General features: G+C 62.7%; 55 protein-coding genes (2 of these 55 running past the window's edge). 28 read left to right on the plus strand and 27 right to left on the minus strand.

Annotated features, from left to right (window positions below; all coding sequences use genetic code 11):
• Nucleotides 1-94, plus strand: the end of a protein-coding gene (lpxB, locus tag IQ26_RS02560; protein ID WP_145712817.1) for a lipid-A-disaccharide synthase. 1,094 nt of this gene lie to the left of the window's left edge; 94 of the gene's 1,188 nt are visible here — the last part of the coding sequence; its start codon lies off the left edge, out of view; its stop codon occupies nt 92-94.
• Between the two features lie 70 nt (nt 95-164).
• Here the strand turns inward: lpxB and gltA are convergent, their stop codons facing one another.
• Together gltA and gltX are read right to left on the minus strand one after the other, a co-directional pair.
• Nucleotides 165-1,493: a citrate synthase gene (gltA, locus tag IQ26_RS02565; RefSeq protein WP_145712820.1), complete on the minus strand. Its 1,329-nt coding sequence runs from the start codon at nt 1,491-1,493 to the stop codon at nt 165-167.
• A 181-nt stretch (nt 1,494-1,674) separates the two neighbouring features.
• Nucleotides 1,675-3,099: a glutamate--tRNA ligase gene (gene gltX / locus IQ26_RS02570; protein ID WP_145712823.1), complete on the minus strand. Its 1,425-nt coding sequence runs from the start codon at nt 3,097-3,099 to the stop codon at nt 1,675-1,677.
• Between the two features lie 103 nt (nt 3,100-3,202).
• On the opposite strand from gltX, the gene IQ26_RS02575 reads away from it, so the two are divergent.
• Nucleotides 3,203-5,671, plus strand: coding sequence for a ComEC/Rec2 family competence protein (locus tag IQ26_RS02575; protein ID WP_145712827.1), 2,469 nt, complete (start codon nt 3,203-3,205; stop codon nt 5,669-5,671).
• Here IQ26_RS02575 and lexA read toward each other — a convergent pair.
• From lexA to IQ26_RS02605, 6 genes are all read right to left on the minus strand, one after another.
• On the minus strand, nt 5,665-6,402 hold the full coding sequence (gene lexA / locus IQ26_RS02580) for a transcriptional repressor LexA (protein ID WP_145712830.1): 738 nt from the start codon (nt 6,400-6,402) through the stop codon (nt 5,665-5,667). The genes IQ26_RS02575 and lexA overlap by 7 nt on opposite strands.
• 105 nt (nt 6,403-6,507) lie before the next feature.
• Nucleotides 6,508-7,713, minus strand: a complete 1,206-nt coding sequence (locus IQ26_RS02585; protein WP_145712833.1) for a molybdopterin molybdotransferase MoeA — start codon at nt 7,711-7,713, stop codon at nt 6,508-6,510.
• Nucleotides 7,713-8,210, minus strand: coding sequence for a cyclic pyranopterin monophosphate synthase MoaC (gene moaC, locus IQ26_RS02590; protein ID WP_145712836.1), 498 nt, complete (start codon nt 8,208-8,210; stop codon nt 7,713-7,715). Before moaC ends, IQ26_RS02585 begins: the two co-directional genes overlap by 1 nt.
• A gap of 2 nt (nt 8,211-8,212) precedes the next feature.
• Nucleotides 8,213-9,025, minus strand: a complete 813-nt coding sequence (gene trpC, locus IQ26_RS02595; protein ID WP_145712839.1) for an indole-3-glycerol phosphate synthase TrpC — start codon at nt 9,023-9,025, stop codon at nt 8,213-8,215.
• Between the two features lie 4 nt (nt 9,026-9,029).
• Complete coding sequence (trpD, locus tag IQ26_RS02600) at nt 9,030-10,040, minus strand: anthranilate phosphoribosyltransferase (protein ID WP_145712842.1); 1,011 nt, start codon at nt 10,038-10,040, stop codon at nt 9,030-9,032.
• Nucleotides 10,037-11,929: a SurA N-terminal domain-containing protein gene (locus IQ26_RS02605; protein WP_145712845.1), complete on the minus strand. Its 1,893-nt coding sequence runs from the start codon at nt 11,927-11,929 to the stop codon at nt 10,037-10,039. The genes trpD and IQ26_RS02605 overlap by 4 nt, the downstream gene beginning before the upstream one ends.
• A 144-nt stretch (nt 11,930-12,073) precedes the next feature.
• Between IQ26_RS02605 and tpiA the strand changes: the two genes are divergently transcribed.
• From tpiA to IQ26_RS02630, 5 genes are all read left to right on the plus strand, one after another.
• Nucleotides 12,074-12,841, plus strand: coding sequence for a triose-phosphate isomerase (gene tpiA, locus IQ26_RS02610; protein WP_145712848.1), 768 nt, complete (start codon nt 12,074-12,076; stop codon nt 12,839-12,841).
• A gap of 178 nt (nt 12,842-13,019) precedes the next feature.
• Entirely contained in the window at nt 13,020-13,508 is a 489-nt protein-coding gene (gene secG / locus IQ26_RS02615) for a preprotein translocase subunit SecG (RefSeq protein ID WP_145712851.1), read from the plus strand.
• Nucleotides 13,509-13,719: 211 nt separating this feature from the next.
• The gene (locus IQ26_RS02620; RefSeq protein WP_145712854.1) at nt 13,720-14,826 is read left to right on the plus strand and encodes a L,D-transpeptidase; all 1,107 of its coding nucleotides are present in this window, start codon (nt 13,720-13,722) and stop codon (nt 14,824-14,826) included.
• 138 nt (nt 14,827-14,964) lie between these two features.
• On the plus strand, nt 14,965-16,602 hold the full coding sequence (locus tag IQ26_RS02625) for a CTP synthase (RefSeq protein ID WP_145712855.1): 1,638 nt from the start codon (nt 14,965-14,967) through the stop codon (nt 16,600-16,602).
• Between the two features lie 17 nt (nt 16,603-16,619).
• Entirely contained in the window at nt 16,620-17,159 is a 540-nt protein-coding gene (locus IQ26_RS02630; protein WP_145712858.1) for a DUF1697 domain-containing protein, read from the plus strand.
• Between the two features lie 34 nt (nt 17,160-17,193).
• Here the strand turns inward: IQ26_RS02630 and IQ26_RS02635 are convergent, their stop codons facing one another.
• The gene (locus tag IQ26_RS02635; RefSeq protein WP_145712862.1) at nt 17,194-18,651 is read right to left on the minus strand and encodes an NCS1 family nucleobase:cation symporter-1; all 1,458 of its coding nucleotides are present in this window, start codon (nt 18,649-18,651) and stop codon (nt 17,194-17,196) included.
• On the opposite strand from IQ26_RS02635, the gene IQ26_RS41395 reads away from it, so the two are divergent.
• On the plus strand, nt 18,644-19,270 hold the full coding sequence (locus tag IQ26_RS41395; protein ID WP_407660279.1) for a DUF982 domain-containing protein: 627 nt from the start codon (nt 18,644-18,646) through the stop codon (nt 19,268-19,270). The two genes, IQ26_RS02635 and IQ26_RS41395, sit on opposite strands and share 8 nt — an antisense overlap.
• Before the next feature lie 282 nt (nt 19,271-19,552).
• Here IQ26_RS41395 and IQ26_RS02645 read toward each other — a convergent pair whose 3' ends face one another.
• Nucleotides 19,553-20,236 carry a TetR/AcrR family transcriptional regulator gene (locus IQ26_RS02645; protein ID WP_240546973.1) on the minus strand — a complete coding sequence of 228 codons (684 nt, stop codon included), beginning with the start codon at nt 20,234-20,236 and terminating at the stop codon, nt 19,553-19,555.
• 148 nt (nt 20,237-20,384) lie between these two features.
• Here IQ26_RS02645 and IQ26_RS02650 point away from each other — a divergent pair, with 148 nt between their 5' ends.
• Genes IQ26_RS02650 through IQ26_RS02660 form a run of 3 tightly spaced genes read left to right on the plus strand, consistent with a single transcriptional unit; the run spans nt 20,385 to nt 23,348 of the window.
• The gene (locus tag IQ26_RS02650) at nt 20,385-21,431 is read left to right on the plus strand and encodes an efflux RND transporter periplasmic adaptor subunit (RefSeq protein WP_145712867.1); all 1,047 of its coding nucleotides are present in this window, start codon (nt 20,385-20,387) and stop codon (nt 21,429-21,431) included.
• Between the two features lie 7 nt (nt 21,432-21,438).
• Complete coding sequence (locus tag IQ26_RS02655; RefSeq protein WP_145712870.1) at nt 21,439-22,680, plus strand: ABC transporter permease; 1,242 nt, start codon at nt 21,439-21,441, stop codon at nt 22,678-22,680.
• Nucleotides 22,677-23,348, plus strand: coding sequence for an ABC transporter ATP-binding protein (locus IQ26_RS02660; RefSeq protein WP_145712873.1), 672 nt, complete (start codon nt 22,677-22,679; stop codon nt 23,346-23,348). Before IQ26_RS02655 ends, IQ26_RS02660 begins: the two co-directional genes overlap by 4 nt.
• Nucleotides 23,349-23,420: 72 nt before the next feature.
• Here IQ26_RS02660 and IQ26_RS02665 read toward each other — a convergent pair whose 3' ends face one another.
• The 3 genes from IQ26_RS02665 to IQ26_RS02675 form a co-directional block, all read right to left on the minus strand.
• Complete coding sequence (locus IQ26_RS02665) at nt 23,421-25,199, minus strand: alpha,alpha-trehalose-phosphate synthase (UDP-forming) (RefSeq protein ID WP_145712876.1); 1,779 nt, start codon at nt 25,197-25,199, stop codon at nt 23,421-23,423.
• A 164-nt stretch (nt 25,200-25,363) separates the two neighbouring features.
• The gene (locus IQ26_RS02670) at nt 25,364-27,526 is read right to left on the minus strand and encodes an amylo-alpha-1,6-glucosidase (protein ID WP_145712879.1); all 2,163 of its coding nucleotides are present in this window, start codon (nt 27,524-27,526) and stop codon (nt 25,364-25,366) included.
• A gap of 40 nt (nt 27,527-27,566) precedes the next feature.
• A complete protein-coding gene (locus IQ26_RS02675; protein ID WP_145712882.1) occupies nt 27,567-28,628 on the minus strand; it encodes a glycosyltransferase family 4 protein in 1,062 nt (353 codons plus the stop codon).
• Between the two features lie 217 nt (nt 28,629-28,845).
• On the opposite strand from IQ26_RS02675, the gene IQ26_RS02680 reads away from it, so the two are divergent.
• A complete protein-coding gene (locus IQ26_RS02680) occupies nt 28,846-29,148 on the plus strand; it encodes a DUF982 domain-containing protein (protein ID WP_145712885.1) in 303 nt (100 codons plus the stop codon).
• Between the two features lie 64 nt (nt 29,149-29,212).
• On the opposite strand, the gene IQ26_RS02685 is transcribed toward IQ26_RS02680, so the two are convergent.
• Entirely contained in the window at nt 29,213-30,070 is an 858-nt protein-coding gene (locus IQ26_RS02685) for a beta-keto acid cleavage family enzyme (protein ID WP_145712889.1), read from the minus strand.
• Between the two features lie 94 nt (nt 30,071-30,164).
• On the opposite strand from IQ26_RS02685, the gene IQ26_RS02690 reads away from it, so the two are divergent.
• Nucleotides 30,165-31,487: an aspartate aminotransferase family protein gene (locus IQ26_RS02690; RefSeq protein WP_145712892.1), complete on the plus strand. Its 1,323-nt coding sequence runs from the start codon at nt 30,165-30,167 to the stop codon at nt 31,485-31,487.
• 12 nt (nt 31,488-31,499) lie between these two features.
• On the opposite strand, the gene IQ26_RS02695 is transcribed toward IQ26_RS02690, so the two are convergent.
• A complete protein-coding gene (locus IQ26_RS02695; RefSeq protein WP_162457847.1) occupies nt 31,500-32,372 on the minus strand; it encodes a MurR/RpiR family transcriptional regulator in 873 nt (290 codons plus the stop codon).
• Between the two features lie 115 nt (nt 32,373-32,487).
• Here IQ26_RS02695 and IQ26_RS02700 point away from each other — a divergent pair, with 115 nt between their 5' ends.
• Nucleotides 32,488-33,471 carry a TAXI family TRAP transporter solute-binding subunit gene (locus IQ26_RS02700; protein WP_145712898.1) on the plus strand — a complete coding sequence of 328 codons (984 nt, stop codon included), beginning with the start codon at nt 32,488-32,490 and terminating at the stop codon, nt 33,469-33,471.
• A 69-nt stretch (nt 33,472-33,540) separates the two neighbouring features.
• Nucleotides 33,541-36,144: a TRAP transporter permease gene (locus IQ26_RS02705; protein ID WP_145712901.1), complete on the plus strand. Its 2,604-nt coding sequence runs from the start codon at nt 33,541-33,543 to the stop codon at nt 36,142-36,144.
• Nucleotides 36,145-36,241: 97 nt separating this feature from the next.
• Here IQ26_RS02705 and IQ26_RS02710 read toward each other — a convergent pair whose 3' ends face one another.
• From IQ26_RS02710 to IQ26_RS02730, 5 genes are all read right to left on the minus strand, one after another.
• Nucleotides 36,242-37,291: an L-idonate 5-dehydrogenase gene (locus tag IQ26_RS02710; RefSeq protein WP_145712904.1), complete on the minus strand. Its 1,050-nt coding sequence runs from the start codon at nt 37,289-37,291 to the stop codon at nt 36,242-36,244.
• Nucleotides 37,288-38,694 carry a TRAP transporter large permease gene (locus IQ26_RS02715; RefSeq protein WP_145712907.1) on the minus strand — a complete coding sequence of 469 codons (1,407 nt, stop codon included), beginning with the start codon at nt 38,692-38,694 and terminating at the stop codon, nt 37,288-37,290. Before IQ26_RS02715 ends, IQ26_RS02710 begins: the two co-directional genes overlap by 4 nt.
• Nucleotides 38,695-38,698: 4 nt before the next feature.
• On the minus strand, nt 38,699-39,271 hold the full coding sequence (locus IQ26_RS02720; RefSeq protein ID WP_145712910.1) for a TRAP transporter small permease: 573 nt from the start codon (nt 39,269-39,271) through the stop codon (nt 38,699-38,701).
• Nucleotides 39,272-39,348: 77 nt separating this feature from the next.
• On the minus strand, nt 39,349-40,323 hold the full coding sequence (locus IQ26_RS02725) for a sialic acid TRAP transporter substrate-binding protein SiaP (RefSeq protein ID WP_145712913.1): 975 nt from the start codon (nt 40,321-40,323) through the stop codon (nt 39,349-39,351).
• A 62-nt stretch (nt 40,324-40,385) separates the two neighbouring features.
• On the minus strand, nt 40,386-41,105 hold the full coding sequence (locus IQ26_RS02730) for a FadR/GntR family transcriptional regulator (RefSeq protein WP_145712916.1): 720 nt from the start codon (nt 41,103-41,105) through the stop codon (nt 40,386-40,388).
• A gap of 273 nt (nt 41,106-41,378) precedes the next feature.
• Here IQ26_RS02730 and IQ26_RS39070 point away from each other — a divergent pair, with 273 nt between their 5' ends.
• Complete coding sequence (locus IQ26_RS39070; protein WP_156090919.1) at nt 41,379-41,552, plus strand: hypothetical protein; 174 nt, start codon at nt 41,379-41,381, stop codon at nt 41,550-41,552.
• A gap of 219 nt (nt 41,553-41,771) precedes the next feature.
• Entirely contained in the window at nt 41,772-42,209 is a 438-nt protein-coding gene (locus tag IQ26_RS02735) for a YqaA family protein (protein WP_145712919.1), read from the plus strand.
• Nucleotides 42,210-42,266: 57 nt separating this feature from the next.
• Here IQ26_RS02735 and IQ26_RS02740 read toward each other — a convergent pair whose 3' ends face one another.
• Nucleotides 42,267-42,476, minus strand: a complete 210-nt coding sequence (locus IQ26_RS02740) for a hypothetical protein (protein ID WP_145712922.1) — start codon at nt 42,474-42,476, stop codon at nt 42,267-42,269.
• A 76-nt stretch (nt 42,477-42,552) separates the two neighbouring features.
• On the opposite strand from IQ26_RS02740, the gene IQ26_RS02745 reads away from it, so the two are divergent.
• The 5 genes from IQ26_RS02745 (at nt 42,553) to IQ26_RS02770 (ending at nt 46,792) form a co-directional block, all read left to right on the plus strand.
• Nucleotides 42,553-42,801, plus strand: coding sequence for a hypothetical protein (locus IQ26_RS02745; RefSeq protein WP_145712926.1), 249 nt, complete (start codon nt 42,553-42,555; stop codon nt 42,799-42,801).
• Nucleotides 42,802-43,115: 314 nt separating this feature from the next.
• Nucleotides 43,116-44,573: a TolC family protein gene (locus IQ26_RS02755; protein WP_145712933.1), complete on the plus strand. Its 1,458-nt coding sequence runs from the start codon at nt 43,116-43,118 to the stop codon at nt 44,571-44,573.
• 16 nt (nt 44,574-44,589) lie between these two features.
• Nucleotides 44,590-45,948 carry a multicopper oxidase family protein gene (locus IQ26_RS02760; protein ID WP_145712936.1) on the plus strand — a complete coding sequence of 453 codons (1,359 nt, stop codon included), beginning with the start codon at nt 44,590-44,592 and terminating at the stop codon, nt 45,946-45,948.
• Between the two features lie 44 nt (nt 45,949-45,992).
• Nucleotides 45,993-46,481 (plus strand): cupredoxin domain-containing protein, encoded by a 489-nt coding sequence (locus IQ26_RS02765; RefSeq protein ID WP_145712939.1) that lies wholly within the window; start codon nt 45,993-45,995, stop codon nt 46,479-46,481.
• Nucleotides 46,482-46,507: 26 nt separating this feature from the next.
• A complete protein-coding gene (locus IQ26_RS02770; protein ID WP_145712942.1) occupies nt 46,508-46,792 on the plus strand; it encodes a copper-binding protein in 285 nt (94 codons plus the stop codon).
• Between the two features lie 66 nt (nt 46,793-46,858).
• Here the strand turns inward: IQ26_RS02770 and IQ26_RS02775 are convergent, their stop codons facing one another.
• Nucleotides 46,859-47,227 carry a hypothetical protein gene (locus IQ26_RS02775; protein ID WP_145712945.1) on the minus strand — a complete coding sequence of 123 codons (369 nt, stop codon included), beginning with the start codon at nt 47,225-47,227 and terminating at the stop codon, nt 46,859-46,861.
• A gap of 145 nt (nt 47,228-47,372) precedes the next feature.
• On the opposite strand from IQ26_RS02775, the gene IQ26_RS02780 reads away from it, so the two are divergent.
• Nucleotides 47,373-47,639 carry a BrnA antitoxin family protein gene (locus IQ26_RS02780; protein WP_145712948.1) on the plus strand — a complete coding sequence of 89 codons (267 nt, stop codon included), beginning with the start codon at nt 47,373-47,375 and terminating at the stop codon, nt 47,637-47,639.
• A gap of 66 nt (nt 47,640-47,705) precedes the next feature.
• On the opposite strand, the gene IQ26_RS02785 is transcribed toward IQ26_RS02780, so the two are convergent.
• Nucleotides 47,706-48,236 carry a Crp/Fnr family transcriptional regulator gene (locus tag IQ26_RS02785; RefSeq protein ID WP_162457848.1) on the minus strand — a complete coding sequence of 177 codons (531 nt, stop codon included), beginning with the start codon at nt 48,234-48,236 and terminating at the stop codon, nt 47,706-47,708.
• A gap of 69 nt (nt 48,237-48,305) precedes the next feature.
• Between IQ26_RS02785 and IQ26_RS02790 the strand changes: the two genes are divergently transcribed.
• Both IQ26_RS02790 and dusA read left to right on the plus strand, forming a co-directional pair.
• A complete protein-coding gene (locus tag IQ26_RS02790; protein ID WP_240546968.1) occupies nt 48,306-48,878 on the plus strand; it encodes a Spy/CpxP family protein refolding chaperone in 573 nt (190 codons plus the stop codon).
• Nucleotides 48,879-48,966: 88 nt separating this feature from the next.
• On the plus strand, nt 48,967-49,962 hold the full coding sequence (dusA, locus tag IQ26_RS02795) for a tRNA dihydrouridine(20/20a) synthase DusA (RefSeq protein ID WP_407660278.1): 996 nt from the start codon (nt 48,967-48,969) through the stop codon (nt 49,960-49,962).
• A 98-nt stretch (nt 49,963-50,060) separates the two neighbouring features.
• Here dusA and IQ26_RS02800 read toward each other — a convergent pair whose 3' ends face one another.
• Nucleotides 50,061-50,996 carry an AraC family transcriptional regulator gene (locus tag IQ26_RS02800; RefSeq protein ID WP_145712954.1) on the minus strand — a complete coding sequence of 312 codons (936 nt, stop codon included), beginning with the start codon at nt 50,994-50,996 and terminating at the stop codon, nt 50,061-50,063.
• 246 nt (nt 50,997-51,242) lie between these two features.
• Here IQ26_RS02800 and IQ26_RS02805 point away from each other — a divergent pair, with 246 nt between their 5' ends.
• Nucleotides 51,243-51,986 carry an SDR family oxidoreductase gene (locus IQ26_RS02805; protein ID WP_145712958.1) on the plus strand — a complete coding sequence of 248 codons (744 nt, stop codon included), beginning with the start codon at nt 51,243-51,245 and terminating at the stop codon, nt 51,984-51,986.
• A 23-nt stretch (nt 51,987-52,009) separates the two neighbouring features.
• Here IQ26_RS02805 and IQ26_RS02810 read toward each other — a convergent pair whose 3' ends face one another.
• A complete protein-coding gene (locus tag IQ26_RS02810) occupies nt 52,010-52,714 on the minus strand; it encodes a TIGR02281 family clan AA aspartic protease (protein WP_145712962.1) in 705 nt (234 codons plus the stop codon).
• 7 nt (nt 52,715-52,721) lie between these two features.
• Nucleotides 52,722-52,955 carry a DUF1289 domain-containing protein gene (locus tag IQ26_RS02815; protein ID WP_145712965.1) on the minus strand — a complete coding sequence of 78 codons (234 nt, stop codon included), beginning with the start codon at nt 52,953-52,955 and terminating at the stop codon, nt 52,722-52,724.
• A 182-nt stretch (nt 52,956-53,137) separates the two neighbouring features.
• Here IQ26_RS02815 and IQ26_RS02820 point away from each other — a divergent pair, with 182 nt between their 5' ends.
• Nucleotides 53,138-54,133, plus strand: a complete 996-nt coding sequence (locus tag IQ26_RS02820) for a nicotinate-nucleotide--dimethylbenzimidazole phosphoribosyltransferase (RefSeq protein ID WP_145713023.1) — start codon at nt 53,138-53,140, stop codon at nt 54,131-54,133.
• Nucleotides 54,134-54,137: 4 nt separating this feature from the next.
• Here the strand turns inward: IQ26_RS02820 and IQ26_RS02825 are convergent, their stop codons facing one another.
• A complete protein-coding gene (locus tag IQ26_RS02825) occupies nt 54,138-55,658 on the minus strand; it encodes a sensor histidine kinase (protein ID WP_145712969.1) in 1,521 nt (506 codons plus the stop codon).
• 75 nt (nt 55,659-55,733) lie between these two features.
• Here IQ26_RS02825 and IQ26_RS02830 point away from each other — a divergent pair, with 75 nt between their 5' ends.
• Nucleotides 55,734-55,919, plus strand: the beginning of a protein-coding gene (locus IQ26_RS02830; RefSeq protein WP_145712972.1) for a thermonuclease family protein. It continues 435 nt past the right edge of the window; only the first 186 of its 621 coding nucleotides appear in the window; it begins with the start codon at nt 55,734-55,736; its stop codon lies off the right edge, out of view.

Genomic DNA, 55,919 nt, shown 5'->3' on the forward strand with positions numbered 1-55,919 from the left:
CAGACGCATGGCCACCGACAAGCCGTCCGGCGACATCGCTGCAGGGGTTGTGATGGAGTGTATCAAGGGAAGTAAAGCGAATAGCCAGCGGTAATAGTAGACGCCGAACGGCGCTCTTCTATCTTTTACTCGCTACTCGCTACTCGCTACTCGCTACTCGCTACTCACCGCTTTGCAATCGGTACGTAGTCGCGTTCCGGCGCGCCTGTATAGAGCTGGCGCGGACGGCCGATCTTCTGGTGCGGATCCTCGATCATCTCTTTCCATTGCGCAATCCAGCCGACGGTGCGGGCGACCGCGAACAGCACGGTGAACATGGTGGTGGGGAAGCCCAGCGCCTTCAGCGTGATGCCGGAATAGAAATCGACATTCGGATAAAGCTTCTTCTCGATGAAGTAAGAGTCGGTCAGCGCGATCTTTTCCAGTTCCATGGCGATGTCGAGCAGCGGATCGTCCTTGATGCCGAGTTCGCCCAAAACCTCATGCGCGGTCTTCTGCATGATCTTGGCGCGCGGATCGTAATTCTTGTAGACGCGGTGGCCAAAGCCCATCAGCCGGAACGGATCGTTCTTGTCCTTGGCGCGGGCGATGAATTCCGGGATGTGGTCGACATGGCCGATCTCGCCCAGCATGTTCAAGGCCGCCTCGTTGGCGCCGCCATGGGCCGGCCCCCACAGGCAGGCGATGCCGGCCGCTATGCAGGCAAACGGGTTGGCGCCCGACGAGCCGGCGAGGCGGACGGTCGAGGTCGAGGCGTTCTGCTCGTGATCGGCGTGCAGGATGAAGATGCGCTCCATGGCGCGCGCCAGCACCGGGTTGATCTTGTATTCCTCGCACGGCACGGCAAAGCACATGTGCAGGAAGTTGGCCGCGAAATTCAGCTCGTTCTTCGGGTAAATGAAGGGCTGGCCGATATGGTATTTGTAGGCCATAGCCGCGATCGTCGGCATCTTGGCGATCAGCCGCATCGATGCAACCATGCGCTGGTAGGGGTCCGAGATGTCGGTGGAATCGTGATAGAATGCCGACAGCGCGCCGACCACGCCGCACATCACCGCCATCGGGTGCGCGTCGCGGCGAAAGCCGGTGAAGAAGCGCGACATCTGCTCATGCACCATGGTGTGGCGCGTCACCCGGTAGTCGAAATCGTCCTTTTGCGCCTTGGTCGGCAATTCGCCGTAGAGCAAGAGATAGCAGACTTCGAGGAAGTCGCCATGCTCGGCCAACTGGTCGATGGGATAGCCGCGATGCAAAAGGATGCCGGCATCGCCATCGATGAAGGTGATTTCCGATTCGCAGCTTGCCGTCGACGTGAAGCCGGGATCGTAGGTGAAGGCCCCGGTGGTGTTGTAAAGCGAACCGATGTCGATGACATCAGGTCCGACCGAGCCGCTTCGCACCTTCAACTCGTGAGTTTTACCACCGAGCTCCAGTTTTGCAGTCGACGTGTGGGTTTTGCCGCCAAATTCCAATCTTGTCGCAGCTTCGGACATTGCAAACTCCTTTTTGTTTCTTCATGCCGGCAAAGGCGAAATTTCCGCAACGCAACACGTCGAAAGCATCGGAGTGCTCGTGTTTGCGCCTGCCATTGGATCTGCGTGCCAAATTGGGCCAGGACCTAATGTTGCACTGCGAAAGCCGCCTTTCAATGCCAATCTTCTTGGGCCAGTTCTCCTAATCGATTTGATCGGCGATGCGCGCCAGGCTTTCCTCGCGGCCAAGTACGGCAAGCACATCGAACACGCCCGGCGAGGTGCTTTTGCCGGTGAGCGCGGCCCGCAAAGGTTGGGCCACGGCGCCGAGTTTCCGGTCGCCTGCCAGCGCATATTCGCGGATCGCAGCCTCCGCCGCAGCGGCCGTCCAGTCGCCTGAAACCGCCTTCAGCGCCGCGTGGGCGCCCCGCAGGATCTCACGCGCTTCACCACTGAGCAGCGCCGCCGCCTTCTCGTCGATCGGCAGCGGCCGCGCAGCGAACAGGAAGGCGGCACCGTCGGCCAGCTCGACCAGCGTCTTGGCGCGCTCCTTCAAGCCGGGCAGGGCGGCAAGCAACTGCGCCTTGCGCCTGTCGTCGAGCCGCGCGGCGATCGCCTGTCCGCCTTCGAGATAGGGCAAGGTGGCGATGAAGATATCGAGCAATTCGGCGTCGTTCATCCGGCGCATATGCACGCCGTTCAACGCCTCGAGCTTGGCGAAGTCGAACCGGGCGGCTCCCTTGTTGACGTCGCCGATATCGAACCACGCAATCATGTCGGCGATCGACATGATCTCGTCGTCGCCGTGGCTCCAGCCGAGCCGCGCCAGGTAGTTGAGTAGTGCCTCGGGCAGGTAGCCCATGGCGCGATAGGCTTCGACGCCAAGGGCGCCATGCCGCTTCGAGAGCTTGGCGCCGTCGGCACCATGGATCAGCGGGATATGCGACATCGACGGCACCTCCCAGCCCATGGCTCGATAGATCACTGTCTGGCGGGCGGCGTTGGTCAGATGGTCGTCGCCGCGGATGATGTGGGTGATGCCCATGTCATGGTCGTCGACGACGACGGCATGCATATAGGTCGGATTGCCGTCCGAGCGCAGGATGATGAAATCATCGAGATCCTTGTTGGGAAAGCGCACCTCGCCCTGCACGCGATCATGCACCACCGTCTCGCCCTCGGTCGGCGCCTTGATGCGGATGGCGCCCTTGGCGCCGGCCGGCGCCTCCGAGGGGTCGCGGTCGCGCCAGCGTCCGTCATAGCGAGGCGGCAGCCCCTTGGCCCGCGCGCTCTCGCGCATCGCCTCCAGCTCGGCTGGCGTCGCATAGCAGTAATAGGCCTTGCCGAGGCGCACCAGCTCCTCGGCGACTGCGCGGTGGCGCGGCGCGCGCTCGAACTGCGATACCGGCTCGCCATCCCAGGTGAGGCCGAGCCAGACGAGCCCATCGAGAATGGCGGCGGTTGCCGCATCCGTCGAACGCTCGCGATCGGTGTCCTCGATGCGCAGCAGCATGGTGCCGCCGGTGTGTTTCGCATACAGCCAGTTGAACAGCGCCGTGCGCGCCCCGCCAATATGCAGGAAGCCGGTTGGCGAGGGGGCAAAACGGGTAACGACCTTGTCGGACATGGAACTCTCGGGGCAAGCGCAGGAAACGGATGTGGTCGCGCGGACTTTCGCGCGCCGCGCGTTCATGTAGCATAGGAGGTCAAGGGCGCAAGGGGCAGACCCGATGGCTGGATCAGGCCGCGGTGCGGACGAGAGCGACGGCGCGGTCTGCAGCGTCAGCGAACGGTCGCTGTTTGCCGCATCCGTGCCTGTCATACCGGCGCCGGATTCGCTGCCACGCCTTGATGTCAGGCCGCTGCCACCGGAGGGGCCCGCAAGGGTCCCGAGCCAGAAGATCGGACCTGCCGTTCGCCTGCGAGGACACCTTCGCCAACTTTCGCCGTCCGGTATCCGTAACAGCATGGCCTCGGCAGCCGGCATGGAGATCGACCGTGGCGTCGCCTTCCTGCTGGTGCCGGTTTTCCTGGCATGCGGGGTGATCTTCTATTTTTCGTTGGCGAGTGAACCGGACTTCTCGCAAACCATAGCCGTCGTGGTCCTCACGGCATTGTGTGCGGCCGTCTCGCGCTCATGGCGCAAAACGCATCTGTGCTTCGTGGTGGCGCTGCTGTGCGCGCTCGGCGTGCTCGCCGCCAAGGTCGAGACCTGGCGCGCGGGAACGCAGATGCTCGGCTCGGAAATCCCGACGCGGCTGACCGGCCGTATCGTCAGCCTCGACCGGATGGCGAACGGTCGCATCCGGCTGACCATCGATGTGATCTCGACCGCCCGGCCAACGCTGCGCTATATGCCCAAGCGGGTTCGCGCTTCGGCCATGAAAATACCGCCGGGCACGACCGCCGGATCGAAAGTGACCGGCTATGTCAGGCTGCTGCCACCAACCGGTCCGGTGCGGCCGGACGGCTATGATTACTCCTTCGACAGCTATTTCGCCGGCATCGGCGCCAGTGGCTTTTTCCTTGGCACTCCAAAAATTGTTCCCCCGGATGGCGCGTCGCCAGATGGTGCACCGCTTGCCACGCGTCTTTCCTCAGCGGTCGAGAACGCGCGCGAGAGCATCGCCGACCATGTTCGCGGCAGCATCGGCGGCGCCGAGGGCGAGATTGCCGCCGCGCTGATCGTCGGCGTGCGCGCCGGCATTCCCGAAGAGATCAACGAGGCGATGCGGCGCAGCGGCATCTATCACATCATCTCCATCTCCGGCCTGCACATGGCGCTGGTTGCCGGCACGGTCATGGCGCTGCTGCGCGGCGCCTTCGCGCTGTTTCCCGATTTCTCCTCGCGACGGCCGGTCAAAAAATACGCGGCTGCGGCCGCGCTTTTTTCGATTGCGGCCTATCTCATCATTTCGGGTGTCGTGGTTGCGGCCGAGCGCAGTTTCATCATGCTGGCGGTGATGCTGATCGCCGTGCTGTTCGACCGGGCGGCGCTCACCATGCGCAACCTGGCGATCTCGGCGATTGCCGTCATCGTCGTGTCGCCGCATGAGGTTGTCGGGCCGAGTTTTCAGATGTCCTTCGCCGCGACCGCGGCCCTCGTCGGCGCCTATGCCGGCTGGTCCGACTACCGCGCAGGCAGGGCCGCCGCACCACCGCCGCGACGAACGTCGCTCGGCTTCGTCACGCGAAAATTCCTGGTGGCGATGAGTGGCCTGGCCATGACCTCCATCATCGCGGGAAGCGCTACGGGGCTTTTTGCCATATGGCATTTCCAGCGGGTCTCGCCACTCAGCCTGTTCGCCAATCTGGCGATCATGCCGATCGTCTCGCTGGTGGTCATGCCTTTCGCCGTGCTCAGCGCTCTGGCGATGCCGTTCGGTGCCGACGGGCCTTTGCTCTATGTGATGGGCAAGGGGCTAACAGCGATGATCGTCGTGTCCGGATGGATCTCGGAGCGCTCGCCCATCGACGCTGTCGGGCTGATTTCGATGCAATCTGTCCTGCTGGCGACGATCGCTCTTGTCATCGCGACCATGGCGACGACCTGGCTGCGGCTCGCGGCGCTTCCTTTCGCGCTTGCCGGCCTGCTGACGATTTCCGACACACCCACGCCCGACGTGCTGATCTCGGAGAATGCGCGGCTGGTCGCTCTGCCGATCGGCGGCGGTGAGCTTGCCGTCAACCGGGCGCGTCCGAACGAATTTACCATCGACAACTGGAAACACGCCCTGAAGGTCGAGACGATCATCATGCCGGAGACATTCGCCAAGACGGATATGCAATTCGACATCACCGATTCGGCAGACCTGCCGCCGGGCGCGCCTTTCTACTGCACTGCCGGTCTGTGCCTTGCCCGGCATCCGTCCGGCGCGATCGTCGCGCTCGCCGACGACCGCAAAACCGCGCGGCCAGCCTGTGCCTTTGCGGACTTGATCGTCATCGACGATGCGACAGCCTATTATAATCCCTGCCGCAATCCGCTGGTCCTCGTCGTGACCAAACGGCAACTCGCTCGCATGGGCAGTGCCGCCGTCTTCTTCGATCCGCAATCGGCGACGACGCGCGCAAAAATTCGTTTCGCCGTCGAGGAACCGTACCGGCCCTGGCACGTGCAGCGAAAGTTTTCTCGAGAGGCGAGAGGCCTGCCGCCATACCGCAAGGCCGAGAAACCCAAAAAAGCCGCCGCTCAGTAACGCCGGATCAATCCGACAAGCTTGCCTTGCACCTTGACCCGGTCCGGCCCGAAGATGCGCGTCTCATAGGCCGGATTGGCGGCCTCCAGGGCGATCGAGGCGCCTTTGCGGCGGAACCGTTTCAGCGTCGCTTCCTCCTCGTCGACCAGGGCCACAATGATCTCGCCAGGCTGGGCGGTGTCGGCGTTGCGGATGATGACCGTATCGCCGTCGAAAATGCCGGCCTCGATCATCGAATCGCCCTTGACCTCCAGCGCGTAGTGCGCGCCGCCGGTGATCATATCCGGCGGCACCGAGATCGAATGAGTCTGGTGCTGAATGGCGTCGATCGGCACGCCGGCAGCGATGCGGCCCATCACTGGGATGGAGACGGTGGCAACGACGTCGTCGTCATTTCCGGCCGCAGGCATGCGTGAAGGCGCCGGCTTGATCTGTCGTCCGAGATTGCCCTGTCCAAGGCTGCCTTGAATGACGCTTGGCGAGAATTTGCGCGCCGCATTGAGGCCGGGCGCGATCGAATCGGGCAGGCGCAGCACCTCCAGCGCGCGGGCGCGGTTGGGCAGGCGGCGAATGAAGCCGCGCTCCTCCAGCGCCGTGATCAGCCGATGGATACCCGACTTGGAGGCGAGGTCGAGCGCTTCCTTCATCTCGTCGAACGAGGGCGGAATGCCGCTTTCCTTCAGCCGTTCGTGGATAAACATAAGCAGCTCATGTTGTTTGCGTGTCAGCATCGCGAACCCCCGACAGAATCAGAAAAACAAACCCAGAACAAACACTATCTGTTCCAGTTGTGTTCTGCAACCGTTTAAAGTTTAATGAATGTGTTGACGTTTTGTTCAGCGTAGCATCAGCACGCTGCAGGCTGCGCCCGTCGCGGCTGGGGGAGCGAATGGCTCGCGCACGATCAGCCCGTTGGCGTCGGCCAGCATTCTGAGCATCGAGGAATCCTGAATGCCGAACGGCGTCGCCTCAAGCACGCCGGCTTCTTCCTTCACCACGGCGCGGACATAGTCCTGCCTGAGATCGTTGGCCGGCATCGCAGCCCCCAGCCGCGCCTCACGCATGTCCTGCCGGTAGGCGCGGCCACCGAGCCGCGCAAGCAGCGGCTTCAGGAAGAGCTGCGTGCAGACTAGGCTCGCCACCGGATTGCCGGGCAGGCCGACGCAGCGGATGTCGCCCAGCCGCCCGAACATCAGCGGCTTGCCGGGCCGCATGGCGATCTTCCAGAAATCGAGCGTCATCCCTTCGCCGGTCAGCACGTCATGGACGAGGTCGTGGTCGCCGACCGAGGCGCCGCCCAGCGTGACGATGACGTCGGCTCCTGCGCCGACCGCTTTTTTCACCAGCGCGGCGATCGCCTCCTTGCGGTCGGGGGCGATGCCGAGATCGAGCGCACGCGCGCCGACCGAGCGGGCCGCGGCGGCGACGCCATAGGCATTGGACGAGATGATCTGGTCGGGGCCAAGGTCGCTGCCCGGCGGCAGCAGTTCGTCGCCGGTGGCGATTATGGCGACCAGCGGCCGTTTGACCACGCTGACTCGCGGATGGTTGGCCGACGCCGCCAGTGACAAGGCCGCCGGATCGAGCAGGCGGCCTTTCTCCAGCAGAACTTCGCCGTTCGAGAAATCGAGCCCGAGGCGGCGGATGTTGCGGCCTTCAACCGTCGACGCGGTCACTTCGATGCTGCTGCCGCCGAGGTCGCGGACATTCTCCTGGATGACGATGGTGTCAGCGCCCGCGGGAAGCGGCGCGCCGGTGAAGATGCGCACGGCCTGCGCCGGGCCGACTGTTCCGGCGAAGCCGCGACCGGCCGGCGCCATGCCGATCACCGAAAGTCTTGCGGGAACGGACGCGACATCCACGGCTCGCGCGGCATAGCCGTCCATGGCGGACGCGTTGAAGGGCGGCTGGGTGCGGAGCGCCATGAGCGGCTCCGCCAGCACACGGTCGGCGGCGTCCATCAGGGTGATGCTTTCGGCTTGCGAGGGCGCAGCATCTTCAAGCAGGCGCTCGAGCGCTTCGGTGACCGGAAGCAGCGCCATTATCGGCCTGCCCTTTGGGCGCTCACCTTGTAGTCGCCGGATTTGCCGCCGGTCTTTTCCACCAGCCTGATGCCGGAGATCACCATGGCCCGGTCGACCGCCTTGGCCATGTCGTAGATGGTCAGGCAAGCGACCGAGGCGGCGGTCAGCGCCTCCATCTCGACGCCGGTCTTGCCGGTGACGCGGGCCAGCGCTGTGACCTTCAGGCCAGGTAGCGTCGCGTCCGGTTCGATGTCGACCGATAGTTTGGTCAACAGAAGCGGATGGCAGAGCGGGATCAGCTCATGCGTCCTCTTGGCCGCCATGATGCCGGCGATGCGCGCCGTGCCCAGCACGTCGCCCTTCTTGGCATCGCCGTCGAGGATCATTTTGAGCGTCTCTGGCAGCATCGAGACAAAGCCCTCGGCGACCGCCGTGCGCGTCGTCTCCGCCTTGTCGCCGACATCGACCATGTTGGCTTCGCCCTGTGCGCCAAGATGGGTGAGGGAGGCCGTCATCGTCAGAGAGCCTCGGCCGGCGCCTTGCCCGTCAAAAGCAGGTGCGTTGCGGCGGCCACGTCCTGTTGCCGCATCAGGCTCTCGCCGACGAGGAAGGTGCCAATGCCGCTCCGTTCCAGCCTGCGGCAGTCTTCGTGTGAGAAAATACCGCTCTCGCTGACCAGCAGGCGGCCGGCCGGCACCATCGCAGCCAGCCGCTCCGAAGTATCGAGACTGGTTTCGAACGTCCGGAGGTTGCGGTTGTTGATGCCGATCAGCCGCGACGACAGTTTCAGCGCGCGTTCCGTCTCGGCCTCGTCATGCACCTCGACCAGGGCGTCCATTCCGAGATCGAAAGCCGTCGATTCGAGTTCCCTGGCCACGGCGTCATCGACGCTCGCCATGATGATCAGGATGGCGTCCGCGCCCCACGCACGGGCTTCGAACACCTGATAAGGTTCGAACAGAAAATCCTTGCGCAAAGCCGGCAATGTCACGGCGCTGCGCGCATCGGTGAGGAATTCAGGCGCACCCTGGAAGGAGGGCGCATCTGTCAGCACCGAAAGGCAGGCGGCACCACCCTCCACATAGGCCTTGGCCAGTGCCGGCGGATCGAAATCGGCGCGGATCAGGCCCTTGGACGGGCTCGCCTTCTTGATCTCGGCGATCAGCGCGAAACTACCGGATTTGCGCTTGGCTTCAAGCGCCGAGAGAAAGCCGCGCGGCGCATCGGCGTCTTTCGCCCGCGCCTTGATCTCGGCAAGCGGCACGCGCGCCTTCGCTGCCGCGATCTCGTCGCGCTTGTAGGCTTCGATCTTGCGAAGGATATCAGACACGGCTCTATCCGTTCGAAATCTCGACCAGCCGGTCGAGCATCTTCAGCGCGCGGCCGCTGTCGATGGCTTGCGCTGCAGTCGCCACGCCGTCGGCAAGCGTCGTCGCCCTGCCCGCCACCACCAGACCGGCGCCGGCGTTCATCAGCACCGTATCGCGATAGGCGCCGGCGGCGCCGCCCAGCATGTCGCGCAGCGCCTGGGCGTTGTAGGCAGCGTCGCCGCCGCGCAACTCCTCCTTGGTATGACGCTTCAGCCCGACCGCTTCCGGGGTCAGTGTAAAGCTGCGGATCTCGCCGCAGACCAGCTCGGCCACCTCAGTCTCGCCGGTGGTGGTGATTTCGTCATAGCCGTCGCCATGGACGACCCAGGCATGGTCGGCACCCAGTGCCTTCAGCGTCTCGGCCACCGGAATGATCCATTCCGGCAAGAACACGCCGACCATCTGCCTGACGACACCAGCCGGATTGGAGAGCGGGCCGAGCAGGTTGAAGATGGTGCGGGTGCCGAGTTCGACGCGGGTCGGGCCGACATGCTTCATCGCCGGATGATGCGCTGGTGCGAACATGAAGCCGACGCCTGTGTCGCGGATGCAGCGCGCGATCGTCTCCGGCGGGATGTCGATCTTGACTCCGAGCGCGGTCAGCACGTCGGCGGCGCCGGTCTGCGAGGACAGTCCGCGATTGCCGTGCTTGGCCACCGGCACGCCGCAGGCGGCGATGACGAAGGCGGATGCGGTCGAGATGTTGACGCTGTGCGAATTGTCGCCGCCAGTGCCGACGATGTCTATGGCGCCAGCGGGCGCGTCGACACGCAGCATCTTGGCGCGCATGGTGGCGACGGCGCCGGAAATCTCGCTCACCGTCTCGCCGCGCACGCGCAGCGCCATCAGGAAGCCGCCGATCTGGCCGGGTGTCGCATCGCCCGACATGATGATGTCGAAGGCTTCGCGCGCCTCCTCGAAGGAAAGGGCGGTGCCGGCGGCGACCTTGGCGATATGGGGCTTGAGCGCGCTCATCTGGTCAGGGCTTGGGCAATGGCGGTCTGGTCAATGCGAACGTCGTATTGCGTCTGCAGCTGCGCCACCAGCTGGTCGAGCAGGTCGTCGGATATGCCGGCGGTAAAGGATTTCTGCGCGTCGTCCGGCACCGAGCTGGCGTCGGCTCCGGCAGGCTCGAAGACTTCGGCGATCTTGAACAGAATCTGTCCGTCGCCGGTGGGCGAGGGGATCAGCCCTGTCCCGCCTTCGCCTTCGCCGAACATCGCCGCGGCTCCTTCCTTGCCGAAATCGACGTCGTCCGCCTCGCGCTTGACGCCGCGCTTTGTCTGTTTCTCGAGCTTGAGTTCGCCCGCGATCACGTCGAGCGTGGCGCCGGTCTCGAGACGTTTTTCGAGTTCGTCCGCTTTTGCGGTGAGCCGCTTGGTCGTTTCCGCCGCCGTCCAGTCGGCCACCACCTTCTGGCGGACTTCATCCAGCGTGCGGTCGCGGGCCGGCGTGATCGAATCCACCTCGTAGAACACGAAGCCGTTGTCGGCGGTGGTGAGGTCGGGATTCTCGGTGCCGGGTTCGGCCTCGAACACCGCCTTGATGAGCTCCGGCGATTCCGGCAGGTCCTTGACGATGGTGCCGTCCGGCCTCTGGCCGGTGCGATCGATCGCGTCGATGGTGACGACCTTCAGCTTCAGTTTTTCGGCGGCTTGCGTGAGCGTGCTGCCCGAAGCGCGGATATCTTCGTAGTTGTCATGCGCGTCCAGCAGAATGCGGCTCGCCTCGCCCAGCGCCAGATCCTTGCGGATTTCGGTAGACACTTCGGCCAGTGGCTTCACCACTTCGGGCTTGATGTCGGTGACGCGCAGCAGCACCGAACCGAAGGCGCCCTGCACGACCGGGCTGACTTCGTTGACGTTGAGCGCAAACGCCGCATCCGCCACCGCCTTGTCGGCAATCTTGTCCTTGGCCAGCGTGCCGAGCAGCGTGTCGGCTTGCGTCTTGCCCTCGGCGGCCACGATCTTGTCGAAGGTCGCGCCGGTCTTGAGTGAATCGAGCGCGGCCTTCGCGGCATCAGGCGACTTGAACACGAGCTGTTCGATGGTCCGCATTTCCGGCGTGGTGTAGCGCCCCTTGTTCTTGTTGTAGTCGTCGCTGACCTGTTGGTCGGTCACGCCGCTCAGATCCATGATGTCTTCCGGCTCGAGCTTGACGTAGGAGAATTTCCGGTATTCGGGCGCCGCATAGGTCTTCTTATTTTCCTCGAAATAGGCCGAAAGCGCACTGTCGGATGGCGCTTCGATAGGCTCAACCAGCGATTTCGGCAGGATCAGATAGTCGATGGTGCGGTCTTCGCCACGATAGAGCGCGACCGCCTTGAAGAAGGTGTCCGGAGTCTTGAGGCCATCCGAAACCGCCTCGACGATCTGCTGGCGCACCGCCACCTGGGCGCGATTCCTGAGATAGTCTTCCGGCCGCATGCCGACCTGTTGCAGTATGTATTCGAAAGTCCTCCTGTCGAAGGTGCCGCCGGGGCCCTTGAAGGCCGGGTCTTCATGGGTGAGTTGGGCCAGCCGGTCCTTGGACAGACCAAGCCCGAGCTTGCGGGCCTGCTCATCGAGGACTGCACCCGACACGAGTTGCGCCAGCACCTGGTTGTCCAGGCCGAGCGCCGTCGCCTGTTCGCGGCTGATACGCTGGCCGAATTGCTGCGACATTACGCTGATCTGGCGATCATAGGCGAGGCGGTACTCGTTGATCGACACTTTGGTGCCTCCGGCCGTGATAACGGCGTCGTGGCCCGCGAAACCACCCGCCAGCTGACCGGAAATGCCCCAGACGGCGAAGCTCAACACCAACAATATCAGCAGCGCCTTCGCGACCCAGGTCCCCGCCGCGTTTCTCAAGATACCAAGCATGCCCACTTCCGATTTTTGCGCATTTTCGCATGCGCCGAGTTTGAAACAAGCGCAATAGCGTCCTTCCGGGCCACTGTCGATTGCTTTGTGGGCTGAGTTTGGTAGTGAGGACGCAGCCGAATATTGCCCGGAGAAGCAAATCCCATGACACCAGGAATCCGCCCGCTGGTCGCAGGCAACTGGAAAATGAACGGTACCAGCGCCTCGCTCAACGAACTCAGGATGATCGGCAACGGCTTCATGAGCGGGCTCGATGCGGAGACCGAAGCGCTGGTCTGCGTTCCGGCGACGCTGCTTGCGCATGCCGCGGAGATCTTATCGCGCACGCCGGTCCGGGCAGGGGGCGAGGACTGCCACGCCAAGGAGAACGGCGCCCATACCGGCTGTATTTCGGCCGAGATGCTGAAAGATGCAGGTGCCAGTCACGTCATCGTCGGTCATTCCGAACGCCGCGCCGACCACCACGAGGACGACGCCATTGTGCAGGCCAAGGCATCCGCCGCATGGCGTGCCGGACTGGTGGCCATCATCTGCATCGGTGAGACGAGAGCCGAACGCGAGGCGGGCGCTACGCTCGACGTGCTGTCGCGCCAGGTCGCCGGCTCGGTGCCGCCCAATGCCACGGCGTCGAACACCGTCATAGCGTACGAACCGGTGTGGGCGATCGGCACGGGACTGACGCCGACTGCCGCCGACGTGGCCGAAGCGCATGCGCATATTCGCGAAAAACTGTCGGAGAAGCTTGGCAGCGCGGCGGCGAAGATACGCATCCTCTATGGCGGCTCGGTCAAACCGTCGAACGCGGTCGAACTGCTCGGCGTGAAAAATGTCGACGGCGCGCTGGTCGGCGGTGCCAGCCTGAAGGCGGCGGACTTTCTCGGTATTGCCGAAGCCTATCGAAATATCTCGTAGAATCCGAAGCCTGTCAGCGGCTTCGGAAGAGTTGTGCCGAGGCGGAAATCGTTGCAAAGGGCGCATCGCTTCCCATATTCCGGCCACGGGCTTGGAAATGCCGTCAAAGCATTGTATTGAGCCGCCTCCAAATCACCGGCCGTATCTGCGGCCGTGCAGGGCTTTGCCAGGATAAATTATGGAAACCATACTGATCGTCGTCCACCTCATGGTCGTGCTCGCTCTTGTCGGCGTGGTGCTGCTGCAGCGCTCCGAAGGCGGCGGCCTTGGCATCGGCGGCGGATCGGGCTTCATGACCGCGCGCGGCGCTGCCAACGCGCTGACGCGTGCGACGGCAATCCTGGCCGCGGCGTTCTTCGCTACCTCGCTGACATTGTCGATCGTCGCCCGTTACAGCGAGAAGCCGATCGACATTCTTGATCGTGTGCCCGCGGCGAACGGCGCGAGCGGCGGCGTGCTCGACCAGTTGCCTGGCACCACGACGCCGACGCCACCTTCTGGCAACACCGCGCCGACGCCACCTTCCGGCAATACGGCGCCAACGCCGCCTTCCGGCGATGATGCCGCGGCCCCGGCTCCCGCTACGCCACCAGCGGCGGGCTCGACCACGCCGCCGGCCACAAATGGCGTCACCTTGCCGGTAACGCCGCAAGTTCCAAACCAGTAATCGGCAGCGTTCGGCGCCGCGATCTGTTGTTGTTTGAACACAGTCGCGGCAAATGCCGCACGACCACGATGATTCGATCGGGCACGGCACGACAGGGCGCTTGAGGCGACTCCGGCTAATCGATTATAGATTGTGCGCGGCACTATCGGGGTCCTTGGGGGACGCCGGGCGACGCCGTGGGCAACAAGCATAGAACGATCGGATCTTCGCCATGCAGCTTCGCAGCTTCATTTTAGCCGGCCTATGTGCCGCGCTCAGCCTGGGTGCGCCCGCTTACGCGGCCATGCCGGCGGGTAATTCGGCTTCTAAAGCCGCAGTAACAACCGATGTCGTCTACGTCGCCGCTAAAAGCGATACGGCGCAACTTAAGCTCCTCAAGAAGAAGAAAGACCCGACCCCGGACGATCTTGCACAGATCAGCAAGATGGAAGCAAAGATCGCGGCCGACAAGGAGGCCGCTCGAGCCAAGGCGGTCGAGTCCAGGAAGCTTGCGATGCGCACGGCGGCCAAAGCCAAGGCCGATGCGGAACGGCAGGCGTTTCTTGCCAAGAAGAATAAGCGCGCTGCGCTGGCCGACGCCAAGCCGGCTAGGAAGACCGTCAAGATCATCGAACCGGTTCAACCTATCGCACCGATCCAGTCGGCCGAGCCAGTCTCCGCCGAGACCATGAACGTCGCGCTGGTCCGCAACAACGGCGAATTGCGCAGCGAGGCTGTCGGACAGAAGCCGCAGAGCGTCGGGCTCTTCGCCGGCCTGTTCGGGGGCACGTCCTCTTCGATGTCGCTGCTCCCTGAGACCCGCGCCCTCGACGCCGCGCTCGAAAGGAAAGAGGCCAAGAAACAGTTCAAGGTGAAGCCGGAGTTCGTGCCGCAAGAGGTCGAATTCACCGGCTACAGTCCCGGCACCATCGTCATCGATACCAGCGCGCGCCGCCTCTACCTCGTCGAATCCTCATGGACCGCCCGCCGTTATGCGATCGCGGTCGGTCGTGAAGGCCTGCAGTTTAAGGGCACGGTCGCCGTCGGCGACAAGCAGGAATGGCCCCGCTGGATTCCGACGCTCGACATGCAGAAGCGCGAGCCGAAGAATTACGGCCGGTACAAGGACGGCATGCCCGGCGGCGGCGAAAATCCGCTCGGCGCGCGCGCCATTTACCTTTATGACGGCAAGAAGGACACCCATTTGCGCATTCACGGCACCATCGCGCCGCAGTCGATCGGAACGAGCGCCTCCAACGGCTGCTTCCGCATGATCAACGAGCACGTCATGGACCTTTATCGCCGGGTGAAAGTAGGCACCAAGGTCGTCATTATCTGACGCCTTGACAAACCGAACCGGAAGGGCCGGCCACGCCGGCCCTTTTGTTTTGGTTCGCCCACTACCAGAGCGCATTCTTAGGAAAAACCCTTCGCGGCGGTTTTTTCTCTGGCGGAATCAACTCGGCCGCGTTAAGCGATGACTCCCATGGCGCGATATGTATTCATCACAGGCGGCGTGGTCTCCTCACTTGGAAAAGGCATCGCTGCGGCGGCCCTTGGGGCTCTCTTGCAGGCGCGAGGCTATCGCGCGCGCATAAAAAAGCTTGATCCCTATCTCAATGTCGATCCCGGCACGATGTCGCCATACCAGCATGGCGAAGTCTTCGTCACCGATGACGGCGCCGAGACCGATCTCGATCTTGGCCACTACGAGCGCTTCACCGGCCGCTCGGCCAACCAGCAGGACAACATTACCACCGGCCGCATCTACAAGAACATCATCGAGCGCGAGCGGCGCGGCGACTATCTTGGCGCCACCGTGCAGGTCATTCCGCACGTGACCGACGAGATCAAGAATTTTATTCTCAACGGCAATGACGACTATGATTTCATCCTGTGCGAGATCGGCGGTACCGTTGGCGACATCGAGGCTATGCCGTTCCTGGAGGCGATACGCCAGCTCGGCAACGATCTGCCGCGCAACAACGCCGTCTACGTGCACCTGACGCTTATGCCCTACATTCCAACGGCGGGGGAATTGAAGACCAAGCCGACCCAGCATTCGGTCAAGGAATTACGCGGCATCGGCATTGCGCCCGACGTCCTGCTGGTCCGCGCCGACCGCCCCATCCCCAGGGAAGAGCGCCGCAAACTGTCGTTGTTCTGCAATGTGCGCGAAAGCGCGGTCATCCAGGCACTCGACGTGCCGCACATCTACGACGTGCCGATGGCCTATCACAAAGAAGGGCTGGATTCGGAGGTGCTGGCCGCCTTCGGCATAGATCCGGCGCCGAAGCCGCGCATGGAGCCCTGGCAAGCGGTGTCCAACCGTATCCACAACCCGGAAGGCGAGGTGACCATCGCCGTCGTCGGCAAATACACCGGCCTCAAGGACGCATACAAATCGCTGATCGAGGCGCTGTCGCACGGCGGCCTCGCCAACCACGTAAAGGTCAAGCTCGACTGGATCGAGAGCGAGATATTCGAGAAGGAAGATCCGGCGCCGTGGTTGGAAAAGGTCCATGGCATCCTGGTCCCCGGCGGCTTTGGCGAGCGCGGCGCGGAAGGCAAGATCCTGGCGGCGAAGTTCGCCCGCGAGCGAAAAGTGCCGTATTTCGGCATCTGCTTCGGCATGCAGATGGCCTGCATCGAGGCGGCGCGTTCGCTGGCCGGCGTCGAGCATGCCTCGTCGACCGAATTCGGTCCCACCGAGGAACCGGTCGTCGGCCTGATGACCGAATGGCTGAAAGGCAACATGCTGGAGAAGCGCCGGGAAACCGGCGACCTCGGCGGCACCATGCGGCTCGGCGCCTATCAGGCGGACCTCGCCAAGGGCTCGAAAATCGCCGACATCTACGGTGACACGCAGATTTCCGAGCGCCACCGCCACCGCTATGAAGTCAATATCGACTACAAGGAGCGGCTCGAGGATTGCGGCCTGGTCTTTGCCGGCATGTCGCCGGACGGCGTGCTGCCGGAAACGGTCGAGTACCCCGACCATCCCTGGTTCATCGGCGTCCAGTACCATCCCGAGCTGAAGAGCAGGCCGCTCGACCCGCACCCGCTGTTTGCCAGCTTCATCGAGGCCGCGGTGGAACAGTCGCGACTGGTTTAGGCTGGCCACCGGCCGCCATGCAAACCTATGTCGCTCTGCTTTACAGCATCGTCCTGGGCGAGGGACGCCGGGTCGTCATGTCCGATCTCAGGGCCATGGCGGAAGGCCTGGGGCTGAACAACTCGCGCACCCTGGTGGCGACCGGCAATATGGTCTTCGAGGCGAAAGAGACGGAAATTGCCGCGCTGGAACGCCGGTTGGAGACGGCGTTTGAAAGGACTTTCGACCGCCATGTCGACATCATCGTGCGCCGCGCGGATGACTGGTTGAGGCTTGCGGCCGGCAATCCGTTTCTCATCGAATCGGCTGCCGCGGCGGACCGGGTGGCGGTGCGCGTCATGCGCAAGCCAGTTCCCGCGGAAGCCGTCGCGGTGCTGGAGGCCTATGTCGGCAAGGAGGAAAGGATGCAGGCTGTCGGCGGCGACATCTGGTTCTTCTTTTCGCGTGAGAGGCCGAATTCGCGCCTTCTGGCGGCGATAAGCCACAAACGGCTCGGCGTCGGCACCTCGCGCAACTGGAACACGGTGCGCAGACTGGCCGAAATGGTCGGCAAGTAAAGCCGGGGCGGCTCGCGCCGCCCCGAAACTTGGGTCAAGCCTTCGCTGTCCTGGCTCCTGCGCTAAGTGCCATCGTGCGCATCACATAGTAGACGACGCCGGCGATGGCCACGCCGAAGAACCAGCCATAGACACCCCACCATGACGGCAGCCAGTTGGTGAAGTTCGGCAGGATCGAGGAGAAGACCGCGCCGATGCCGGCGGCGACGAAGGCATTGACGTGCCAACCGTGCTGGAAGCGGAACTCGCCGTCTTCCCTGTAGAGGGCCTCGACATCGACCTCGCCCTTCCGGATCAGGTAATAGTCGACCATCATGACACCGAAGATCGGCCCCATCGTCGCGCCGATGATGTTGACGAAGGAGGCAGCGCTGCCTTCCCATGGCGCGAACGGGTAGAGCACCAGCGCGATCAGCGCCGCGATATAGCCGCCTTTTTTGAAGTCGATCTGTCGTGGAAAGACGTTGGAAAAATCGAATGCCGGCGATACGAAGTTTGCCACCACGTTGATGCCGAGCGTCGCCACGGCGAAGGTCAGGGCGGCCAGGGCCGCCAGGAACCAGCTGTCGAACTTGGCCGAGATCTGGTCGGGATGCAGCAGCACCTCGCCATAGACATCGAAGGCGGCAATCGTGGTGACGCCGGCGACCAGCGAGAACAGGATGAGGTTGACCGGCAGACCCCAGATGTTGCCCTTGCGCAGCGATGCCTTGTCCGGAGCATAACGGGCGAAATCGCAGAAGTTGAGGTAGAGAGCCGAGAAATAGGTCACCCAGATCGCCGCCACCGCAAACAGCGACGTCCACGAGCCAGGCGTGCCGGGCACGCCCGCGTCCTTGGTCTTTTCGAGCAGCACATCCATTGGGATGTCGCTGGTGAAAGCGAAAGTTCCGGATTTGACGCAGAGATAGATCGCCAGGATCAACATCATCACCCATACTGCCGGTCCGGCCCAGTCCTGGAAGCGGCGCACCGTTTCCATGCCCTTCTGGATGATCAGCAACTGCAGCGCCCAGACCACCGCGAAGCAGATCACTTCCAGGCCGGTATGGCCGAGGAAATGCGTACTCTGGTTGAAGTCGGCGAACCATTGCGACCGGATCAGCAGCGCCACGATCGCGCCTGAGGCTGCCGCCGTCTGCGCGCCGTACCAGAAGCAGGCGACGATGGCGCGCACCAGCGCCGGTATGTTGGCGCCCCAGATGCCGAAGGAAGCGCGGGCAAGGACGGGGTAGGGCACTCCGGTCTTCACACCGGCATAGCCGACCATGTTCATCAGCACGTAGATGATCATCGAACCGATGCCGATGGCGATTATGAAGTTGACGAAGCCTCCGCAGAATAGGAACAGGCTTGCCGCCAGGTAGTAGCCCCAAAGGCTGTGGACGTCCGACGTCCAGACGTTGAAGATCGAGAATGGTCCCCAGTTTCGAACCTTCGCTGGAGCCAGATCCTCATTGTACAGGTCAGGTGATGCGCCTTGTATGGTCATTGTGATGTCTTCCCGTTGCCTGCCGCGCGCCTCCACGCGTCGTCTGAGCAGGTTAAGCCTGACGCAAGGGAACCGGCAACCGATTGATTTGCCGGCTTTGGCCTTAAAGACATTCAATGAGAACCGAGCTTATCGGCGCGGCGCACCGTTCGTTGCTCGCTTGTCACGTTTGGTGATTCGATTTCGGCAGAACGATGTGAGAGACTTCATTTGGCCCGACTTTTTTCAGCACCGGGCTCTCTTTGCCGAAACCAAATGGCCAGCCGTAAGTTCAAAAGGTTCGATCAGGCACATAATGATCGACCGGGAGGAAACGATGGATCGCCTGCAGTTCTTTACGCCTGTTCGGATTTCGCATGGGCAGAAAAACCCTGCCGAAGAAATTGATAGCGTAGCCGAAGCGATGGAATTCTTGCGTAAATGGCCGACAGGCCGGCGTGGACCAGTCTACCAATGCGCGGTGAATTGCTGCTCCGCGGCTCTGACAGGCCGGATGTCGGCAGAGGAGGCAAGGAAGGCTTTTACCGGCTTCGCCCGCATCACGCGCCTTCTCGACGACGACATGGCGCTGCCGTTGGGCGGCGAAAATATCGATAGCGTGCATGCGCTGAGGCGATGAATATAGCGCCCTTCGGCAAAGTCACAGTACCTCGACGGAGGCAGAGAACACGTAGTCAGCGCCCCGCTTGGTGATAGCAACCCTCGGCTCGCTCGGGTTGACCTCGAACTTGCGGCGCAGTCGCAATATCTGCGCATCGATGCTGAGATCTGGTGGCAGCGAGATGCTGTCTGCGGCTCAGGACATACTGCGGCTATCGCGGAAACGCTGTCCTGTAGCGGCGCAGGGCGATCTACCAGTGCACCGTGAATTGCTGCCCGCGTCTCTGGCAGGCTTGGCGGCTCAAGGGCCTGCTTCGAGGAAGGCCCGGGCAAACCCGGGTTGCGCCGCTTCTACCGTTCCATCAGGCAACTTCAAAAGCCGGTCGATTGCAATGCCGTAGAGCCGCAGCCGGTCGTCGAGCAGCCGCGCTGCTTCGTCGACATTGCCCCGTTCGGCTTGCCGCAAGGCGCGGTGCATCACGTCCCGCAAGATCAGCCGGAGCTGCAAAAACATCTCGGCAAAAGCTTCCGGATCAGGCACGTCGAGCACGCCTTCCGCGCTTCCCTTCCGGAGGAGATCGGTGATTATCGGCATGGCCAGTTCCCTGACCGCCTGGTCAACCCGATGGAAGAGGGCAAGGTTCTCGGGCCGGAAGACGACGAAGAACGTCTTGCGCAGTTGCGGAGCGAGCTCGACGTTCAGCCGCTGCGAGCCCGCAAAGAGCGCATTGAGCCGGCCAAGCCCGTCAAGTGACGGATCGTTGAGCATGGGCTGCAGCTCGGTGAAACTGTCGCGCGCGAGACGTGCGGCGAGCGCCTCCAGCAGCGCCTCTTTCGATGCGAAATAGTGGTAGAACGCGCCCTTCGACAGGCCGGCCTCGCGGATGATGTCGTTTACCGTCGTGTTGTCGTAGCCACGCTCGAAGAAAAGCCGCTGGGCGCAGTCGAGAAGCTCGGCGGATCGTATTTCCGGCGGCTTTATCACTCGGGCCAAAATCGATCCTCGCTAAGTACAGGTGGAGCAAGAGGAGCACGAACCGTTTCCTTATGCAACTTTTATAGACCGACGGTCGGTCTAGTGCTATGTCTGCCCCCCGCCCGACGTTCGGATTCGATGATCGAGGGAGAGTTTCTTGCGACGGATACGCTGGATTGTCGGCATTGTTCTTGTCGCGGCTGCTGCTGCTTTCGGCGCTTGGTATCTGTGGCAGCCGGCCAAGGTTTCGGTGGTGACGCCACAGCGCGGCGACGCGGCGGAGATCGTTTACGCGAGCGGCTCCGTCGAGCCGCGAACCTGGGCCAAGGTGACACCCGTGGTCCGCGAGAGGATCGTCGAGCAGTGTAATTGCGAGGGGTCGAGGGTTGCACAAGGCGACGTGCTCGCCAAGCTCGACGACAGCGAGGCCCGGGCCGTGCTTGGCGAGCTCGAAGCGCGTCAAGCGCTTGCCCAGGAAGAGCTCCGGCGGCTGACCGTGCTTGCCGAAAGGCGTGCAGCGAGCCAGCAGGCGCTCGATCGTGCGCAGAGCGAGCTTGGCCAGATCGAGGCGCTGGTTGCCGGACAGAAGGCGCGACTCGACACCTACGTGTTACGTGCGCCGAGCGCCGGTGTCGTGCTCAGGCAGGACGGCGAGGTGGGTGAGGTGGCCGAACTCGGCACGGTGTTGTTCTGGGTCGGCGAGCCGAAGCCGCTCCTAGTGGTCGCCGAGGTCAACGAGGAGGACATACCCCGGGTCGAGGTCGGCCAGCGCGCGCTGCTTAAATCCGATGCGTTCCTCAGGCAGAACCTGGAAGCGGTGGTCGACAGCATCACGCCCAAGGGCGATCCGGTGACGAAGACCTATCGCGTCCGCTTCCACCTGCCGGACGACACGCCCCTTCGTATAGGCATGTCGACCGACGTGAACATCGTCATTCGCGTTTCGAAAAATGCGCTGTTGATCCCGTCCGTTGCGATGGATGGGAACAAGGTGTTCGTGGTCGAGGGCGACAAGGCCTGGCGGCACGAAATCCGAACGGGCATCCGCGGCTCCAACGGCATCGAGGTTCTCTCAGGAGCCGAGGGGAAGGCTAGCGTCGATGGGAAGATTGGCATCGACGACGAGACCCGCGTCGTCTCGCCCTATCCCGCCGACCTCGCCGACGGGGCGCGCGTGAGCATCACCGACGCCCAGGAGAGATAAAGCAACGATGCCGCTTATCTTCGACATTGCCGTCACGCACATTGCCGGCCGCGGTCGCCAGACGCTGGTTGCCGTGATCGGCGTCGCCGTCGGTGTCGGATTCTCCATAGCCATGGCGGCGCTGATGCAGGGCGGGCAGGACGATTTCGTCAGGCAGCTCGTCGACACGATGCCGCATGTCGACATCACCGACGAGCAGCGCACCGCCCGCCGTCAACCCGCCGAGGATGCCTTCGCGACAGTAGCGATTTCCGGGCTCAGGCCGCGCGACGATCGCCGCGGCATCATCAATCCGACCGCCGCGGCCTCCTGGCTCGAGAGCTGGATTCCTGGCCGGTTCGCGGCAAACCTCAAAACCCAGGGTGTGATCCGCTATTCCAGCCGCGAAGTGGGCGCGGCGATCAACGGGATCGAACCGGAGCGCGAGTCCGGCGTGTCGCCGATCGTCGAAGACTTCGTCGAGGGCAGCTTTTCGGCACTTGCCGCGGGCGGCAACAACGTGCTCATCGGCGACACGATGGCGAGCCGGCTCGGTGCCGGGTTCGGCGACACCATAACCGCGGTTTCCTCCGAGGGGCTGACGCGCAACTTCAAGATCGCCGGCCTGTTCCACACCGGCACCACCGCGCGCGACGAAGGTGAGGCCTATGTGCTTCTGAAGAACGCGCAGATACTCTCCGCGCGGCCGAACGCCATCAACGAGATCCGCATCAAACTCGACGATCCAAACCGCGCTCCGGCAGTGGCGCACCGCGCCGAGGCCGAACTGGGCTACAAGGCCGTGGCATGGCAGGAGGCGAATGAATCGATCCTCGAGGCGCTCGTCGTGCGCAACGTCATCATGTACACCGTCGTCGGCGCGATCATGCTGGTCGCTGGCTTCGGCATCTACAACATCATTTCCACCATCACGCACGAGAAGGCGCGCGACATCGCCATCATGAAGTCGCTGGGCTTCCCGGAATCGGACATGCGCCGGCTCTTTCTGCTGGAAGGCGTGGCGATCGGCGTTGCCGGCTCCGTGCTTGGCGGGCTGCTCGGCTTCGCCATGACCTATGGGCTGTCGCTGGTGCGTTTCGAGATCGCCGCGACCGGCCAGGAGATGACCCGGCTGCCGATCGCCTGGAGCGTGATGCACTACGTCATCGCCTCGGCTTTCGCGCTGGGCTCGGCGGCGGTGGCCGGCTACCTGCCGGCGCGCCGTGCGGCACGCCTGAACCCCGTCGAGATCATCAGAGGCGCGTCATGAGCGCACTCATCGAGACCGAGAAGCTGACGCGCGTATTGCCCGAGACGGTTCCCGTCACGCTGGTCAAGGACATTACGCTCGCGATCAACGAGAAAGAATTCGTCGCCGTCACCGGTCCCTCCGGCTCCGGCAAATCCTCATTGCTTTATCTGCTCGGGCTGCTCGACCGGCCGACCGCTGGAACGTTGAGAATAGGCGGCCGCGACACCGCGCCGATGAATGAAAGGGAGCGTGCGCGGACCCGCCTTTCGATGCTGGGCTTCGTGTTCCAGTTTCATTTTCTGCTGCCGGAGTTCACGGCGCGCGAAAATGTCGAAATTCCAATGCGCAAGCTGGGCCGGCTAGCGCGGCCTGAGATGCGCGAGCGGGCCGGGGAGCTGCTTTCATCCCTGGGGCTCGGCGAACATCTTGACAAGCGGCCTGACCAGCTTTCGGGCGGCCAGCGTCAGCGCGTCGCGGTGGCACGCTCGCTCGCCAACGACCCGCCGCTTATCCTCGCGGATGAGCCGACGGGGAGCCTCGACAGCACAAGCTCCGAGCAGGTCTTCGCAATCCTGGAGACTCTGGTGCGCGAGCGCGGCAAGACCGTCGTGGCGGTTACGCATGACCTGGACATGGCGGCGCGCATGGATCGCCGCATTCACATCGTGGACGGGAAGATCGGCTGATCAGCTTCTCCGGTGGCCAATGGCGACGGGGCAGGACGCGTTGATACGCCCGCAACAGCAGCCGAAGGCTCGTCACGACGCTGCTTTTCTTGTCGGCTCGAATATCGGAATGATGTTGTTGTTGTTCGATGGCCGCTCTCCGGCACCCGTCACCCGGTCGAGGTCGCCGCGCTTGCGAAGGCGGACCGCATCGAGCAGCATGCTGCCGGCCCAGCGATAGACATTGTTGTCGCGTACCATCTCGCGCATGGGCCGCATGCGCTCGCGCTGTTCGTCTGGCGTCATGGTCAGCGCCCGCAGCAGCGCCTCGCTCATCATGGCCGTATCGTAGGGGTTGACGATCAGCGCCTCCAGGAGTTCATGCGAGGCGCCGGCGAAGGTGCTGAGCAACAGCACGCCCTGTTCGTCGTCGCGCGCCGCGACGAATTCCTTAGCCACCAAGTTCATGCCGTCATGCAGGCTGGTGACCATACATATGTCGGCAGCGCGATAGATCTCGTAGACCTGTTCCTGCGCGTGATGTTTGACCACCATCAGGACAGGACTGTAACCGTCGCTGCCGTAGCGCTGGTTGAGATCTTCGGCGTAGCGGCGGCATTCATCGTGGAGCTGCCTATAAGCCGGGAGCGTGCCCCGGCTGGGCGCCGCGATCTGCAGCAGAACCAGTTTTCCAACCCATTCGGGATGTCTCGTGAACAATTCTTCGAGCGCCTGGAGCCGGTCGAGAATGCCCTTCGTGTAGTCGAGACGCTCGACGCCGACGCACAGTTTGACATCCGCTTTCAGCCCGAACCTCTGGCGCAGGCGGGCGCGGCATTCGTCGACAGCAGGCAGGTTCGCCAAGAGTTCGGCCGGCCATCCTATGGAGATGGGATAGGCGTGCACCAGCGTCGTCCTTCCGCCGTAGGAGATCGCCGCATCGGCCCGTTCTATACGGCTTTCCAGGAAGCGATCGACGCTTTCGGCGAAATTGTTGGCATGAAACTGGGTATGGAAGCCGACGATGGAGCTGCCGAGCAAGCCTTCCAGGATCCGTTCACGCCATGGACAGATGCTGAACACTTCCGAGTTGGGCCATGGGATGTGCCAGAACGTGATGACGATCGCCTCGGGCAAGCGCTTGCGGATCATGCGCGGCAAAAGCGCGAAGTGGTAGTCCTGGACCAGCACGATCGGCCGCTCGTTGCGCGCTTCGGCAACCACCGTATCGGCGAATTTCCGGTTGACGGCCTCATAGGCCTTCCAATCCGAGGCGCGAAAAATCGGTCGGGTGAAGGCGATATGGCAAAGCGGCCACAAACCTTCGTTGGCGAAACCCAGATAATAGCCTTGGTATTCTTCCTCCGTCAGCCAGACCCTGCGTAGCGCGTAGGAGGGATTGTCAGGCGGCACCTCAATCCGGTCGTTCTGGTCGACCGTAAGACGGTCCGCTGTTCCGCCGCCATAGGCGATCCAGGTGCCGGCGCACGCGCGGGTGATCGGCTCGAGCGCCGAAACCAATCCGCTGGCCGGTACCACGAGTTCGACGCCATCATCCTTGATGTTGTGAATGTAGGGTTCGCGGTTGGACACTACGATCACCTGGGTATCCGGCAGATATTCGGCCAGGATCTTGCGCAAGGTGTCGGGCGACCATGCGATCAGCGCTGCATCGGCCGAGTGGCCGTTCTTTTCAAACTCCCGCAGCACTTTGCGCGCCGCTTCCGAAGCCACGTCCTCGCCGGCGGCGTACGCGACCGCAGGTGTGCGGCTTTGGCGCTGACGGGATACCGAGAACACCACGGCAACAGCGGAAATGCCGAGGCTTGCAAGGAGCAGAACCCAGAGTACCTCTATGCCATAGTCTGACATTGGAACGACGATCTTCCTGCGGCCGATTTTAGACCGTTTTTTCTTTTTCGCAGCCGACAACTGGCGACAAGCTGCCGTGCGCCGGCATGGGTTTACAAACGCAGGATCGGGCCAGCGGTTCCGACAATTGGAGCGCCGCGGTCAGTTCGATGCGCAGAGCCAGGTTAGGTCCGCACGATGAGCGGCACTAACCCCTCATGTCGATCGGAGAGGAAGGCGACGACCCGGTCGCCGACACGCTGGAAGTTGAGGTCGACCACCGTCGCGCCGACGCGCAGATGCCTCAGCGTGAGCGTGTCTATACCAATCGGCAGCCTGGGACGGGCGACGCGGATTTCGCTGTCCCAGCCGTCGATTTCCATGCCGAGGCAGGCCTGCATCAGCATGAAGGCGGAACCGGCAGACCACGCCTGCGGTAAGCAGGCGACGGGATAGGCGATCGGCGCTTCGCCCGGGGCGCGGGTAAAACCGCAGAACAGCTCGGGCAACCGCATATTGAAATGAACCGCCGATTCGAAAGTGCTGTTCATCAGCCGGACCACGCTTTCACGCTCGCCGTAGCGCGCCAGACCGGCGCCGCACATGGCGGTGTCATGCGGCCAGATCGAGCCGTTGTGATATGACATCGGGTTGAAGAACACGGCATCGTCGGCGAGCGTCCTCAGCCCCCAGCCCGAATGGAAGGATGCCGAAAGCAGCTGATCGGCGACCATCCTCGCCCGTACCGGGTCGGGGAGACCGACATAGAGAAGGTGCCCGACATTAGATGTCCGTACCTTGCAGGGCTCGCCGGCGCCGTCGATCGCCAAGGCATAGAAGCCGAGATCGTCCAGCCAGAAATGGCGTTCCACAGCGGCGCGCATGGCCTCGGCAAGGCTGTCCCAATGATCGGCCCTGTCGTCCTCGCCGCGGCGACGGGCGAGCGCCGCCAGTCCCCGGAATGCGGCAAAGACATAGCCTTGCACCTCCACCAGGGCAATCGGTCCCTTGGGGATGCGGCCATCTGCATGGAAGACGGAATCGATGCTGTCTTTCCATCCCTGGTTGGTGAGGCCGGACTCGGCGGCACGTTGATAGGTGACGAAACCGGTCGCACGGCTTGCCTCCTCGGTCCATTCGGCCGCGGCGCAGAGCGACTGCCACAGGCTGTCGATGAACGCCATGTCGCCGGTACGGTCCGCGTAGGCGCAGGCGAGATGGATGTAAAGCGGCGTCGTGTCGACGCCGCCATAGTAGCGGCCGAAGGGGAGCTCCCGCAGCGCCGCCATCTCGCCCTTGCGGGTCTCGTGCATGATCTTGCCTGGCTGCGAATCGCTGAACGGCGACGTTTCTGTCGCCTGGTGTTGAGCGAGGAAGGCCAGCACGCCCCGCGCGAGGCCCGGATTGAGCCACAGCATCTGCAGCGCGGAGATCACGCCGTCGCGGCCGAACGCCGTCGAAAACCAAGGGATGCCCGCATAGGGGTAAGGTCCGGTCGCAAGTTCGGTGGTCAGCAGCGCCACGTCCGCCCGGGCGCGCTCGATACAATCGTTGAAAACGCGCCCAGAACTGTACATCGTGGCGCCATGGCGGCGCTTGGCCCGCATGCCGAAGCGAGCCCGGGCCGCGGCGGCGCGGAAACGATCGCGGTTCGGTGCTTCCGCCACCTCGGAACCGACTTCGACATACACCACCTTGCTGCTGCGCCTCGCCACGGCAATCAGGAAATCCGCACGGTCGGCCATCAGATGGTCCGGCGCCTGCGAGAACGATATCGCCGACATTCGCGCCAGCCCGTCCAACCCGTCATAGCGAAACAGGACGGAGGTCCCATCCGTCACGGCAGCATGGGCCATCCCGCGCTTCGGCCTTGTCGAGCCGCGCACTTCGAACATGTCTCGGAAATCGGCTGTAAAATGCAACGAAACGCGGATGGTGGAGTGTTCCTGGCTGTAATTGGAAAGTGTGATGCGTTCAAACAGCCGATCCTGCCAAAGCAGCCTAGTGCGTTCGATATGGATCGCGCCCTGTGGAATGTCCCGGCCGCGACCGCTCTGCATCGGCAGATTGGTCAGGTTGGAGGTGAAGAGGACATTGTCCTGGCTGAGCGACGCGCCGAGCAGCGATGTCTGCCGGCCGCCGACGGTCAGCCGGAATTCGGAAAGCACCCGCGTGTCGTCACGGAAGAAACCATCGCCGGCGCCGCGGATATCTCCATAGGCGTCGGCCACGGCAAAACAGTCGCCTTGCTTGAGCGCGAACAGCCGGTGCGGCTCTCGAGGTGCGGTGGGGTCCAGGGAGGCAAGTGCCACCGCGGGATCAAGCTTGCGCTCATCGAGTTGGGTCATTCGTTACACATCTCTCTCGCTTTGCCCGAGGTAGCGCCGCTCACGATGCTCTTGCTTCGGCCGAGGCGCCGATTAGGCACGCATAAGCGGCCACGTAGTCGCGCGCCATTCTCTTGGCGGAAAACCGCCTTTCGAAGATAGCTCGCACTTTCCGCCTGTCGAGCCGCAGCAAGCCGGGCACCGACGCGACCGCACCCTCTATGGAATCCACGATGAAACCGGTCACGCCATGATCGACGATCTCCGGCATGGCGCCGGCGTTCCAGGCGATTACCGGCGTGCCGCAGGCCATCGCTTCTATGACGGCAAGACCGAACGGCTCGGGCCAGTCGATCGGGAATACAAGGCCGACCGCCTTGCCGAGGAATTCCGCCTTCTTGTCCTCCTCGATCTCGCCGACATAGTCGACACGGTCACCGTCGATCAGCGGCTCGACCACCTTGTGGAAGTAAGCGCGGTCGTCGTCGCCTATCTTTGCCGCAAGCTTCAGTTTCAGCCCCGATCGCAGCGCGATCTCGACGGCACGATCCGGACGCTTGTCGCGCGACATCCGGCCAAGGAAGGCAAGGTAGGGTTCTCCTCGGTTAGTCGCGAAAGTCGGTTCGTAGATATCGGTCGGGAGCCCGTGGTGGATCGTCGCCAGCCAGTTGGCATTGGCGAGCCCCGTTCTTTGGCTGCGGGAGACGGAGATCATCGGGAAACGCGGAAAACGCTCGTAGGCCGGCGCCAGATCGACATAGTCGAGCCTGCCATGTGGCGTTGTCACCGTCCGCTCCGATATGTGTGAGAAGAAGGAAAAGTGCAGGAAATGACTAAGGTGGAAGTGAATGATATCAAATTGTTGAGATCGTTTTTTCACCTCAGATAGCATCAAGAGATGCGCGGCTGTCTCGGATTTTAGCGGACGTGGATCAAGACGCAGCGCACGCTCGCGACACGGCACCAATTTTGCCGACGTCCTTGTGTCGCCGCTGGCGAACAAGGTTACATCATGGCCAAGCTCGACCAAGCCTTCGGTCAGATAGGAGACAATGCGCTCCGTGCCTCCATAGAGCCGAGGCGGCACGGATTCATGGAGCGGCGCCACATGGGCTATTCTCATAGCTTGGCATTTCCCTCAAAGATCATCGCTGAAGCCGAAATGCACCAGCCCCCCTGAGCGTTCCCACGACGGCAAGACGTCGGGCGATAGCCGGGGATTCACTCAGCTGGTCCGCTGCGATTTATCGAGGGCCGCAGGCCCTTTGCCGGGAACCAATTGGCTGGCCGCGAATTTAATTAGGTTGATCGAATGCATCGCGATCGACCGGAAGGAACCAATGGATCGTCTGCAATTCTTTTCGCCAGTGCGGATTTCGCGCGCGCCTGGGCAGCCGGTGGAAGACATCGACGGCGTTAGGGAAGCGATGGCGTTCCTGCGGAAATGGCCAAAGGGGCGGCGCGGGCCGGTGTATCAATGCGCACTGAACTGTTGCGCTGCAGCTCTGGCAAGCCAGATGTCTGCCGAGGAAGCAAGAAAGGCGTTTACGGGCTTTGCCCGGATCACCCGCCTGCTGGACGACGATATGGCACTGCCGATGGACAGCGAAAATAGGGGCAGTGCCTACGCGCTGAGGCGATAGATGCCAGCGAGCCTTGCTTGCCGTTGATGAGCAAAGGAAATCTGCATCAAAGTGCTGGCGATCGTTAGCGCTGGGTCGACCATGCGGCACGAAGGTCGTTGGCTTGGGCGGTCCTGACGCCGCAAGCGGTCAGGGCGTATTTGGTTGCAGCTACGAGCGCGGCATTGTCCTTGGCGGTTGTGCCGTCGGCCAGGGCAAAATTGTTCTCGAAGCCGACGCGGGCATGACCGCCCAGCAGGGCACCGGCCGTGACGCAGGCGGTTTCCTCCCGGCCGAAGGCGCAGACCATCCAGTGCGCGAAGCGCGGACGCTCATGTGCGAGGAAGGGAAGCAGGTCAGCCGGCCGCGAAACCTGTCCTGGCGTATAGCGGCCGAGCACATAGAGCACCGGGATATCGTCGAAAGGCACTAGTCCGCGCTGCTGCATGGCGGCCAGGGCCGACGCCTCCTCGGGCGCGTAGAGGATCATCTGAGGGGCGATCCGCTCGCTCTTCAACCACCACAGGAACTCCGCGAAAGCGTTCTCATGGGAAGGGCTGGGCACCAGTTCGCGCAGCGCCAGCGAAACCGCCTCGGGGCGAGTAGCGCGCACCACCGCCATCTGTTCGGCCGGTTGGTATCGGCCGACCGCTTCGCTGGTGATCTGGATGACCAGCCGCTCGCCCACCGCATCACGTATCGCTTTCGTCGCCTCGCGATAGGCGTGCGCGTCGAGCAAATGGCCGCCGTCGCGATCGCGAACATGCGCATGGATCATGGCGGCGCCCGCCTCGAGGCAGGCTGCGGCGGTCCGGGCCAATTCCTGGGGGCCGATCGGCAGGGCAGGGTGGTCTTCCTTGCCACGCCGCCCACCGTTCGGAGCAACGGCGATTGCCGCTGGCGCGATGAGTCCGGGTCCGGCTGCGCCCCTGTCGACGGTCATGTGTGCAGTCCAATTGTTTCAGTATTGCGCACTATGTAACATATGTTGCATGATAAGTTCGCTCCAAATCGCGCCATCGTCAATCGAGGAAAGAATGACACACATCCTGCATCGCCAGATCCATGCGACCCTGCCCGTCGTGGCTGGCGGCAAAGGTATCGAACTCTTCGACCGCGATGGCCGGGCCTATATCGACGCTTCAGGCGGGGCGGCGGTTTCGTGCCTCGGCCACGGCCATCCCGACGTGACGGCCGCGCTCCACACCCAGGCCGACAAACTCGCATACGCCCATACCAGCTTCTTCACCAATGAGCCGGCCGAGACGCTGGCCGACAGGCTGGTCGCCGGCGCACCGCAAGGCATCAGCCACGTCTATTTCGTGTCCGGCGGCTCCGAGGCGGTAGAGGCGGCGTTGAAGATGGCACGGCAGTTTTTCGTCGAGACTGGCAGGCCTGAGCGGCGAAACGTCATCGCCCGACGCCAGAGCTATCACGGCAACACGCTCGGCGCTCTCGCCGCCGGGGGTAACGAGTGGCGGCGTGCGCAATTCCGCCCGTTGCTGATCGACACGCATCACATCGACCCATGCTATGCCTACCGCCACCAGGAAGCTGGTGAGAGCGAGCAGGCCTACGGCCTGCGCGCAGCCCAGGCGCTCGAGGACAAAATCCTCGAACTCGGTCCGGAGACTGTCATGGCTTTCGTTGCAGAACCTGTCGTCGGCGCGACAGCAGGAGCAGTGCCCGCCGTTCCCGGCTATTTCAGGCGCATCCGCGAAATCTGTGACCGCTACGGTGTGCTCCTCATCCTCGACGAGGTGATGTGCGGCATGGGCCGCACCGGCACGCTGCACGCCTGCGAGCAGGACGGCGTCGCGCCCGACCTGATGACAGTCGCCAAAGGGCTCGGCGGAGGCTACCAACCCATTGGTGCGGTGCTGCTTTCGCGCCGTATCTTCGATGCTTTCGCCGAAGGCTCCGGCTTCTTCCAGCACGGCCACACCTATATGTGCCACCCCATGGCCTGCGCGGCAGCGCTTGCCGTCCACGAGGTCATCGAGCGGGACCGCCTGCTCGACAACGTCAAGGCGATGGGCGCCCATCTCGCCCGGCGCCTCGGCGAGCGCTTTTCCAACCACGCCCATGTCGGCGACATCCGCGGTCGTGGCCTCTTCATGGGACTTGAGCTGGTCGAAGACCGTTCGTCCAAGGAGCCGTTCGATCCGGACCGCAAATTACATGCACGCATCAAGCGCGAGGCGATGGCGCGAGGCCTGCTCGTCTATCCCGCGGGGGGCACGATCGACGGCGCGCGCGGCGATCATGTGCTGCTTGCACCGCCCTTCATCATAGACGCCGCAGCGATCGACGTTGTTGTTGAACGGCTCGGCGACGCGATAGACGCTGCGGTGGCATAGCGGCAGCGCTTCTCATTCCGGCAGATAGGCCCCGAATGCCTGTAGCTCCAGCTCCGTCTCCCTGACGCGGGCCGCGGCTGCTGGCCCGCTGCGCGCCAGCATCGTTGCAGCCAGCGCTTCCACGATGGCCATAGCCGCGGCCACCGACGGGAAGAAGGACGGGCTGTCGGTAGAGAATCGCAAGGTAACGTCCGCATGCCGCGCGATCGGAGCAGCCATGCTGTCGGCGATCGCGACAATCGGGACGCTGCGTCGCCGCGCGGCCTCCACCACTGGCCCGAGTTCCCGCGAATAGGGCAAAAAGCCGATCGCGACGACCGCTTCCCTCTTTCCAAGCGCTGCGAGTTCCGCCTCGATCGCACCGCCGTCGCCGCCGAGCAGCGTGATCTCGCGCCGAAACATCCGGCAGAGGTAGACGAGCGCATGGGCGGGCGCGCGGCAGCTTCGGAACCCGGCGACGCGTATGCGCCGCGCTTTCTCCAGTATCGCACAAGCCCTTGCGATTTCTTCGCTGCCGTTGACCGCTTCGGCGGCCGCCAGATTGGCCACCGTCGTCCTCAGCGATTCCGCGAAAATCGCCTCCGACCCGCGCTTGACAAGCGCATCGGCCCTTGCCGCGAACGGCGCCTTGCCGGAGCGCAGCCGGTTCTCGAACGGCTTGCGCAGCGCCGCCCAGTCGTCGAAGCCCAGTCGCCGCGCCAGTCGCACGAAGGTCGTCGGCGTCACCTCTGACCGCGAGGCCAGCACCCGCATGGAAACCAGCGCCACCTCGTCGGGATGATCGACCAGGAATCGCGCCGCCTTGCGCAGTTCTGAGCTCAGTTGGGGGAGTTCGGTCAGTATGCGCGCCAGAAGCGCGTCGAAGCCCATCTCCCGCCTATCCATGTAACAAGTATTCCCTTGATTGATAAAGCGCAACAATCGTAGCATGCATCGACGTGCCTTGATACAAAAACACCGGACGGCCGCGACGGCACGCAAAGCACCAAGGGAGAATCAGATGAAACATGCCCGGACTGCACGCCACGGAGCGCAGATCGCCGCCTTGTCGGCCGCGCTGCTGTTTTCGGCCAGCGCAATGGCGCAGCAGAATTTCGTTACCATCGGCACTGGTGGCGTCACCGGCGTCTACTATGCCGCCGGCGGTGCTATCTGCCGCCTGCTCAACAAGGATCGCAAGACACACGGCATCCGCTGTTCGGTCGAATCGACCGGCGGATCGGCATTCAACGTGAACACGATCAAGGAAGGTGAACTCGATTTCGGCATGGCGCAGTCCGACGTCCAGTACAACGCCTTCAAGGGCGAAGAATCCTTCAAGGAAGGCGGCGCGCATACCGACCTCCGGGCCGTATTCTCGATCCATCCGGAGCCGTTCACGGTCCTGGCTCATCCGAAAGCCGGCGTGACGAAATTCGAGGATTTCAAGGGCAAACGCTTCAACGTCGGCAATCCCGGTTCCGGAACGCGCTCCTCCATGGAACGTCTGCTCGGTGCGATGGGCTGGACGTTGGCCGACTTTTCGCTCGCGTCGGAGTTGAAGGCTGACGAGCACGGCCCGGCGCTCTGCGACGGCAAGATCGACGGGTTCTTCTACGGCGTCGGCCATCCCTCAGCGAACATCCAGGATCCGACGACCACCTGCGGTGCCAAGCTGGTGCCGTTGACTGGAGAAGTCGTGGACAAGCTCGTCGCCGAGAACCCTTACTATGCCAAGGCGATCATTCCGGGTGGTCTTTACGCAAACAATCCCGATGATACCGGGACTTTCGGCGTGCTCGCTACGCTGGTCACTTCGGCCAAGGTTCCCGATGAGAGCGTCTATCAATTGACTAGGGCGGTGTTCGAGAATTTCGACGAGTTCAAGTCGCTGCATCCGGCCTTCGCCAATCTCGATCCGGCCAAGATGGTGTCGGAGGGGAATTCCGCGCCGCTGCATCCGGGCGCTGAAAAATACTTCAAGGAGAAGGGCTGGCTGAAGTAGGCTTTGTGACCTGACGACAGTCCGGCGGGTTCAGGGGACCCGCCGGGGCCATCCGCAACAGGAGGCGTCATGAGCGAAGTGAAGGAACAACCGGCCGGCGTCGATCTCGAAGAGCTCGAACAACTTGTCGCGGAGGCCGATACGGGTGGCCGGCATCCGGGCGGAACTGTCGCTCGAATCCTGCTCTGGGTTGCGGTTGCGTGGTCGCTTTTCCAGCTCTGGTACGCTTCGCCCTTGCCGTTCTTGTTCGGCTTCGGCATCCTGAATGACACGGAAGCGCGCGCCATCCATCTCGGCTTCGCGCTGTTTTTGACCTTCCTCGCCTATCCGGCGCTGAAATCCTCTCCCCGTGATCGCGTGCCGCTGCTCGACTGGGTGCTGGCCGTGGTCGGCGGGTTTGCCGGTGCCTATCTCTTTCTCTTCTACGTCGAGCTTTCCGGGCGGCCGGGCCAGCCGACCACACTCGATCTCGTTACCGGCACCGTTGGTATCCTGTTGCTCCTCGAGGCGACGCGCCGCGCGCTCGGCCTTCCCATGGTGGTCGTGGCATGTGTCTTCATCTTCTACACCTTTGCCGGCCAGTACATGCCGGACGTGATTCAGCATCGCGGCGCATCGCTCAACAAGTTTCTCAACCATCAATGGCTGACCACCGAAGGCGTCTTCGGGATTGCCCTAGGGGTATCGACGAGCTTCGTCTTTCTGTTCGTCCTGTTCGGCACGCTTCTGGAAAGAGCAGGCGCCGGCAACTGGATGATGCAGATCTCCATCGCGCTGCTCGGCCATCTACGCGGCGGCCCGGCGAAAGTCGCTGTTGTCTCATCGGCTCTCAATGGCGTCGTGTCCGGCTCGTCCGTCTCCAATGTGGTTTCAGGCGGCATCTTCACCATCCCGTTGATGAAGCGCACCGGCCTTTCCGGCGTCAAGGCGGGCGCCATCGAGGCTTCGGCCTCGATCAACGGCCAGATCATGCCGCCGGTCATGGGCGCGGCCGCCTTCCTGATGGTCGAATATGTTGGCATTGCCTATTCGGAGATCGTCAAGCATGCGCTGCTGCCGGCGGTCTTCTCCTATATCGCGCTGCTCTACATGGTTCATCTCGAAGCGATAAAGATGGGCCTGAAGACGATCCCGCAGCGTCCGACGCCGGCAAGAGAACGGATGCTGCGGATGGGGCTGGGACTTTCCGGCAGCGTTCTCGCCGTCTGTTTCGTCTATTACGGCATCGTTGCCATCCAGGCTGTCTTCGGTAGGACCGCGCCGCCGGTGCTCGCAATCGCAGGCGTAGCTCTATACGTCGCCTCCGTCGGGTATTCCTCCCGCTATCCGGACCTCGCACTCGACGATCCGAACGCGCCGATCCTGGAACTGCCGCGCGCCTGGGACGTCACGCGGACCGGGCTCGACTTTCTCATCCCGATCGCGGTTCTTCTCTGGTGCCTGATGGTCGAGCAGATGTCGCCCGGCCTCTCGGCGTTCTGGGCGACCGTGTCGATCCTCAGTATCATCGCCACCCGCAAGCCGCTGATGGCGGTATTCCGCAATGAAAACCTCGTTGCCTCGGTGCATGCTGCCTGGGACGACCTGATCGAAGGGCTGGCGCTCGGCGCCCGCAACATGATCGGCATCGGCATCGCCACCGCTACTGCCGGCATCGTCGTCGGCACGGTCACGCTGACCGGTCTCGGCCTGATGATGACGGAACTCGTCGAGTTCATCTCTGGCGGTAACGTCATCCTGATGCTGATCCTCGTCGCCGCGATCAGCCTTGTGCTCGGTATGGGTATTCCGACCACCGCAAACTACATCCTGGTCGCGACGCTGATGGCACCAGTCGTGGTCGATCTCGGCGCGCAGGCCGGATTGCCAATCCCACTGATCGCGGTCCACCTCTTCGTCTTTTACTTCGGCATCATGGCCGACATCACCCCGCCCGTCGGGTTGGCGGCCTTCGCGGCGGCGGCGATTTCCAAGGAGGATCCGATCGCTACCGGCTTCCAGGGCGCGTTTTATTCGCTGCGTACGGCGATCCTGCCCTTCGTCTTTATCTTCAACCCGGCGATGCTGCTGATCGGAGTCGATACCTGGCTCGAAACTATCTGGGTGGCGACGGTCTCGTTGATCGCCATCCTGCTGTTTTCGGCCGCGACGATGAACTGGTTCGTGACGAGAAGCCGCCTCTGGGAAAGTGCGGCCCTGCTTCTCATCTGCTTCACGCTGTTTCGGCCGGACTGGTGGCTCAATCAGGTGTCGCCGCCTTACGAGGAATTGCCGGCGAGCGAGTTCCTGTCGGCGGTCGGGCAGGCTCCGGCCGACAGCCGCATCAACTTCGTCGTCGAGGGTGTCGACCTCATGGGCGAAGATGTACGCAAGACGGTCAACGTACCGCTCGGCGAGCCGGGCGAACCGCTGAAGCGGCTGCGCGACGTCGGCCTCACCATCACGCAGGCGGGCGACGCGCTGATGATCAGCAATGTCGCCTTCGGATCCTACGCCAAGCGCATCGGGCTGGATGTCGGATATGACGTCGCGGCCGTGCTCAGAAAGGCCGACCAGCCCTCGAGCCTCATTCCGATCGGCCTGGCGCTTGCCGCGGCCACCGGCGTCGCTGGGCTGCAGTTTGCGCGGGCGCGCAAGCAGGCGGACAGGAAGGAAGGCGGGCCGGCGCGCTGAATCTGGAGCGGCCGGTGGCACCCTTTCCGCGAGCGGCTTGTGCTCCAACTGAGTGAGCAGGTGCGGAGCGCGGCCGATCGCATGCGCTTGGAAAACCTCATTCGGCGGTCAGCACGACCTTGACGCTCTGCGAGCGGTCGGCGGCCAGCCGAAACGCATCGCGGGCCGAGGAGAGGGGGCGTTCGGCGGTCACCAGCTTCAGGACGTCTATATCCCCGCCGACGATGAGATCGACCGCCTGGTTGAATTCCACGCCGAAACGAAACGTGCCGTTCAGATTGATTTCCTTGGCCATCACCGCATTGGCCGCCACGGGGATCTGACCGCCCGGAAGATTGCCGACCTGAACGACCGTGCCGCCGCGCCGGACGCTGGCGATCGCCGCCGCGAGGCCCGCCGCGGTGCCTGAAATCTCGAACGCGGCATCGATCGCCCTGTCGGCCGCAAACGCCTTGAGCTCGTCGTCGCCGCTGGAAAGGTCGATCGTCCTGTCTGCTCCAAGTTTGCTGGCGAAGGCGAGCGGCGCCTCTGCTATGTCGGCGACGGTGAGGTCGCCACATCCCTTGAGCTTGGCGGCGAGCATGGTCAGAAGCCCGATCGGGCCGGCGCCGAACAGGATGACGTTGCTGCCGGCAATGTCGCCGGCCCGTGCCACAGCGTGCAGGCTGACGGCGAGCGGTTCGGCGAGTGCCGCCGCCTGGTAGGCGACATCAGGCGGAACCTTGATGCATTGCGCGGGCGTGGCGTCGAACAGGCTGGCAAAACCACCTTGCATGTGCGGCGTTTTCGACGCCGAGCCCATGAAATAGATGTTCTCGCAGAGATTGGCGCGGCCCTCCGCGCATCGCGCGCATCGTCCGCACCAGCGCGACGGGTTGACCGCCACGCGATCGCCGACAGCAAGTCCGGGCGCGTCCGCGCTGATTTCGACGATCTCTCCGGCGACCTCGTGACCAAGCACGAGCGGCGATGTGACGACAAAATCGCCGGTCCGCGCATGGCGGAAATAGTGCAGGTCGGAACCGCAGATGCCGCCTGCGCCGAAGCGCACGCGCACCATTCCCGGCGCGAGGGGGTCGAGTGGGTGCTCGATGACACGCAGATCCTGGGAGCCGAACAGCGTCGCGGCGACTGCGCGGTCGATCATCGGATCAGCCCCATTTGCGTCGGCAGCCACAGCGTGAGGGCGGGAATGAAGGTGATCAGGATCAGCGCGACGACCAACGGGACGAGCCAGGGCAGAATTGCCATGGTCGTACGCTCGACCGACAGCTTGGCAACCCGCGAGAGGACGAACAGCACCATGCCGAGCGGCGGATGGAGGAGACCGATCATCAGATTGAGCGTCATGATCAGGCCGAAATGCACCGGATCGATCCCGTAGAGGACCACGATCGGCAGGAGGATCGGCACAAGGATGGTGATCGCGGCGATCGTGTCGAGGAAACAGCCGACTACCAGCATCAGGATGTTCACCAGGATCAGGAACACCCATTTGTTTTCGGTCAGCGATGTGATGAAGACCGAGAAGAGCTGCGCCGCCTGACTGACCGTTAGCAACCAGGCGAAGATCGACGCCGCCGTGACGATGAAGAGAACCGACGCGGTCGTCTCGATCGTGTCGAAACTGGCCTTGGCCAAGGCTGCCAGTGTCATCGTGCGATAGCGCACGAGCCCGAGAAACAACGACCAGATGACGGCGGCCATGGCCGCTTCGGTCGGCGTGAACCAGCCCATGGTCATGCCGCCGATCAGGATGATCGGAGTCATGAGCGCCATGACGGCGGAGAAGTCGAAATACCAGTCGCAGGCGATCAGGATGACGAGCGCGATGCCAACGGCAACATTGAGCGACAGTCCCATCTCGACAAGGACATAAACGGCCAGCGGAAAGCAGAGCACAACGGCCACCTCGATCGAGGCGGCGGCGAGCCGGCTCAATTTGAACGGCGTGTCCGAACCCCAGCCCCGGCGGTAGGCGAAGATCGCGACCGTCACCATCATCAGCACCGTCATGACGAGGCCGGGCAGGATGCCGGCCATGAACAGCGCGCCGATCGAGACGTTGGCCATCATGCCGTAGATGACGAAAGGCAGCGACGGCGGGAAGATTGGGCCGAGCGTCGAGGAGGCCGCGGTGACGCCGACGGCCGCCTCCACGGGATAACCGTGGTCGCGCATGGCCTTTATCTCGATGGTGCCGATTCCGGCGGCGTCGGCAAGGGCCGCGCCCGACATGCCGGCGAAGACCACCGATCCGATGATGTTCACCTGCGCGAGGCCGCCCTTCATCCAGCCGACAAGCGCCAGGGCGAAGGAATAGATCCGACCGGTGACGCCGGCGATGTTCATGAGATTGCCGGCGAAGATGAAGAACGGCACGGCAAGCAGCGGAAAGCTCTCGACACCGGCGATCATGCGCTGCGCGGCGATGATGTCGGGCGCCACGCCGTAGAAGACGAGATAGAGCAGCGACGACACCGCCATCGACACAGCGACAGGCACGCCGACCAGCATCAGGACGAGAAAGGCTCCGATCAGAAGCAGCATGGGCCTATTCCCCCAGTCCGTCGAACGCGGCGGGGCGCTCCAGCGCCGAGTAGCCACGGCGGATGTTGCCGACGAATACCTGTATGGCGCGCAGCATCATCAGCACGAAACCGGCGAAGACGGCGTAGAAGACGACGTTGCGCGGGAGGTTGATGGTGACCATCCGCTCGCGGTGGACGATGCCGACATAGCGCCAGAGGAGCCAGGACATATAGGCAAAGAAGCAAATGGTGATCAGATTGACTGCAAGCGCCAGGTAGCGCCCCGCCCCAGCGGGGAGATAATGATAGAGCACGTCGACGTGGATGTGGCGTGTCATGCGCGTGCACATGACCGAGCCCAGGAAGACCACGACAACGAGGCAGTTGATCGCGATCTCCTCGGTCCAGGCAAGACTGTTGTTCATGACGTAGCGCGTGAAGAACTGCAGGAACACGCAGAGCGACATGCCCCAGAACACGGCGAGCGTGAACCAGTCCTCCACCGCGTATCGCGACAGATCGACGGGCGCGGTTTCTTCCTCGAATGCATGCGCCAGTTCTTCGGGGGTAACCTGGGTGTGGCTCTCTTGGGTCATCGGCAAGCTCCGGACACTGTTGGGGCAGTGGGCTCAACAGACCCGACGCGCTTGTCGCGCCGGGCCCGGATTGAAGGTTACTTGACGGCGCGGATCGCCTCCCAGTCTTCCTTGCGGTAGCCGAATTCCTCGAACGTCACCTTCTCCATCACGTTCTTTTCGAAATCGGCGCGATCGACTTCAGTGACGGTGAGACCGCGCTCCTTGAAGGTCTCAACCAGGGCCTTTTCGCGATCGACGATGATCTTTGTCGCTCGTGCGGCGGCTTCCTGCATTACCTCGGTGAAGATCGCCTTGTCCTCGTCCGACAATTGCGACCAGCGTGATTGCGACACGATCGTGTTGAGATGATCGACGATATGCCCGGTCAGGACAATGTGCTTCTGCACCTCGTAGAACTTCTTGGCGTCGATCGTCGTCAGCGGGTTTTCCTGCGCTTCCACCGTGCCTTGCTGCAAGGCGAGATAGACCTCGGCGAAGGCGATCGGCGCGGTATTGGCGCCGCAGGCGCGCGGCATGGCGAGATAGGCCGGCACATCAGGCACGCGGATCTTCAGGCCCTGCATGTCGGCGCATTTCTCGATGGGCCGGTTGGAGGTCGTGTGACGCGTGCCGTAGTAGGTGGTCGCCGTGATGTGATGTCCGGACGCCTCTTCGTAGCCGCCGGTCAATTCCTTGTATTTGTCGCTCTTGGTGTAAGCGAGCAGATGAACCGCATCGCGGAAGGTGAACGGGAAGTAGGTCACCCCGATCGGCGGGAATTCACGGGCGGCGAAGCTCGATCCGGAGATGATGATGTCGACCGTGCCGAGGGTCAGCCCCTGGTTGATGTCGGATTCCTTGCCGAGCTGCGAAGCCGGAAAGACGTCGATCGTATAGCGGCCGTCGGTGCGCTTCTTGATCTCTTCCGCCGCCCACACGGACTCCGTGTGGAAGGGTTCGGACGTTTCGTAGACGTGAGCCCATTTCAGCGCGGTCTGTGCAGAGGCCGAAGCCATGGGCAGAGCGATCGCGGCGATCGTGCCGAGCAGAACGGCGTATTTTCTCAGCATCATATTCCTCCCTGTGATTGGATTTCGACTGTGCCGACAGGATCCTCCCGGTCGGCAGACTCCTATTCCGCGACCTCCCTGGCCACGGATTTCTCACCGAAATTACGTGAGAATCTCAGTTGCGACTGGCGCAGATGTTCCTGCATGGCGGCTTTCGCCCTTTCGGGCTCGCGCGACGCGATCGCGTCGCGCACCGCGCGATGCTCCTCAGCGGCGGCCCGCCAGGAATCCCTGTTCTCGAAATAGCTCGACAGCAGCTCGAAATATGGGTTCATGCGTTGGTCGAAAAGCTCGCCGATGCAGCGCACCAGGACAGCGTTTCCCAGAATTCCCGCCACCGTGGTATGGAACTCGCGGTCGAGCGCGATCGTCATCTTGGTCGGGTGAGGGATGTCCTCCATGCGGCGCAACACGTCGTCCATATGTTCGAGGTCGACCGGCCCAACGTGGAGGGCGGCTTCGGCGGCGATTGCTCCCTCGATGAACTCACGTGCCCGCAACAATTCGAATGGGCCTTCATCCATCTCTGCCGCCAATACGTCGGCACGTGGCGGATCGGTGACGTAGATACCGGAGCCGACGCGAATGCGTATCCGCCCCTCGACCTCGAGCGCGATCAGCGCTTCACGGACGGTCGGGCGGGAGATGCCCAGTTGATCGGCCAGTTCGCGTTCGGTCGGCAGGCGATCGCCGACCGCGAACTCGCCCGCGTCGATCAACTGCCTGAGCTGATCGGCGATTCGCCGGTAAAGTCGACGCGGTTCAACGGCCTGGATCGGCATTGTCACCCAGTTCTACTTCAACAGACTCATCGGGCTGACCTCGGATCGGTAAATTGGTCTGACCTATTGATCGAAAACTGCCGCGAAAATGGCGGAGTGTCAAGGAGCGGAGAACGCGCAGGGAACTTACCTCTGTCCGTGGTTTTCTTGAAACGGGACTCGTGTCCTCCAGCACCTCCAGATCTGAGAGAGGTATCCGGCTTTAAGCACGCTGATCAAGTTCGGCCGACGCACGCAGTCCCGACCATTCCGATGACGGGTCAAGAGACCCCAATGTTGCAATTCGCAAGCTGCCGCTTCGGCATCTCGAGCGTTGCGGCTTTCAAGCAAAAAGGGCTTGCCGACATCGCACATGTCGTCGATATGAAGGACGAGCGTCTTGAGGCGCGTGAAAGCGTGGCGCGCCTGGTGTCTGGCCACGATCGACTTGGCGCTCCGCCTCGATAGCCCAGCGTCGTCCATCATCCCGTCTCAGGGAAGGTCTCGCTCGCGTAGCAGCCCTTGCGACGGAGTTGGATGCGCCCAGAGGCTCGCATGGGCGTTTTGCGAAGGTGGCTATTTTTCGTGTGCGCTCGACAACAGCAACAACGAAGAGAAGGAGGGTGGCGGACTGATGGTCGTGATCGATGTGCAACTGTGAAGTCCGCTCCGCAAGGCGAAACGTAGATGGATGGCCTTGCCGTCTACGGCGGCCTGTTTCTCGTTGCCTTCGCCGCGGCAACCATCCTTCCGGCGCAGTCGGAGGCCGCCCTTGCAGGGCTCCTCGCGACCGGTTCCTTCTCGCCCGCAATGCTGGTTCTTGTCGCCAGCATAGGCAACGTCCTTGGCTCGGCGGTGAACTGGGGACTTGGTCGAGGGGTCGAACGCTTCCGGGACAGACCCTGGTTTCCGCTGCGCCCCGCAACGCTTAGCCGCGCCACGACCTGGTATCGCCGTTATGGAAAATGGTCGCTCCTGTTGAGTTGGATGCCGATCGTCGGCGATCCGCTGACCGTGGTCGCTGGGGTTTTGCGCGAGCCGTTATGGAGCTTTGTCGCAATCGTCGCGCTCGCGAAGGTTTCGCGTTATCTGGTCGTCGCCGGAGCGGTGCTGAGCCTGACCTAAATCGCGGACATCACAGCGCACGGTTGCGTTCATTTGCACATGAGCCGTAAGCAAGCCTTACAAAAATGTATGAAAAATGTTGTGGCGCATGGCGGCTTCGAGCAATACCGTTCCTGCAACGGCCTTCACTTTTGGTTGCACTGCAGCAGGCGGCCTTGACAAATCAGCCGAACAATTGTCGGAAGGGCCGATGAAGACTGTTGGTCGAATCACGATCCTAGGAAACATACCGCTCAGGGCATTGCTGGCGGTCGTATTCCTGGTCATGTCGGCTCTCCAGCCTGGTCTGTTCGCCACAGCGAAGGCCAAGGGTTCCCAAGTCAGGATGGATATCCAAGCCGAGATGCCCGCACACGACATGGGCGATCACGGCGCTACGACGGACGACACGGACAGGCCGGAGCATCATCACGGCGCCAAGCAATCCGCCGACAAAAGCTGTGAAGTCCATTGCGCGCCGGCGAATGCGGTGCCGGTCGACTGCCCTGACATGGAGCATGTCGTCTCCCGCTGCTTTGCGCCGGTGGTTGCCGTCACCTTGCCGCTTGGCGAATACGCAGCGCTCATAAGGCCCCCCAGACATCTGAACTGACGCGCCCCTTTCGGGGCGTTCGCGCGCAGCGTCGGGAATCCGTTCCCGCGCGGCCAAACGCACACGTCAAGCTTCAGGTCTATAATGAAAATCGCAAGCTTCGCGATGCTCGCATCGCTGTTCGTTGCCGGATGTGCGGCAACCACCCCGCCGGACGTCCTTCCCGCCTTCAATCCGGCCGATCCCGTAATGGGCGTCCGTGATATGCACTACCACCCGGTCGTCGCCGACTATCGCCACCGGGAGCCTGTCGATCCGCAGAATTGGCGGCGTCGCAATACAGAACGCTCCCCTGCGAAGCCGGGAGCCGGATCATGAAGCGCCGGCCTCTGACCATGGCTGTGGTCATAACCATCCCGCTGATCGCTGCCGGATGCGCGACCGGCGGGGCCCTTGAGGGCATTTCAGAACCCATGGCCGGCTTCACGACAGTCGCCGCGCGTGCCGAATCCGTGACTGGCAAGGAAAGCGTGTGGGTGCAGTCCGCCGAAGAAGCACGAACGGTCTCGGAGCGCGTGAAGCGCCTGGTCCAGAAGAAGACAGTCGGCCCAGATACCGCGGTGCAGGTTGCCTTGCTCAACAACAAGGGCCTGCAGGTCGCCTACGCCGAGATCGGCCTGTCGGCGGCCGACATGTGGCAGGAATCGATGCTCGTCAATCCGACGATCTCGGTCGGCATGATCGGCGTCGATCCTGTGCGGACGATTGAGGGGGCGGTGGTCGGCAACATCCTTGCGCTGGCGACCCATAAGCGGCGCGTCGCGGTCGCGGATGCGCGTTTCCGTCAGGCCCAGCTCCGCGCCGCCGAAGAAACACTGCGACTGGCCGCGGACACGCGGCGGGCCTGGATCAATGCGGTCTCGGCCTGGGAGCGTGTTTCCTATCTGACCAAGGCGCAAGCCGCCGCCGACGCTGCCTCCGAACTCGCTCAAAAGCTTGGCGAGACCGGCGCCTTCACAAAGACCGGCCAAGCCCGCGAGCATGTCTTCTATGCCGAGATCACCGGTCAGGCGGCGGAGGCGCGGCTCGCCGCACGGACCGCCAAGGAGGAACTCACCCGGCTGATGGGTCTATGGGGACCGGATGTCAGTTACTCAGTCCCAAACATGCTTCCTGCCTTGCCGAAGGGCGCCAAGGCCAAACGCGCGATCGAGGCGGAGGCGCTAAAAAATCGCGTCGACCTCGAGATCGCGAAGCTTGAGTTGGAAGCGCTGGCGAAATCCTACGGTCTGACCGAGGCGACGCGCTACGTCACCGATCTGGAACTGCTTTCCGGCGTGGAGGTCGAACGCGAGGAGTCTGAGGAGGGCGGAACCGAGAAGACTGTCTCACCCACTCTGGAACTCGAGTTCGTCATTCCGATTTTCGATACCGGCAAGGCACGCATGCGCAAGGCCGAGCTTGCCTATATGCAAGCTGCAAATCGGATGGCGGAAAAGGCAGTCAATATCCGGTCGGAGGCCAGATCCTCCTATGACGCCTACCGTTCGACCTACGACATTGCCCGGCACTATCGGAACAATGTCGTGCCGCTGCGAACAAAGATCGAGGCGGAATCGGTCCTCACCTACAACGGCATGATCACCAACACGTTCGAGTTGCTGGCGGACACACGCGCGAAAATCAGCTCGATCATGCTTTCCCTCAACGCCAAGCGCAATTTCTGGCTGGCCGACGTCAATCTCGGAAGCGCCATCCACGGCGGCGGCGCAAGCTCGGCCGCAGGCGGCGACGCACCGGCCGCGGCCGAAGCGGGCGCTGAAGGCCACTGAACGCAAGGAGAAGAAAATGCTTTCAAGACGTCAGTTGCTAGGCGCGGGAGCTCTGCTCGCCGGCGCCACTGCATGGACCAAAACGTCTGCGATGGGGCTCCCCGACGCTCCAATCATGGAGTCCCCCGACATGCAGCCGCCGATCTTCCCGACGAACGGACCGGACTACCAGCCGGTCGTGACGCTCAACGGCTGGACACTTCCGCATCGCATGAACAACGGCGTGAAGGAGTTCCACCTCGTAGCCGAGCCGGTCGAGCGCGAGTTGTCGCCCGGCACGACTGCCTATCTCTGGGGCTACAACGGTCAATCTCCCGGCCCAACCATAGAGGCGGTCGAGGGCGATCGGGTCCGCATCTTCGTGACAAACAAGTTGCTGGAGCACACGACGATCCATTGGCACGGCATGATCCTGCCCAACGGCATGGACGGCGTGACCGGTCTAACCCAGCCCGGAATCCCTCCCGGCAAGACCTTCGTCTACGAGTTCGACCTCGTGAAGAGCGGCACATTCATGTACCACCCGCACGCCGACGAAATGGTCCAGATGGCCATGGGCATGATGGGCTTCTTCGTCATTCATCCCAAAGACCCGAAATTCATGCGAGTGGACCGCGATTTCGTGTTCCTGCTGAACGCCTTCGACATCGAACCGGGGTCGTACGTCCCGCGCATCATGGAGATGACGGATTTCAATCTCTGGGGCTGGAACAGCCGCGTCTTTCCGGGGATCAGTCATCTTCCAGTGGCGAAAAACGACCGGGTCAGGGTCCGTGTGGGCAACCTGACCATGACCAACCATCCGATCCACATGCATGGCTACGACTTCGAGGTGACCTGCACCGATGGCGGCTGGGTTCGGCCGGAGGCGCGGTGGCCGGAGGTGTCGATCGACATCCCCGTCGGCGCCATGCGGGCATATGAGTTCGAAGCCAAATACGAGGGCGACTGGGCGATCCACTGCCATAAGTCGCACCATACAATGAACGCCATGGGCCACGATGTGCCCACGCTCATCGGCGTCGACAACTCGAAGGTCACCGACAAGATCCGCCGGGTCCAGCCCGAATATATGGCCATGGGTGACCGCGGCATGGCCGACATGGGCGAGATGGAGATGCCACTCCCCGACAACACGATCCCGATGATGAGCGGCTGGGGCCAATTCGGCGCCATCGAGATGGGCGGGATGTTCTCGGTCGTCAAGGTTCGCGAGGGCCTCGCCTCGAACGATTACGCCGATCCGGGCTGGTACCAGCACCCGGAGGGAACCGTGGCTTACGAGTGGAAGGGAGATGTCCCCGCTCCGACGAAATCAGGCGACGCAAAAACGATGGCCCCGGCAACGCACGGCGGTCACGGCAAACAGGGATGAGAACCCGAAACCCCCTCAACCTCAACAATGAGAGAAAGTGCAGCATGAAACGTATAATCGCAGCGGCCGTTTTGATGGCGGCCAGTTCCGGAACAGCTCTTGCCGCGGGAACCCACGCCGGAGGCCATGGCGACAAAGCCGCCGCAATGCCGATCGGCAACCCTGGCGAGGCTGGCAAGGCAAATCGGACCGTCAACATCTCGATGTCGGAAAAGGACGATGGGACGATGTTGTTCCAACCAGCCATGCTCAAGGTGAAGAAGGGTGAGACCGTTCGCCTGAAGTTCGTCAACAAGGGCCAAGTCGACCACGAATTCGTCATGGACGTCCATGACGGGATCATGGAGCACAAGGCGCTGATGGAGAAGTTCCCCGAAATGGAACACGCCGATCCCAACTCGATCCGCCTGGCTCCCGGCGCCAGAGGCGAGATCATTTGGACCTTCGCCAATGCCGGCGAATTCGGTTTCGCCTGTCTGATTCCAGGTCACTACGATTCCGGCATGAAGGGTGACATCAGCGTCGCCAACTGACTGACAAAACCGCAAAGGAAACAATCATGACACCATTGATAAAGGCACTCTCGACACTCGCGCTCGTGCTCGTGCTCGGCGGCAGCGCGCTTGCGCAGGAATACGTGAAGGGCGAAGTCGTCAAGGTCGACGCCAAACAGCAGAAGCTGACGATCAAGCATGAGCCGCTGACCAATCTAGACATGCCCGCGATGACGATGGTGTTCGTCGTCGCGGAGCAGGGCCTGCTCGATAAAGTCAAAACGGGCCAGGCGATCGAGTTCAGAGCCGACCGCGTCAACGGACGCATCACGGTCACCGACATCAAGTGATCCAGGACCGCGGGTTGAAACGTCAATCCGCGGCGCTGTTCTGTCGAGAATGCCAGAGTACCGACGTCAGGATGAAGGGGCTGCGCAGAAAATCATCCAGAGATTTTCTTTCCAGTCGTCATGTGCGGGGCGGCTCAGCGGTATCCTTATGGGATATTTTCGCGTACCCACGCTCACATATGCCGGATAATTACAGCGAACGCGTGCATGATGCCTGCCGGCATCTTCGTACTTGATGACGCCGTTCGCGTCCGTCTCGACGAGGCCAATAGCGACGTCAAAGTCATAATCCCCATACAGCGAAACACGGTTATTCACGACGCTAAGCTGGACCGAGGTGGCATCTGGAAAATTGGCGGTATAAAAGACCAGTTGCTCCGCCGCCATCGAGGGCGTAGCCACCAACACGCCGGCAAAAAATGCGATGGCGCGCATCTCCTCCTCCCGAGGATCCAAGGCGAGAGACTACCATGTCTTGCGTCAATATTCGAATCACTGTTCCCGGCAGTGTGCCGAAGCATTGGGATGCGCATTGCGTTGGATGTCTCCTCCGATACGTTATCTCCAGTCAGGACCAACAATGGCAAATCCTCCACGCCGACCGACAAATCCGATGGCCGCCGCCGAAGCCGCCTTCAAGCCCATCAAGAAGCCGGCCGCACCGGTTCGCGAAACCGCAGCTGTTCCAAATGTCAGAGAGCTTGTTTCAATCAGGATTGATCGGGCTGTCTTGGATTATTTCCAGGCGGACGGACCGGGCTGGCAGGACCGTATCAACGACGCCTTGCGGGCCACGGTCCAGAAACGGATCGCCGCCCAGAACGATCGTTCAGACGACATCACCTAACGGAAACGTGCGCGCTTAGTGATCTTTTCCTGGCGGTATGTGGGAATAGATCATGCCGGCGGCACATCATCGCCGGCGGGCAAGCTCCCGATAAAACGCCTCCGGCGTAACGGCGATTTCCGATGCAACATGATGCCAGCGTCCCTTGGGCGGCAAGACACCGCCGTTGCATGCCTTCCAGGCACTAACTCTCGCCGCGACGGATTTCAGGGATAATATCTCGGCCCGCGCCCGCGTCCGGTGGACCTCGCCCGCCAGGTGTCGTAGCAGTGCGGAGGCCAGCGCTCGATCGTTTTCGAGCACGGCCTTGGCCCTGGTGATCGGCACGGCGCGCACCGTGGATTCCTCAACTGCCAAGGCATCGCAATGGTATCGATCCGCAAACAGCGAAGCCTCGGCCAGGATCGAAGCCGCACTGGCACGCTGCAATGTCAGCTGAAAGCCTTCAGGAAGTGCCCGGACAAGGCGCAGTTCTCCCGCGGTGACCAGGAAGAGCGACAGAACCGGGTCGTCCATACGAAAAAGGACACTGCCGGCAGGGAGAGATTGCTCGCGTTCCGCGAGCTCGAGGAATTGCCCGAAGAGGAGTTCCGACATGATCGCAATCATGTTTCAGTTCCCGCGGCCGTGTCAAACGTCGCAGAAACGAAACGCTGAGATCTCTCGATGAACCGCATCCCTATTGCCGTGCTGTCCCTCATGCTGGCTTTTCTCGCCGTCTCTCACGGGCTGGCGCAACAGCATGGCATCGACCATCACAAGGCCACTGAAGAAAAGGACCAAATCCCTTCGTCTTATTCCGGAATAGAGACGCGCCGCGTGAAGGCGCTCTCCGGCGAGCAGATCGCCGACCTTATGGCGGGACGAGGGATGGGCCTGGCGCTGGCGGCCGAACTCAATTTCTACCCGGGTCCGTCACATGTCCTCGAACTCCGAAATGCTCTTGACCTCACCGACGAACAGGCGTCGCGGACCAAGGCCCTTTTGGATCAGATGAAGGCAGAAACCATCCCGCTCGGAAGACGGATTATCGAGAAAGAGAGCGAATTGGACCGCTTGTTTTCCGAACGGAAGATAACGTCCGTGCACCTCGTCGACATGACAAAAGCCATCGCCGACGTGCAAGGCGAGCTACGGGCAGCGCACCTGCGCTATCATCTCGACATGGCCGAGTTGCTTACCCCTGAGCAGATCGGCCGGTATTCACAACTTCGCGGATACTCTGGACAGGCTGATTGAACAGGGCCTATTGAGGCGGTCAAATGCGGCCGGATCGTGTAGATTTCGACGGGCATTGGACGGGCTGAGGTAGAAAAAAGATAATTAAATGAAGATGGTAGATCACAGACTTGCCGTCGCGCCGATGATGGACTGGACGGACCGGCATTGCCGGTTCTTCCATCGCCAGTTGACGCGCCAAGCGCTGCTCTACACCGAGATGGTCGTGGCCGATGCGGTCATCCAAGGCGCGCGCGAGCGCTTGCTCGGCTTCGATGACGCGGAACATCCGGTCGCGCTGCAGCTCGGCGGCTCCGATCCGCAGAAGCTTGCCGAGGCGGCGCGCATCGGTGAGACCTTCGGCTATGACGAGATCAATCTCAATGTCGGCTGCCCGTCCGACCGCGTCCAGTCGGGTACGTTCGGCGCCTGCCTGATGAAAGCACCGGTTCTAGTCGCCGATTGCGTCGCGGCGATGAAGGCTTCTGTCGGCATCCCCGTCACCGTCAAATGCCGCATCGGCGTCGACGAGCAGGATCCCGAGCCGGCGCTCGATGGGCTGGCGGACGGCGTGTTCGCGGCCGGCGCCGACGCGCTGTGGGTGCACGCCCGCAAGGCGTGGCTGGAAGGGCTGAGCCCGAAGGAAAACCGCGAAATCCCGCCGCTCGACTATAGCCGCGTCTATCGGCTGAAAGCCAGAAAGCCAAACAAATTCATTGGCATAAACGGCGGAATTCAGTCGGTTGAAGAAGCGCTTCAGCATCTCGATCATGTCGACGGCGCCATGCTGGGCCGCGCCGCCTATCATACGCCGGGCATTCTGGCGGGCGTCGACGCCGCGTTTTACGGTGACAAACCCAACGTGTTTGATTTTGCCGCGCTGATCGATGCCATGGCGGACTATGCGGCGCGCCATATCGAGCGGGGCGGGCGGCTTGGCCATGTCACCCGTCACATGGTCGGCTCGTTCCACGGCCTGCCCGGTGCGCGCCGTTACCGGCAGATCCTTTCGACCGATGCGACAAGGCCCGGCGCCGGACCGGATGTGCTGAAGGTGGCTTTCGCTGCAATCGATTTCAGCGGGACGGACGCCGAAGCAGCTTGACTGTTCAATCGCGCAAGATCATGCGGTCGCCGCGCACGACTTCCGCGGTTCGTTCGGAAATCCGGAGGACCGTCGATAGCTGAGGCAAAGCTGAAAAGCTAAGCGGCGCTTGCCCGCTCGCCGCCCCGCATTTCTTCTCTGATCCCGTGTGACATGGATCGAGTGCGCAACGCATCTCGCTTTGGCGGCGCCTTGAACGTGCGGCGATATTCGTGCGTGAATTGCGAGATGCTCTCGTAGCCGACCTCGAACCCAGCGCTGGTTGCCGAAAAGCCCTCATCGAGCATGAGGCGGCGTGCTTCGACCAGGCGAAGCCGCTTCTGGTACTGTCCTGGCGTCAGCGACGTCATGTGCTTGAAATGCTTGTGGAAGGCCGTCAGGCTCATCGCCGCTGCCGCCGCCAAGCGTTCGACGGGAATACGCTCTCGATACTCGGTTCTGAGAATCGCGATGGCCGCCGCGAGGCGGCTCGCATGGCTGTCCGGATCGGCAAGCGACCGCAAGGCTGCGCCGTGCTGGCCGGAGAGAAGCCAATAGTGCAGTTCGTGCATAATTCCGGGGCGCAGGAGCGACGTGGCATCCGGTCGGTCCAGCAAGCGCATCAGGCGCACCGCACAATCCAGAATCGCGGCATTGGTGTCTTCACCAAACAAAGTGCGTGTCTCTGACGGACGCTGCGCACGCACGCTGCTCAACTGCGCGGCGACCTCGCGCAGCGGCGTCATCTCGAGTTCTACCGCCACGGCCAGATAGGGCTCGCGCCGGCTTGCCTGCACGATCCGTCCGACGACCGGCATGTCCGCGCTCACGATCACGGATTGTCCGGCGGAAAAGACTTGCTGCTCCCTGCCCACGGTCATGAGCTTGGCGCCCTGTAGAACCAGACAGACCAGCGGCCGATAGATCGAATGCATGTCGCCAAGCGGTGACTCGACGCACATCATCCGCAGGCCCGGCACCGGCGTCAGCACCAGGCCATCCCGGTTTGCGTGGCGGGCGGCATAGGTGTGAACGGCGTGTTTGAGTGCGTCCATGTAATGTCTCCTGCAACGGGGCGATCCTAGCATGCCGGCAGAGACAAACATCACCTGGGCTGCAGGATCGCGCAAGTTTTGCGCATGCGTTGGCAAGCTGCCGTCCGCGCCGTTCGGTATGAAATGCCCCGACCGAGCAGCCCGCTCGACAGGGAAAGGGAGCCATATGTCTGGACAGAACGAGCTACCGAGACGAGCCGTACTGGCGGCTGTCACCATGGCTCCCGTAGCATGGACCACAGAACGATGAAAATGACAGGAAACACGATCCTCATCACGGGTGGCGGATCCGGGATCGGGCAGGAATTGGCGCTGCGCTTCAATGCGCTTGGAAACACTGTGATCGTTGCGGGACGGCGCAGGGAAGCGCTCGAACAGACGATCGCCGGGCGTGAAGGCATGCGCGCAATGGTCGTCAATATCGAAGATCCGGAAGCAATCACAGCATTTGCCAAGCGCGTAATCGCTGAGTACCCGGCGCTCAACGTGCTCATCAACAATGCCGGCATCATGCGTCGCGAGGATCTGACCAGGACCCGCGACCTTAGCGATGCGGAGGAGACGATCGTCACCAACCTGTTCGGGCCGATCCGCCTCACCAACGCGCTGATCGACCATCTGGCGGCCCGGCAAAACGCCGTGATCGTCAACGTCTCGTCAGGCCTCGCCTTCGTGCCGTTGAGCGGCACGCCGACCTACAACGCCACCAAGGCGGCGATCCATTCCTATACGGTGTCGCTGCGTGAGCAGCTCAGGGGCAGGGTCGAAGTGATCGAGCTCGCGCCGCCCGCGGTTCGCACTGAACTCACGCCCGGCCAATCAACGCGTGACGAGTATATGCCGCTCGATGCGTTCATGGACGAGGTGATGGCGTTGTTCAGTCGTGAGCCGACACCCAAGGAGATCCTGGTGGAGCGCGTCGGCTTCCTGCGCTGGGCGGAACGGGATGGCCGGTTTGATCAAGCGGTCGAGATGCTCAACGCTCACTGAGCGGCGCCAAGCCGCCCGACTGTTCAATCGCGCAAGGTCATGCGGTCGCCGCGCACGTCGAAACCGGACAGTGAGCCGATGAAATTCATGCCGAGCAGGCTCTGGCCGAGCATGCCGGGCGCTGCGATCATGACCGGCATGTCCTTGCGCACGATCCCGCCGATCGCCAATTCGTCGATTCTCACGGCGGCGGCGCGCGCCATGCCGTTTGCGGTGGAAACCGGTATGGTGAAGTCGAGAGCGGCCGAATTGAACCCGGCCGCTTGCGCGTCCTGCGCGGTCAGCACGGTACTGGTTGCGCCGGTATCGACCACGGCCCGGACCGGCGTGCCGTTGACCATGATGCGCGCTTCGAAATGGCCATTGCTGGCCTTGTCCAGGGTCACCGTGGCGTGGCCGTCTTCCAGGCCCAATGCCAGCGGACTGCCGGGAACAAGGCCAGCCGTTACCCGGCTGGCGAAATCCTGCAATTCGTAACGGTACTGATAGCCGGCGATCAGTGCGAGCACGATGACGCCCCAAATGCCGAGGTTTTGCGCCATGGCGCCTAAGGACCGGCCTGATCGAAGCAGGCCAGCTCCGATGAGCGCGACCAATGCGCCAAGCCAGACTAGCCGGCCGAAATCATGATTCTCGAAGCCGAACGTGCTGCCAGCGGAATCGTTGAGCATGAGCAGGGCCACGCCCAACCCGATCGCGATCATCAAAACCCAGAAAAGCCGGTTCATATGTGGCTCATGAGAGAGCGTCGCGTTCGTGCGCCAGGCGGGTGCGGCGGGTTTCCCGGCGCGGTCGCCGCTCGACCGTTTCCAACCGGGCCGGCAGCTCGGCCATGACATTGCGGCGGACCTCAGGAGCCATGTCGATCCAGGCGCCGATTTCCTCGCGTGTGCGACCGCAACCGAAGCAGAAGCCGGTTTTCATATCGATCGAGCAGACCAGGATGCATGGAGAGTCGATGGCCGTCATAATGTTCTCACAGGATTCCGTCAGGAATCCCTTGTCTCGCTTCCACATGGTGCGACGGCAAGGCCAATGCAAGCCCTCCGAAATGCGCCACCGGCAACCGCATTCGCGTCAATGCAGGCAGTTGTGCCGGCCGAGCAGGGCGGCTATGCCGCTCACCAACTCAGGGAATGATCACCAACGACATGACCAGCGCGCTGCCCTTCGACGATTTTCGCAATCTTCTGGCGACCCTGCCGCCGGCCGACACGGCGGCCGAAGCCCGCGTCCGCTCGCTGTTTGCCAAGGCCGACAAGCCCAAAGGTTCACTCGGCCGCATCGAGGACATCGCCGCGTGGCTCGCCGCCTGGAGCGGCCGTGCGCAGCCGGCGGTGAACCGGCCCCTTGTGGCGATCTTCGCCGGCAATCATGGTGTCGCTCGTCACGGCATTTCGCCGCGGCCTGTCGCTGCCACGGCGAACGCGGTCGAGCTTTGCGCGGCCGGGGGTGCTGCGGTCAACCAGATCTGCATCGCCAACGATCTGGGGCTGAAAGTGTTCGATCTTGCGCTGCACATCGCGACCGCCGATATCACCGAGGACGCAGCACTTGATGAGCGTGGCTGCGCCGCCACCATGGCCTTCGGCATGGAAGCGATCGCCGGCGGCACCGATCTGCTTTGCCTTGGCGATCTCGGTGTCGGCAATTCCACCGTCGCCGCCGCCTTGTGTGCGGCGCTGTTCGGCGGCAGTGGCGCCGAATGGGTCGGACCCGGATCGGGCGCGGATGCGGCGATGCAGGCACGGAAGGCCGAGGTGGTCGATGCCGCGCTAGCCTTCCACGGCACAAGCCTGAGGGATCCGCTCGAAGCGCTGCGCCGGGTTGGCGGCCGTGAATTGGCAGCGATCGCCGGCGCCATCCTCGCTGCCCGGATGCAGAAGATTCCGGTGCTGCTCGATGGATTGGTGGCGACCGCCGCCGCCGCCGCGCTGCATGCAGCCAATCCCACCGCGCTCGACCATTGTCTTCTTGCCAGCCTGTCGCCAGAGCCTGCACATGCTCGGGCCGCCGGGCGGGTCGGCCTGCGCCCGCTGCTTGATCTCGGCGTGAGTCACGGCGAGGGGGCAGGGGCGGCCCTTGCCGCAGGCCTGGTCAAGGCGGCGGCGCTCACCAGCTCGGGCATGGCGGCGGCGGTTCGTTAGGCGTCTATCGCCGGCGCGCGGCAACCGTCTTGGTCGGCAGTGCCGGCAATTCCTCCATCACCCGGCTCAACGGGAAGATGGCGATCGCCTCGGTGCCTTCGCGCAGTTTGGAATGGAGCTCGAACTCGCCGCCATGCATGGCGAGCAGGCCCTGGACGATCGGCAGGCCGAGCCCGGTGCCTTGTTCGGCGCTCTTGATGGCGATCGAGCCCTGGCCGAAGGCGGACAGCACGATCGGAATCTCGTCTTCCGGTATGCCCGGGCCATTGTCCTTGACGGAGAGGTATTGGCCGCCGCCCGCAGTCCAGCCGACGCGCACGCGGATTTCACCGCCAGTCCCGGTGAATTTGATGGCATTCGATAGGAGGTTGAGCGCGATCTGTCGCACTGCGCGTTCGTCGGCGAACAGGCGCGGCAAGGCATTTTCGAAATCCTGGACGATACGGATGTCCTTGTTGCGCGCCTTCAGCTCCATCATATGACAGCAATCCTCGACGACGGAGAGCAGCATCATCGGCTCCTCGTTAAGCTGATAGCGGCCCGCCTCGATGCGCGACAGGTCGAGGATTTCGTTGATCAGATCGAGCAGATGCTGACCGGACTCATGGACGTCGCGGGCATAATCGCGATAGGTCGGGTTGCTCATCGGTCCGAGCACTTCGTTCGCCATTACCTCCGAGAAACCGAGAATGGCGTTGAGCGGCGTTCGCAGCTCGTGGCTCATCGAGGCCAAAAACCGCGACTTTGCCAGATTGGCGTCTTCCGCCCGTCGCCGCGCTTCATCCGACATCGATTTCGCCGTCTCCAATTCGGCGATCAGCGCATCCTTTTCGGAACGGAACGAGAGCACCATCAAGGACGCGCGATTGAGGTTGCGCGCCACATAGGCGAAGAAGGGTAGCGAGACGATCAGCAACCCGGCCATGATCAGCTCGACCGGCATCCAGTGCCGCGCACCGGCATAGGCGTAGACCGCCACCGGAACGGCGAAGGTCGACAGCAGCGCACCGCGCAGGGATGATGCTGTGATCGCGGTCGTCGCCATGGCAAGCAGCAGCACCACCGCTTTGATGAGCTGGAACTGATCGACCTGGCAAGCATCGCAACCGAGCCAGGCGAACCAAGCCCAGCCCAGGCCGCAAAGGAAATGGCCTATCAAGAAATCACTGTGCGTATGCAGCGGGTTGAGTTCGGCAGCTTCCGTCCGATCGACGCGCCTGGCCATGAACACGACGATGGCGTAGCAGATGAGTGTAAAGAGCATCCAAACGCCAATTTCCCGACCCACCCCAGCAAACAGGCCCGTCGCCGCGGCTGCCAGGACGAGAAGCGGAACGACGATCGCGTTGCCTGTCATCGCCTGGGCGTGGAGCTTCAAAAGCTCGCGGTCGAAATCGGGGTTGCCCGCCTGCTGCGAAAGACGGTCGCGCGTCTTGCGCACCGCGCGCGCCACATCGCTGTTGCGATGGGGTTTCCTGCGGTCCACAATAAACTTGTCCGCTGTGGTCGAGCGTTGCAAGGGCATGGAGACTTCGATTTATGCGCGCAGCGGTTTCAAAGTGTTAAGCTACGTTCGAATGATTAACCAACGGTTTGCCATATGAGCCGTTCGTGGTCGCGGCGACCGCGGCAGCGATACGTACCGCCGCGGCCGCGAAGCCTGTGGCGCCGGCTGGTGGACTACGCACTGACCGTCATCGTTCTCGGTCTGCTGGTCGTTCTGGCGGCGCGCCTTGACCGGATCGAGACGCGCAGGACGGCGGGGGCCGCCGTCATCAATGACGGT

This window comes from Mesorhizobium tianshanense (assembly GCF_007830515.1).
Taxonomy (GTDB): Bacteria; Pseudomonadota; Alphaproteobacteria; order Rhizobiales; family Rhizobiaceae; genus Mesorhizobium; species Mesorhizobium tianshanense.

Coding starts and splice junctions, on each gene's coding strand:
- IQ26_RS02605 (WP_145712845.1), bottom strand. CDS start 11,929: ATGCTTGGTATCTTGAGAAACGCGGCGGGGACCTGGGTCGCGAAGGCG.
- IQ26_RS02805 (WP_145712958.1), top strand. CDS start 51,243: ATGAAAATGACAGGAAACACGATCCTCATCACGGGTGGCGGATCCGGG.
- IQ26_RS02680 (WP_145712885.1), top strand. CDS start 28,846: ATGGATCGTCTGCAATTCTTTTCGCCAGTGCGGATTTCGCGCGCGCCT.
- IQ26_RS02675 (WP_145712882.1), bottom strand. CDS start 28,628: ATGAGAATAGCCCATGTGGCGCCGCTCCATGAATCCGTGCCGCCTCGG.
- IQ26_RS02745 (WP_145712926.1), top strand. CDS start 42,553: ATGCCCGCACACGACATGGGCGATCACGGCGCTACGACGGACGACACG.
- IQ26_RS02585 (WP_145712833.1), bottom strand. CDS start 7,713: ATGGCGCTGCTTCCGGTCACCGAAGCGCTCGAGCGCCTGCTTGAAGAT.
- IQ26_RS02575 (WP_145712827.1), top strand. CDS start 3,203: ATGGCTGGATCAGGCCGCGGTGCGGACGAGAGCGACGGCGCGGTCTGC.
- IQ26_RS02625 (WP_145712855.1), top strand. CDS start 14,965: ATGACTCCCATGGCGCGATATGTATTCATCACAGGCGGCGTGGTCTCC.
- IQ26_RS02765 (WP_145712939.1), top strand. CDS start 45,993: ATGAAACGTATAATCGCAGCGGCCGTTTTGATGGCGGCCAGTTCCGGA.
- IQ26_RS02810 (WP_145712962.1), bottom strand. CDS start 52,714: ATGAACCGGCTTTTCTGGGTTTTGATGATCGCGATCGGGTTGGGCGTG.
- IQ26_RS02635 (WP_145712862.1), bottom strand. CDS start 18,651: ATGACCATACAAGGCGCATCACCTGACCTGTACAATGAGGATCTGGCT.
- IQ26_RS02740 (WP_145712922.1), bottom strand. CDS start 42,476: ATGACCAGGAATACGACCGCCAGCAATGCCCTGAGCGGTATGTTTCCT.
- IQ26_RS02730 (WP_145712916.1), bottom strand. CDS start 41,105: ATGCCGATCCAGGCCGTTGAACCGCGTCGACTTTACCGGCGAATCGCC.
- IQ26_RS02700 (WP_145712898.1), top strand. CDS start 32,488: ATGAAACATGCCCGGACTGCACGCCACGGAGCGCAGATCGCCGCCTTG.
- IQ26_RS02665 (WP_145712876.1), bottom strand. CDS start 25,199: ATGTCAGACTATGGCATAGAGGTACTCTGGGTTCTGCTCCTTGCAAGC.
- IQ26_RS02710 (WP_145712904.1), bottom strand. CDS start 37,291: ATGATCGACCGCGCAGTCGCCGCGACGCTGTTCGGCTCCCAGGATCTG.
- IQ26_RS02760 (WP_145712936.1), top strand. CDS start 44,590: ATGCTTTCAAGACGTCAGTTGCTAGGCGCGGGAGCTCTGCTCGCCGGC.
- IQ26_RS02715 (WP_145712907.1), bottom strand. CDS start 38,694: ATGCTGCTTCTGATCGGAGCCTTTCTCGTCCTGATGCTGGTCGGCGTG.
- IQ26_RS02630 (WP_145712858.1), top strand. CDS start 16,620: ATGCAAACCTATGTCGCTCTGCTTTACAGCATCGTCCTGGGCGAGGGA.
- IQ26_RS02735 (WP_145712919.1), top strand. CDS start 41,772: ATGGATGGCCTTGCCGTCTACGGCGGCCTGTTTCTCGTTGCCTTCGCC.
- dusA (WP_407660278.1), top strand. CDS start 48,967: ATGAAGATGGTAGATCACAGACTTGCCGTCGCGCCGATGATGGACTGG.
- IQ26_RS02685 (WP_145712889.1), bottom strand. CDS start 30,070: ATGACCGTCGACAGGGGCGCAGCCGGACCCGGACTCATCGCGCCAGCG.
- IQ26_RS02775 (WP_145712945.1), bottom strand. CDS start 47,227: ATGCGCGCCATCGCATTTTTTGCCGGCGTGTTGGTGGCTACGCCCTCG.
- IQ26_RS02820 (WP_145713023.1), top strand. CDS start 53,138: ATGACCAGCGCGCTGCCCTTCGACGATTTTCGCAATCTTCTGGCGACC.
- IQ26_RS02790 (WP_240546968.1), top strand. CDS start 48,306: ATGAACCGCATCCCTATTGCCGTGCTGTCCCTCATGCTGGCTTTTCTC.
- IQ26_RS02755 (WP_145712933.1), top strand. CDS start 43,116: ATGAAGCGCCGGCCTCTGACCATGGCTGTGGTCATAACCATCCCGCTG.
- IQ26_RS02660 (WP_145712873.1), top strand. CDS start 22,677: ATGAGCGCACTCATCGAGACCGAGAAGCTGACGCGCGTATTGCCCGAG.
- gltX (WP_145712823.1), bottom strand. CDS start 3,099: ATGTCCGACAAGGTCGTTACCCGTTTTGCCCCCTCGCCAACCGGCTTC.
- IQ26_RS02720 (WP_145712910.1), bottom strand. CDS start 39,271: ATGACCCAAGAGAGCCACACCCAGGTTACCCCCGAAGAACTGGCGCAT.
- IQ26_RS39070 (WP_156090919.1), top strand. CDS start 41,379: ATGTTGCAATTCGCAAGCTGCCGCTTCGGCATCTCGAGCGTTGCGGCT.
- IQ26_RS02815 (WP_145712965.1), bottom strand. CDS start 52,955: ATGACGGCCATCGACTCTCCATGCATCCTGGTCTGCTCGATCGATATG.
- IQ26_RS02655 (WP_145712870.1), top strand. CDS start 21,439: ATGCCGCTTATCTTCGACATTGCCGTCACGCACATTGCCGGCCGCGGT.
- gltA (WP_145712820.1), bottom strand. CDS start 1,493: ATGTCCGAAGCTGCGACAAGATTGGAATTTGGCGGCAAAACCCACACG.
- lexA (WP_145712830.1), bottom strand. CDS start 6,402: ATGCTGACACGCAAACAACATGAGCTGCTTATGTTTATCCACGAACGG.
- moaC (WP_145712836.1), bottom strand. CDS start 8,210: ATGACGGCCTCCCTCACCCATCTTGGCGCACAGGGCGAAGCCAACATG.
- trpD (WP_145712842.1), bottom strand. CDS start 10,040: ATGAGCGCGCTCAAGCCCCATATCGCCAAGGTCGCCGCCGGCACCGCC.
- secG (WP_145712851.1), top strand. CDS start 13,020: ATGGAAACCATACTGATCGTCGTCCACCTCATGGTCGTGCTCGCTCTT.
- IQ26_RS02690 (WP_145712892.1), top strand. CDS start 30,165: ATGACACACATCCTGCATCGCCAGATCCATGCGACCCTGCCCGTCGTG.
- IQ26_RS02770 (WP_145712942.1), top strand. CDS start 46,508: ATGACACCATTGATAAAGGCACTCTCGACACTCGCGCTCGTGCTCGTG.
- IQ26_RS02825 (WP_145712969.1), bottom strand. CDS start 55,658: ATGCCCTTGCAACGCTCGACCACAGCGGACAAGTTTATTGTGGACCGC.
- IQ26_RS02780 (WP_145712948.1), top strand. CDS start 47,373: ATGGCAAATCCTCCACGCCGACCGACAAATCCGATGGCCGCCGCCGAA.
- tpiA (WP_145712848.1), top strand. CDS start 12,074: ATGACACCAGGAATCCGCCCGCTGGTCGCAGGCAACTGGAAAATGAAC.
- IQ26_RS02785 (WP_162457848.1), bottom strand. CDS start 48,236: ATGTCGGAACTCCTCTTCGGGCAATTCCTCGAGCTCGCGGAACGCGAG.
- IQ26_RS02620 (WP_145712854.1), top strand. CDS start 13,720: ATGCAGCTTCGCAGCTTCATTTTAGCCGGCCTATGTGCCGCGCTCAGC.
- IQ26_RS02800 (WP_145712954.1), bottom strand. CDS start 50,996: ATGGACGCACTCAAACACGCCGTTCACACCTATGCCGCCCGCCACGCA.
- IQ26_RS41395 (WP_407660279.1), top strand. CDS start 18,644: ATGGTCATTGTGATGTCTTCCCGTTGCCTGCCGCGCGCCTCCACGCGT.
- IQ26_RS02670 (WP_145712879.1), bottom strand. CDS start 27,526: ATGACCCAACTCGATGAGCGCAAGCTTGATCCCGCGGTGGCACTTGCC.
- IQ26_RS02725 (WP_145712913.1), bottom strand. CDS start 40,323: ATGCTGAGAAAATACGCCGTTCTGCTCGGCACGATCGCCGCGATCGCT.
- IQ26_RS02705 (WP_145712901.1), top strand. CDS start 33,541: ATGAGCGAAGTGAAGGAACAACCGGCCGGCGTCGATCTCGAAGAGCTC.
- IQ26_RS02695 (WP_162457847.1), bottom strand. CDS start 32,372: ATGGATAGGCGGGAGATGGGCTTCGACGCGCTTCTGGCGCGCATACTG.